The sequence below is a fragment of the Candidatus Woesearchaeota archaeon genome (assembly GCA_018303405.1).
In the GTDB taxonomy this organism is placed as follows: domain Archaea; phylum Nanobdellota; class Nanobdellia; order Woesearchaeales; family JABMPP01; genus JAGVYD01.
Genome location: JAGVYD010000002.1, coordinates 1 through 54,531 on the forward strand (window position 1 = coordinate 1; position 54,531 = coordinate 54,531).

Genomic DNA, 54,531 nt, shown 5'->3' on the forward strand with positions numbered 1-54,531 from the left:
GAAGCTATGTAAGGTCAAGGCACATAAGAACGCAGGCAGCTGAGCTGTTTTGTAGGCTGATAGCCTACAACATCGGCTGTCGCCGATGGGATTTTCTACAGAGCCCCTGGCAAGACAAAATTTATATACTGAAAAGGCAAATTCTTGAATATGAAAAAAGGGGAATTGGATTTGCATAGGGTTCAGGCCAGGCATAAGGGCCAGGTTAGCATGGAATACCTCCTTGTAGTTGGCTTTGCCATGCTTATGACAATCCCTGTCCTCATTGTATTCTTCCAGCAGACAAATGAGCTTGGCAATACCTTTGCAGTGTCACAGGCAAGGACCATTGTGGATGGCCTTGCCCAGAGCGCGGATGAAGTCTATTACCAGGGCTATCCCGCCCAAAAAACTATCAAGGCCTATTTCCCTGAAAGCATTAATTCAATCACAATTGACGGACATGAAATCAACATTGAGATGAAAATGGGCAATGGCCTTTCAGACCTCTTTGCTGTCACAGCCGCCAATGTCACGGGAAATGTATCGACAGTGAGCGGCCCAAAATGGATTTTAATAAAAGCGAGTACTGAGACAGTCAACATCACGCAGGTGGGATAGATTGCCTATGCCCATCGGAAAATTATCTTCCATTCCAATGGTGGCTTTACATCAAGTGCCAGCGCGCAAGCTTGGCTGAACTGCAAATGAAAAGGAAAGCGCAATCAACAGTTGAATTCCTGATAATCTTCATGCTTGCCAGTTTTTTTTCCATTTTCATATTGTCATACACCGGCGGGCGGATCCAGGACATATTTTCTGACAATGAGTATGCAGCATCGCGGGACCTGGCTTTGGCGCTTCAGCGGGAAATAACGCTGGCCGCATCTGTGGACCCCGGCTATTCCCGAAAACTCATGGTTCCGCCTGATGCCAATGGCATATCATACACGACCCAGATCAAGGGCACTGTGCTGATTTTGTCCACTGAGAACTATGACCAGGTGCTGAACATCCCAATGGCAACGGGAAACTTTGTTCCGGGGGAGCTCAACATGGTCAACAATTCAAACGGCACAATCTATGTCGGCTGACGAAGGGAAAATGGTGCGAAGACTGAAAGCAGCGGGGCAACCACAATGCAATTAGAAAAGGGCAAAAGGAAAGGCAAATGGACAAAATAAAAGCAAATGGACAAAATGAGACTTTAGCGGGAAGACCCCGCGCCTCCAGGAATGGCCAGGTCTGGTTCCCGGATTTCATGATAGCGTCATTTATTTTTGTTGTCATAGCGGTATTATTCACTGTCTTCCTTGCCAATCAGGAAAGCCACGGCACGAACATTGATGTTTCTGCCATTGATGATGCAAATGCAATCAGCAACATGCTTATCACGCAGGGGAATCCAACCAACTGGACAGCCGGCTCAGTCAATTTTGTGGGCTTAACAAATCCGGGCAAACGCCTCAATTCTACAAAATTTGCCAGCCTCGCCGCGCTGGATTATAACCGTGCCAGGACTATCATGGGCACGAAGCATGATTTCATCGTCTATTTCCAGGATGTTCAGGGGAACCAAATTACAGTCGGAGGGCTTGACGTGGCTGGCAAGGCCGGCGTGACGCCCGGGAACATAGAATCCCAAGATGCAGGCGACATTGCCAGGGTCGGCAGGTTTGTCCTGCTGTCGCAGGGAACTCAATCAGACATTGTTGAAATGGTGATTTATGTATGGAACTGAGGAATGGATTTGGGAGACGGAACAGGAAGGGATTTTATTTCAGCACTGACGCCATGTTTGCCGCAACCCTGCTCATTGTCACAGCCGTCCTCTTCAGCATTTACTTTTTTAAATCATCGCCTACAGCGCAAAGCGGTTATTATTCGCAGGATATCATTGACCTGCTCTCTGAAATGAAGGTCAGCGAGCTTAATGCGACATATCTTCAGCAGCTGATGGCAGCCAGCAACCAGACAAACCTATCCAATAGCATCATTGAGCAGATAGGCATTTACCAGGTCACAGGCGAAACCGAAAATGCGAGAAATCTGACTATGACGCTTCTGCAAAACATGATCCCTGCGCGTTATGGATTTTCTCTTGCGATTGACGATGTTGTCCTGTACCAGCGGGATTTGGACTCCAGCAAATCCGCATTTGATGTCCAATCAGGGAAAAGGTTTGTCTCGGGTATTTCCGCGGCCAAGCCTGTCAAGGGATTTACGTCAAGGGCTTTCCTCTCAGGCGCCAGCAATCGCTATGTTTTTTCCTACATCTATTTTGGCGGCTATGTCGGCGACGGGAATTTTGTGCATTACCTCACGCTTCCAACGGTTTATACCAACATCAATGAGGCTTATTTTGAGGGAGTGATCCCTGAGGATTTTGACCTTTATGTAAATGACGCATATTCAGGCACATTCCTGAAAACAAGCATTGATGATTTAATACCTGAGACGCAGTATGTTGATTCGGGGTACCTTTCCAATTTTGTGCCTGGCACCAACACCCTCAGGTTTAACTTCACGTCGGGGAATGGCTATTTTGGCGGCGGGTTTTTCAGGGTCAGCACAAACACAACTGACATCAGCGATGTTTCCCTGGAGACAAGCGAAATCAACAAGAAGATTGAGCTGCCCGGCATTTATGGCGTTATCAACTTATATTCATCATTCATTGTGCCAGGCAATTTAAGCTCGATGGAACTATTCCTCAATTACTCCTCAGATCTCCCGGTTTTTGTGAATCTGGGTGGCAGGACAGTCTATGATTCCAACACCACAGGCCAGGTTGAAGTCACAATCCCCAACAATGACCTTGCGGCCCTGCTATACTATCCAAATTTAAGCCTGACCACAGTGCCTCTGAGGATTGGGCATTACCAGACAGTCAGCAGCAATCAGACTGGAAATGTCACAGACGTGGTGATAACTACCAGCGTAGCCAAAACCATGGAAAATATGGACATACTGGGCACTAATTTAACCAGGCTCGGCGCGGCCAAGGAGCTGGACTACACTTTCATTGACATTGTCCTTAACAGTTCAGGCAACAGGATTGGGCTGGTTTCCTATTTTGCGGCAAATGCACAAAAGGACAGCTGGCTGGATATAGATGAAACGGATTTGAATAACACAATCAAGGCCTATGATGAGAAAAATTCACCGAACAGGGCTTTGTGCAAAGGGATCAGGGAATCCAAGGAGATATTGCTTGGGCAAAGTGATTCCTCCAGAAAGCGAATAATCATGCTCATGACTGACGGCGACACAGATGACCCGTGCTCTCCGGCTGCGCCTGGCACTCCTGAGCAGCAGGCTATTTGGGAAGCATGCAATGCAACTGCCTTGTATAAAATAAAGTTCTACGCCATTGGGTTTGGCGTGGGCGCGGACAACGATACAATGGAACAAATCGCTAACTGCTCAGGCACGAAATACTACCAAAGCAACAATTTTTCGGAACTCGACCAGATTTATCGGGACCTTGCGACAGACATTGCAAACCAAAGCCTGACATTTGTCCAGCAAAAGTCCGTGACAGTCGGCGTTGCATCCCAATTGTACGAATCCAGCTATCTTGCGGTACAATACAACCAAACAGTGTATGACACATTCCAAAGGGTCCCTTTGACAATTGAAGACCCGGTTTTCAACAATACCATCAGCCAAGGAACCCTTGGCATTCCATCTGAGACGTCAATAGTCGATGCTAAAGTTGTGTCATATTCTGCAGATAAATGGACAAGCATGGTTGACTTGAACAATACATTCTACTCCTGGAAGCCATTGTTCGACCTTACAGACTTTGGCTCAGATTTCCTCCAACTGGGGGACCCATATGCAGTTTATGTGGATCCGGCTTTCATTGCCGACACAAATACGGTCAGGGTGAGGACCGCTGTTAATGCAACAGCCCTGGCAGGCGGTTCGGAATACAACAGAATCATCTACACAATACTTGCCAGGACTTTTTCAAGCTCAACCGGGATCGGCTCGCAGGCATCAGGCTGTAACTGGAATATCCTTTTTGAAGACGGCTCCAACATGACCCTGACAATCCCTTCAAGCGCTGTCACAAACAACACCTGCAGTTTTTATGACGATGTTTACAACACAGACGATGCAACTCAAAGCGCCATCTACAACCTTTTGCTGGAGTTGGACCTTGATGATGACGGATACATTGACATCAATGTTGGCTATCAGGGTTTCCTATTGTCCACGGCCACTGTTACAAGCGTCCCATACCTGTGGGGGCCTGCCACTGTGGAGGTGAGATTGTGGCAGTAAAAATCATCAGCCCAGCTGCATCCAGGGCAAAAGCCCAATCACTGTCATCTATGCAGTCTTCTAAAAACAGGAATAAGAAGGGATTTGTTTTCACCATGATGGCCATCTTTTTTGTTATTGTTGCAATGACAGCCTCCATCCTTTTCAGCAAATACACAGAGCGGAGCCAGGCCATTTCAATTGAATCGCGAGTTTTTACAATTAACAATTTCATCCATGATTTAGAAAGGGATATGTCGCGTGCATTATACATCGCCAGCTTCCGTGCCTTGCTTGGCATGACAAGCTACATGTCTGAAAATGGAACCTACATCACCAACCTGAGCGCAAACTTTGCAGAGCTTGTGCTGAATGGGACAATTTACAACCAAACAACCGAGCCTACCAATGATTCATATGTCACTCTATGGCTTGCCAAGGTCCAGCAGGAAGCCCAGGATATCGGAGTTACAATCGACGCATATAATTACAGCCTTTCTCTTGTGCAGCGTGAAACATGGAATCTGGAAATTGAGATGAATTTAACCCTTGTTGTGCAGGATGCGGCTGGCCTGGCGACCTGGACCAAGGACGACACAATCCGGACAACAATCCCAATCACTGGCCTGGAAGACCCTCTCTATACTGTTGGAAGCGACGGGCTGATCAGCAATATTATCATCCAAACCCCGTTTGAATTTTTTGTTAACCAGACTACCAGCAATGTATCGAATCTGCAGCAGCATGCAATTAACAGCTACTACATCGAGGACACTGATGCTCCGAGCTATGTCATGAGGCTGCAGGGCTTATTTTCATCATCTTCATTTGGCATAGAAAGCACAGTTTATTCCCTGAGCCTCGTGCCGCTGGGCCAATACAAGAACAAGTCAGTGGTAGACCATATCTACTGGAGCACCAGCAATCCGGCACACAATGCAATACAGGGCATGCCTTCCTGGTACAGGCTGGATAATTTAACGGGCCACTTTGACTCCTACGAAGTAAGTGACCTTGTCATAAACTGAGGCTGATGAAAAATTAATGTGAGGGATATCAATTAAACTATAATAAGCTATAATAAACTAATAAGCTATAATAAACTATAATATACCCCATACCTCCCCATATTAACTTGGGGCGTTACTGCATGCTGGAATTTGGAGCAGCCTGGCTTTCGCAATAACAAAGCTATATAAATACCCCTTCAAGCATGGATTATTATAGATGATAACAATACCAATAGCAAAAAAGGAAATACAAGTTGATTATATATGGCAAAAGCATATTATGGAATAGAATTAAACGAGCCAGGTCAGGACGATAAAGCTGCTGATTCTGTTGTCAATTTCAACCTTCCTCCGGACCTTGCGCAGGCAGTCCAGGAGCTTGGATTCACAGAATGGACAGATATCCAGCGAAAAAGCATCCCATTGGTCCAGCAAGGCCAGGATGTAATCGGGCAATCCAAGACCGGCTCTGGAAAGACTGCAGCATTTGGGCTCCCTCTGCTGGAAAAAATCAAGCATGGCAGGGGCCTGCAGGCATTGATACTTGTGCCAACACGGGAGCTTGCAGAGCAGGTCACAACTGAGATGAAGAAATTCTCCAAATTTCGGCCCATGAACATAATTTCAGTGTACGGCGGTGTTTCAATAAACCCACAGATAGACTACCTTCCCTCTGCTGACATTGTAGTGGGCACGCCTGGCAGGATTCTCGACCACACAGACCGCAGGACCATTGACTATTCCAAGATAAGCATGCTTGTACTTGATGAGGCAGACAAGATGTTTGAAATGGGTTTTGTGGAGGATGTTGATGTAATAATCTCCCATATCCCTAAGAATAGGCAAACCTTGCTGTTTTCAGCTACCATGTCTTCGGATGTCCTGAGGATAGTTGACAAATACATGAAAAAGCCAGTGAGTGTTAAGGTCCAGTCCTATGTGGAGCAGGGTAAATTGGTCCAGCATTATTATGACGTTGATCAGCGCGACAAGTTTTCGCTTCTGGTCCATCTCCTTAAAAGCGAGACGCAGGACCTCACAATGATTTTCTGCGCCACAAGGCGCATGGTGGATGTGCTGCACAGGAATCTGGAGAGGCAGGGAATAAGCTCCGAGGCATTGCATGGCGGCCTGACACAGGCGCAAAGAAAGGTATCCATTGACAAATTCCATAAGAAAGAGGCCAACATTCTGGTTGCAAGCGATGTTGCAGCGCGAGGCCTTGACATCAAGAATGTATCGCACATCTATAATTATGACCTGCCCAAGACTTCAAAGGAATATATCCACAGGATAGGCAGGACTGCAAGGGCAGGCTCGCAAGGCAAGGTCATCAGCCTCCTATCTCATATGGACCATGATAATTTCAGCAGGGTTCTTGAGGACAGGAGCCTGATCGTGCAAAAATTGCCGTGCCCCAGTTTTGCCAGGGTCGCATTCTCCATGCCGCAAAGGGGGCCAAGGCCATCTGGCGGCAGGAGGTTTGGGGGAAGACCAGGCCACAGGATGCATTCCGGGCAGGGCCACCGCAGCCAGTCACACAGCAGTGGAGGGCATCACAGAACCGGGCAATCAGGCTATTCGCACTCTTATTCCGGCCAATCCAGGCAAGGCTCACACAACAGGCACTCAGGCGGCCGCACAGGAGGCTCCAGCCATTCCGCAGCCCATTCTCAGCATCGAAGCCACAGCCAGGGAAATAATCGCGGAAACCCTGGTCATCAGGGAAGGCCGCAGCATCACCAATAAACATCAGATAAAAATAACATCAGATAAAAATGCCAATTAAGAAAAAAAATACAGGAAAAGACAGTAAGCCAGGGCAGAAAAAAGGAAATAAAACAACATTTCTTTCAAAGAGCCAAAATGCAGTCAAGTATTTTATTGGCCTTGCAGTTTGCCTGCTTATCAGGCTAATTCCCAACCGAATCCCAAATGTTGAGCCTGTGATGACCACAATCATGCCATTTGGAAAAAAATTCAAGGCAATCTCAAGTTTTATTTTTGGCGCCCTCTCCATTGTCATCTACGATATAATCACAAGGAAAGTCGGGGCCTGGACATGGGTAACGGCATTTATGTACGGCCTTGTGGGCCTGTTTGCCGCAGCCTATCTTTCAAAGAAGGCAAACAAGGCCAGATATTATGTTGGCTATTCAATTATAGCTACCCTTGTCTATGACGCCGTCACCGGAATTGGCACAGGCGTCCTGCTTTTCGGGCAGGGCCTGGTGGAAACAATTTTGCTGCAGGTTCCATTCACATTGTGGCATCTCGGGAGCAACATAGTGCTTGCAGCCTTATTCAGCCCTCTAATCTACAAATGGGTCTTGGAGAATCCCAGCCTGGAAACCTCCAATGTCTACCAGAAGTTCAGGTCACTCGTAGCTTCTTAGGGCAGCTTCTTAGGCAGTTGGTCCGATTAATTGCATCCTCCCAGAATAACCTTTAAAAACATGTCAGCATATCACTCTTGCATGGCAGTTGCTAAATCTGGGATATACAATAGCATGGGCAATACCATGGGCGCGGCCATTTCGGGCATTTCATTATTTTGCATTGCCGCATTGGTTTCCCTGTCAGGCGCGTTTGGCCAATCTTCACCATCTTTATACTATGCAGATGTGGAGTTCACGATAAGCTCTGATGGCATTGTGGCAATCTCCGGCCTCGCAAACCATCCAGCGCTGGCAGCCCAGGCAACATCCATTTACACCTCAAAAAAAGCCCAGTACTGGACATTCAATATGACTTTGGAAGAATCTTTTTCTGATTTTGCCTATGCAGTCCACTTGCCCGAAAAGGCTGTGATTAATTACATCAAGACTTCGACTCAGTTCAGGCTCGGCACTGACGGTGAAAAGCAATTTGTAAAAGCATCAGGGCAGGATGCTCCAATGTCAATAGTCATTCAATACACGCAGGATTCGCCGGAAACCAGCACAGCTCACAACATTGTTGCGTATGCTTTGCCTTTGGCCATTGCAGTTATTGTTTCATTATTTGCCTATTTTATCAAGTCGCGAGCGCACAAGAATCCAGCTGCAAAGGAATCCGGGAAGCCGGAAGATGAGCCTGGTGAATCCGCTGATGGAAAAATTGGCGCATCAGGTGAAAAGCCTGCAAGGCAATGGTACAACAAGGACATGCTCCCGGAGAGGCAGAGGCAGATAGTGGAGATAATTGAAAGAAATAAAGGCCCGGTACCGCAGAAAAGGCTTGAAACCGAGATAGGCATCCCAAAATCATCATTGTCCAGGAATATTGATTCCCTGACGCGGAAAGGCATTATTAGAAAGGAAGGCAAAGGAATGAGCAACGTTATCTGCCTCAATGACGAGAAGCCCAGCCTATTGGACACTATTGGATAAGTGAGCTTAAGTTTGTTCTAACATGGAAACTCCGATTTTAACGGTGTTAATGGCATTTTTACCTTGTTCCGCCCTGTTCCTCCTTGTTCCGGCATATTCCGGCGAAAATTATTATGCTGTTCCACCTTTCTACTGCCTACGCTAATAGTAAATTTATTAAAATGCAAAATAATTTTTGCATAAACGGAGGTAAGCAAAATGAAACTGAAGGATATATTGCTGCTCAGTGCGGTTGTTGCGGTGATGTTAATGCTGCCGCTGGCATTCGCTCAGGACGGCACAAATGAAACAGATGACAATGACTCGGATGCAAATGACACTTCTGATGTCAATGTCTCGGTCAATGTGACAATTGACACAAATGTCTCGGTCAATGTGACTGATACAAATACCACTGGCAATGCGACCATGGGGAACCAAACCAACCAGACTGGCATCAACCAGACCATTAATAACCAGACCGGTACCAACCAGACTGGCAACAATCAAACGCAGAATGAGACTGACGACGATTATGATGACGACACCCAGAATGAGACTTCCATAATGGGCAACTTGCACGGCGCAAGGGTCAGATTGCTCCAGCTTGAAAAATCGCTGACAAGGAACATCCTTGCAGGCTATGTGATTGTGGACGGAATCGAGGCGAGGAACCTGAGCGTCAATACCACTGAGCTTAGGGCAATCCTGGCTGAGATGGAAATCCTCAGGGATGCTGTGCATGACACAGTCCCGCAGAACAATACTGCTGAGACTGCCCACCAGTTCGTGGAATTCAAGCACCAGGCAATTGATTTGTCCAAGGAATTCAGGGAAGCAGCCAGGGCAATTATAAATGGCCCGTTGAGGGAAGAATTCAAGGGCAGGATAAGGCTAAAGCTTGATGATGACAGCTATTCCAGCATTTCAGAGCAGCTTAAGCTTGAGATTCGGGAGTACAATGCAAACCGGGTCAAGGAACTGCGGGAATTGCTGAACGAGAACCTGGATGAGCTTGAAGACAGGATAAGGTCAGGAGAGCTTGATTCGGAAGAGATTAGGGAAATCGTCAAGAACAGGTTCAAGTCGCTGGAAAAGGACCTGAAAAAAGATGCCTTCTTTAACCTGAGGGAGGATTCTGCAAAATCAGCTGTCTTGAGCCTGGCCGCGCTTGAAAAGGCAAGGAAGGATGACAAGATCCTCAGCCGGGAGCTGATACAATCCAGGAAAGACAATGCCAAGGATGCCCAGGCCAGGAAGCTCTTGGAGCTAAGGGAGAAGAAGCTTGAAAAGGAACAGGAAAGGCTGAACAAGGCGCAGGAAAAGCTGGCCGAGAAGCTGCAAAAACAAAATGGCAAGAACGGCAACAGTGGAAGCGATGATGACAACGACGACGAAGATGATGACGACAATGGCAATGGCCGTTCAGGAAGGAGATGAGGTGAATCCAAATGAAACTGACTAGCAACTTGCTGGCACTGCTGGTGGTCGCAGCTGTATTTGCTGGATGCACAACCCAGACCGGTGAGGAAAGCCCAACCCTTCCTGGAGATGACACCGCAGGAACCCAGGAGCCGGCTGTGACTCCAACAGAGGAGACCCAGGCCTTGTCTGACATTGATTCCACAATTGTGGATGAGAACAGCGAGGTAGAAATAGGCGAGATGATTTAGCATCTCGGTTTTTATTTTTTTACTTTTTATCTTATGCCTTTATCTTATGCTTTTTTATCTTATTCTCATTCCTGTCTAAGCATGTAATCCTTAACAGCCTGCATATGCTTGCATTCCTTTTTGTGGTAGTAGAATGACGGGCATTCGCACCATTTTGTGTTCATGTCCACCATGTAATATTTCCCTTTCTCCTTCTTGGAGGCGACATTGAATTTGCCGTCGCCGAGTGCTACAATCTCTGATGAATGGATAGAATCGCCATCCACTTCAGGCTTTTCTTCCGGCACACTAAACACATTATGCACACCGGATATTTCTTCCTTTGTGAGCCTTGCCCCGACCTTCTCAACCACTTTTGCGCCCAGGAATGAGCCAAGGTTAGCAGCTTTTTCAAGGCCAAGCCCATTGGCAATGCCGTACAAAATGCCTGCAGCATACATGTCCCCTGCGCCTGTCGTGTCCACTGCATTTGCAAGCCTGCCCTCGACCATGCTCATCTTCCCATCCTGCACAATTATCGAGCCTTCAGGCCCAAGCTTGACTGCGCAAATCTTGGAGTGGGATGACATCTCCATGGCCGCATTTTCCCTTTTCTTTCCTGTAAAGGCTTCTGCCTCTGCCTCATTGGCCAAAAGCACATCAACATATTTGTCAGCAACATAGACTAGATCGTGGAGGTTGCCCTTAATCACATTCACATCCGCAAGGTCCAGCGCAATCAATGTGCCATGCTTTTTTGCCAGCTCCATTGCATGCAGGCACGTTTTCCTTAAAAGCTCGTCCACCAATTCATAGGCGGTAATGTACAAAATCCTGCTGTCCCTGATGTCATTTTCAAGAATGCTTTCATGGCCAATTTTCGAGGCACAGCCTATATGCACCGCAAAAGTCCTTTGGGTGTCAGGTGTTATGAGGGTTATTGCCTTGCCTGTCATGCCTTCCTTCCTTCCAATCCTGGATTCAACGCCTGTCTCAATCAGCTTTTTCTCGTAGATGTCGCCATGCCTGTCTTTTCCAACTGTGCCGACAAAAATGACTTTGCTGCCGAGCAGGGCCAGGCATGAAAGCGTGTTGGCGCTGGCGCCCCCGGGCTCAAGGCTTTGTTCATGGCCAAGCAATTTTTCCTCGATTTCCTTGACCCTTGCCTCATTGACCAGGCTCATTGTTCCTTTCTCAATCCTGAAAGTCAGGAACTTTTCCTCAGGAAGGCTGACAAGAATGTCCATGAGCGCATTGCCTATCCCCATGACATCATACTTCTTCTGGTCTCTGCCTTCGCTGTCTTTTGCTTCAGCCATGGCAATGCGAAGGCATTTTGCTTTTAAAAAGATAAGCTTTTTAACCCCTCCGCCACAACATGGCATCATGAAAAAGATGGGATTTCTCAGGGACATAGCGGATGAAATTGTGCCTGACATGGGCATATACAAGCATGTGGACGCAATGCTTGACAGGATTAATTCACGCATAAGGAAATTGAAGGTCAGGGCAAAGGCAGTTGCAGGCGGCTCAATAGCCAAGAACAATTTTATCAGGCATGACCATGACATTGACCTCTTTGTAAAGTTCGACAAAAAATACAAGAGCGAGGAGCTCAGCGACTATCTTGCCAAAATACTCTCCGGGATGAGGGCAGAGAGGATACACGGCTCGCGCGATTATTTTCGCATAAGGAATGGCCACAATTTTGAGATTGTTCCCGTGATGGACATCAGGAAAGGCCCAGAATCCCAAAATGTTACAGACATGTCGCCATTGCATGTCAATTGGGTGAATGCAATTACCAGGAAAAACCCAAAGCTGCTCAGCGAGATAAGGCTTACAAAGCAATTCTGCAAGGCACAGGGCGTTTACGGCGCTGAGAGCTACATCCGGGGATTTTCCGGGCATGTTATTGATATCATCACACTACACTATGGGGGATTTCTGCCCCTGGCCCGCAATGCCAGCAAATGGAAGCCCGGGCAGGTGGTGGACTACCACAATGTCTACAAGGGCAAGGCGCGCCAGGTTCTCAATGAGTCAAAGCTCGGCCCATTGATTGTGATTGACCCAATCATGCCTGAAAGGAATGCATCTGCGGCGCTCAGCGAGGAGAAATTCCAGGGTTTTATTTCGGCATGCGACAGGTTCCTGGGGAATCCTTCAAAGCAATTTTTTCAGATTGCCAAAGTCACGCCAGAAACACTCAGGATGAAGCATAAGGGCAAAAAAGTCTTCTGTTTCAGCATCTCTCTTGTCGACGGAAAAGAGGACGTGGTCGGGGCCAGGCTCGCGAGAGGAGTAGAGTTCATGTCGCGGCAGGCTGAAAAATACGGGTTTAAGCTTGCAGCTTCCGGCTTTGCCTATGACCGGAAAACAAGCGGCATGGCATATTTTGTAATGAACAATGATGCTCTTCCATCCAAGATGGTTCTGCAGGGCCCGCCATTGGCAAGCAGGGAGCACGTTGCCAGGTTTAAGAAGGTACACAGGAAAACATATGTGAAGGGCAAATCAATATATGCAATCGAGAACAGGAAGATGACTAAATTTTCAGATTATGCCCTCTTCATCGCAAGGGATAAATTCTTCAAAGATAAAATAAAGAAATTCCAGCTGGCCAAATGAAAAGGATAATTTTTGACGTCGGGACTCCGGTAATCAAGTGGGATTATGCGATAACTTATGGCATACTTGAGCAGATGGGTGTAAAGCCAAAGAATGCCAGGAAATTCTACCTGAACGACGATTACCTTGAATTTTCCAGGGGAAACATAACCGGCCAGCAATTTTATGAGGCCCTGGTCACAAAGCACCTTAAGCGCAAATTGACTTTTCAGCAAGTCAGGGATTCCCATGATGCCGAGCTTTACGAGGTGGATTTTGAAACCCTTGACATCCTCAAGAAAATCCCGAGAGACAGGCTCGCATTCTTGACAGACACCAATGAATGGCAGACCGCCAAGGAGCGGATGATGGTCGACCTTACGGATTATTCAGATGAAATCTTCCGCTCGCATGAGATTCGGATGCTGAAGATAGATGAAGGGTGCTTTCCATTCATTGCAGGCGCGCTCGGCGCACTGCCCCATGAATTATTGCTGGTCGATGACAACCCGGAGAAGCTTGCCATGGCTGCAAACCATGGTTTTCGCACCCTGGAATTCAAGAATGCAGGCCAGGCTAAGCAGGAATTGACGAGGCTAAACCTGATCTGATTGAAAATCAAAGAAAAAAAGAAGAAAATATTCCCCTTTAGTCTTTATGGTTTATAAACCAATACCTAATCTTATTTATAAATATTATTGTTCTAAAAACTATACATCCTTCTGCGTCAAAATTTTTCCCGTCGATAAAAATTTTAGTTATATGGACTTATATGTATTAATCTATCCTCACTCTTTTATTTTTTGTCACAATTGTGTCGTTACGTGCTAAATTATAAAGTATATCCCTTCTATAAAAAGCCAATCAAAGCGGCCTTGTCCGAAAAGTTAGTTTGGGCATCAATTTTGCGAAGCCCATTCCCGGAGGGATTATGCATTTTTCGGGGTCGCAGAGGAGAAAAATGCAATGCATGGGAAGCTGCAATGCTGAGCGGATGCCCAAACCGAGCTGAAAGGCGAGTTTTCGGACAAGGCCAATCAAAGCAAAAAATTTAAATGCAGAGTGAGTTGCTGATTTCTGATAACAATGGCCGGACTATATGATCCATCTTTGCTTCCTGTTTTGGGATTTGGCGTCATTCTGGTAGCGTTGGCTTTCTGGCTGGACAGGCGCATACTGCATTATTTCTCGCGAAAAGGCACAGGCTCGGTGAACAAATTCATGAAATTTGTCAGCAACAGCTATTTCATTGCTTTCATGGTGCTTTTGGCTGTCCTTGCAATGCTGCAGGCGGGCGCTGATTTTGCCCACACAGTCTACCATCTTGCCGTCGGCGCGGGAATCATGGCATTTAATGTCCTGATAAAATTCATTGTCAGGAGAGACAGGCCAGTCCATATGATTTATTTCCCTGTGATAAGATTGCCGGATTATTCTTTCCCTTCAGCGCACTCAACTGCTGTTTTTGCAGTTATGGGCATGATTGCAGGCTCCGGTGCGGCATTGAAGGTTTTCTGGCTCGGGTTTTCCCTGCTTGTCGCCTTCAGCAGGATTTACCTTAAGGAGCACTGGGCAAGCGATGTTGTTTCAGGCGCTGTGATAAGCTATCTCCTGATGACAATATTAAGCTATTGAATTAGGGCAAATTAGTTAAATTGGGGCTGCTTTATTCGCCAATACAATATGGTACACTCACTTGAGATTAAGCGAAAGGTTGTGCACCTGTTCACCGGAATATTCATAGCGTTGGGCTATTATTTCGGCTTTGTCAGCTGGCAGCTGTTGCTGGCTGTTATTGTGGCGGGCTTTATTGTGAGCCATTACGCCAAGACAAAATTCATCCCTGTTGTTGACTGGTTTCTCGAGCACTTTGACAGGAAAGAGGACAGGAGGAATTTTCCAGGCAAAGGCGCTTTGACATTGGTTATGGGGTGCTTTCTTGCCATTGTCCTGTTTGACAAAAATACTGCCTTGGCAGCGATGATGATTCTTGCTCTCGGCGACAGCATTGGGGCGCTGCTCGGCCCATTCGGGAGAATACAGAATCCTCTCAACAAGCTCAAGTTTGTGGAAGGCATGGTGGCTGGCGCAATAGCCGGGTTTGTTGGCGCGGCAATCTTTGTCACATGGGGCCAGGCATTCTGGGCCAGCGTCATAGCCATGACTGTGGAAGGCCTTGACCTTAAATTCCAGGAGATGGAAATGGACGACAATATCCTTGTGCCTGTTGTTGCCGGGATTGTAATCAAGGCAATGCAGGCAGTTTAGGCTTAATCATGCCCAGCGCATCCTTATTTGAAATTGCTTAAGAAAAATATGGCAAATATCAACACACTTGAGAGGTGCATTAAGGATGGTGTCAGATAATGTATTGCGGGCAAGGCAGATTATTGCAAAGTATTCCGAAGTATTTGAGAGCCTGATGGAATTTGAACGGACCAAGAAGCTGCCCAAGCTTTATAGGCGGAAGAGGCTGAACATTACAATAGATGAAAATGTGTTGCGCGATTTCAAAAAATACTGTGGCAAAAATGGCATTAACATGTCCCGTTGGCTGGAAAGAAAAATGGTGGATGCCGTGAAGACTGCATAATTTACACACAAAATTTATATATACTCTCTGCTATTTTTGCCTTATAAAAGAGGTCCAATCAAAATGAGACTGTTGGTACTGATTATTGTCATGAGTTTAATTGCCATACCTGGTTCCCTCGCAGTGCTGAGCTGCAATATTGTCCTGGACAATCCTGCAGGGACCGGCTGTGCCGCGCCATCCATTGTCGTTTTCAGGATGATGGGCATGACAAATTCTCATGCAGGGGATTATACAGCCTCTGCAGCCACGCATCCATATGCAGTCTGCTGCAGCGCCTCTGCAGCCTTGACGCACGCCGGCGCAAATGTGGTAGAACTGGCAGCTACAAGCAACTCAAATGTGTGGCAACCCGGGTCTTCTCAGCCAGTCCTGATTCAGCTCGGGCCCGCCCCGACAGTGCAATGCCAGGTAACTGCAGCTGCCTGCAGTGCAGGATACACAACCTTGGCATCAATGATTTCACCTGCAAATTCCCATGTTGGCCAGCCAGCTGATTATACCACAAAAATCTGCTGCACAGAAGGCGGGGCGGCATGTCCGCCAGACGGCACTGTCTGCTCTGTTGATGGTGATTGCTGCGCGACGAGTTATTGCTCGAGAATTAATCCTGATGAAGGGAGTGTGAGTCCGCATTGTTGCCGAAAGGGATGGTATTGGAGCGATATAACTGGTACATGTCGTGAATCAGAACTTTGTTATGAGCCATCGGACCTGTATCCTTGCGACTTTGCACCGCCCAACAACCCTCCGAACTGCCCGCCATGGAGCCCATGCCCAGCATACAATGCCAATTGGTGGCAGGATACAAATTGCATTTCCAATGCTTTGGGCGCGTGCTGCTATGTGCCAAAATACGGGCTTGACCCATTCTGGGAGACAACCGACGCCTCAGGCAACTCCAACATCAAAGTCTACAACCGAGTAGGCGGGAAAACTTAGAGAATGAATCCCTGATTTTATAATCTTAATTTTATCGTGTCCTGCAATCTCCCTATTATTTTCCTAATATCCTCCTTTCTTCTGTTCAAATAATCCGGCTTCAAGAATAACCCATCATACGCAATTTTATTGCGGATTATCCTTAACTCATCCATCAGCATAAGTTCTGCCTGGCTGAAAATCGCATATTCATCACGTAAATATTGTATTTGTATTTTATGTGCGCCCTCACCATATGCTTTCCAGCCATCGAGAAGCAGCAGGACGCTTGCGAGTTCCCGGATTATCTCATAATATTCTTTAGTGACATTTGATGGATATTTTTGACTATCAATATGCTCAATCATGTCAAGGGTTACCTTAATTATTTTGAGGATAGACTTGGCCCTTTCCCTGTTCGGAGTGACTTTTATTAAACCTTGGCTCATCTTAAAAGATTTTTAGGTAACCTTTCAAGACTATGCCATTAGCAATATTATTCTTAAGCTCTTTGCTCAATTTTCCGAAATTCCCACTAAAAAACACATGAATTTTCCGACCCAATTTATTTTCGTAATTTTTCAAATTCAGGTTCGTTTCTTCGGACATCACAAATAAATCAATGTCACTTTGCTTTGTATCCTCCCCGAGTGAGGTAGACCCGAATAAGACTACAGCATTAGGCATACATTCCTCTGATATATAATCCATCAGGCCCGATTCATGGATGGACAGCAAGGTATGTATTTTCTTTCGCAGTGTAAAATCATTATTTTCTATATTTGCTGCATAAAGGGGATACTTTGTAGCCCGCTCTTCCTTTACAACGACCAATCCTTCGGTTATTAATTCTTTAAGGTATATCTTAATAGAGGTTGGCGCAACTCCAACGATTCGGCTTAATTCCCTCAACCTATATCCTGTTCCATCAGCTATTGGGTCATGGAAAAATACGTTTAATAGTTTTTCTTTGTTAGTTGGTCTTAACATATGTAATAAGTATATAACAACTGTTATAAAAATATTACGGCTTTTGTCCTGAACTGCTCTTTCTCCTTATTTATTAATCAGTGATGGTCGAATCTGCATTAACCGGAAATCTTCCGGATTTTTTGGGCAAAGGCTTATTAAAAACTGAAACCATTATATAGTAGTTACTTTAGTGACGGGGGTGTAAGACATGTTTTGGAAAAAGAAAGAGAGCAAAGGAGAATATTATCCAAGCGAATACAATAACTTAACCTTAATCAATGATATCATTTATGGAATCATTCGTGAGAGACTCAGATCCATGCAGGCAGAGACAAAAAAGATGACCGATCTGGTATATTCCAGAAAACACATTACATATGATGATGTTTCGCATAAAATAAGAGAAATTCAAAATAGGACAGAAGAAAAATTAGACGACATTAGACAACGGACACATGCAGCAGCACATAGGATAATGTATGGCAAATAAAATGACTACGCAAGGTCCAAGCCTTATTCAGAAATTAATAAAAATATCCGATCCGTTTGTATTTTTTGCTAAATGCTTTCAATAGTCCTCCTGAGTCGTTTTAATCTATTGGGTTGGATTGCGCCAATCAATACTTCGCATTCAAGCATAAAATCTTCAGCTTCCAACATGAACTGCTCGGAAGTTTTAACAATGCTAAGCAGGCCTATTTTATCCATAACGGAATATTGTTTACGAATCCGCTCTTTTTTGGCAATTTCCAGTTTCCCTTTCAAATCTGGTCTATTGAAAACGAAGCCAATCATCATACTTGTGGCTGAATGGTTAAGACTCTTTATTCCGGCACGATAAAGCATTGCCAATGCAGCATTGTACATGGCATAGTATGCTTCCCCAACTGAATTCTCATAAAGACGAGCCTTATATAGAATTTTTGCTGATCTGAGGCAATTTTTTGATTTGATGACATAGGATTTGCATATCTCAACTGAAGGGCTAATCAGTATTACCTTCTCCTCCGATTTCATTTTCCTTAAATAATCCAAGCTTTTCATAATATTCTTCCATGCCCTGTACTATGACATGATTCCTGATTATTTCCTTTGCCAATAAGGATGATTTGTTGAACATGCCAGTTTGTATGCTTAACCTGCTGTTTATGTTCTCAATTTGCTTTTTCAGCTTTATGTCATTAGTTTCGATGAAAACATCTATATCGCTGTTGTTTCTTGCGGAGAATTTCGCATAGCTTCCGAAGAGCAATATTATGCAGCCCTTTGTTTTTTCAATGATATCAGAGATAATTGGACCTAAATAAGGATAATGCCGGATCAACTTAATCAATTTATAATTTTCAGCCATAAAAACGTATACTCGTGCTACCTTGTTTTTTTTCAAAAAATGCATTTTATTCCTGCCAATCTCCTCCCACGATGCGATATTGTCTTTATCCAATAAGCTTAAGCTCCGCTGTATGCTCGAAAGCGAAACTCCCAATTCCTTTGACAAGGCACGGCCGTGCATATCCTGGTTAAGCAAAGCGAGTATAATCTCATATTGGATATTGATTCTTTTTTGGTTCATATGATTCAATAATGAATCAGTATTAATAAATATTCCCTTTTTTTAAAGTATTCAAGAATCCCTCATGGATTAAACCCTTTAGGCAAGTCCGGGAAAACACGGCCAGGCCCGCGGAAAGTGATGAATTGCTGGCGGCGGAGGTCTTGCGGATATATCCCTGCAGCATGTGTATCATACAAAGAAGGATAAAATATGGCACTTTCAACGCCGCCAAGAATCATTGACAGAGCTTCCTCGCCCATAACATTGAGAATTGCATCTTTGCTTAATCCTTTGTTTATTGTTATATCGCCGCCTCTCACAGTCAGGCTGTCAGGCATAAAAAAAGTTCCATTGCTATTTGAGTTTGCAGGGCGAACAATAATATAATCTCTTCTTACCTCCAAGTCAAGCGGTGCTGTGCCCTGCGGCACAGCATGCATATTTGAATAAGCAAATTTAGCTACGCTGTCTGGATGCGCAAAATTCGAATCTGCAATCGCAATGATTCGTCTGTTCTCACCAAAATAGCCATCAGTATCATTTTTTGTTGTTGTCATCATTTTTAGCGTATCATTGAAAAATTGCGCAGTTGCATTCAGTTGATCGACATTAATATAACCCTGGCTGGCAAGAGCTGGAATGTTGCCCAAAATCCAGATTGTATCTTTGACTGATGAATCAGTAAGTGCAACATATTTCTTGCTAGGTATCGTATTTCTCCTATATCCTCCTTCGACTATATCTGGCGTCACCAGCCCTTCAAAATACGCCGTGTCCAGCCCTTGATCACTTGTATCTGCATTCGCAAGGTAGTGCAGCAATGTTGAATCCAATGTTCCTGGCGCCAAAATCAATCCTGAGCGCAAATGCCTTGGCCCGTTTGCAGCAATGTGCTCTTCATCAAATGAAGCTTTGAATGTCCTGCCAGCAGTTGCTTTCCCGGAATCCATGCTTGTTTTCACATACACACTGTCAACAGGAGTTCCTTTGAAATAATCCTCGAAATTCAATGTAACCAACCTGTAATTTGTCGGCGCAACAACCAAATTTCCAGTTGTGTCATCCAGCCCTGCAATGTAGATTGGCGTTCCCCATCCGCCGCCAGCTGCCAATCTCGCTCTGAGCGTGTCTCCATCGCTTGGATTCATCTGAAGGTGGAAAGCATTGTCAGCCTGCGGATTTGTTTTCCCTTTTCCGCTGCCAGAAGCGTTTACAACAGGATACTTGCTGTATGCCTGGCCTGTCCGTGCAATCACAGTATCCCCATTTGCATTTATTGCCATGACATAAGCATCAGCGGGATTGCCATGATTGTCCAAAACAGTTCCCTTAATATCACGCATAGGCCGGATTATAACTTTCTGGTCTGCATCAGCATAAGCCCCATTCGGCGCAGTGGCCCTGATAACATACCACACTGTTCCATTTGAATCAGCAGCCAAGTCCCGCAGTTCAGTGTACCTGTTATTGACAATATCCAGTATTGCCTTTGAAGAATCAGGATTTACAAATGAAAATGCCAGAGCCGAATCAGGCACAGGATTTCCGTCATCATCCACATAGCTCACATGATCCCACAAATCGCCATGCACGCCTGAAATAACATCCTCTTTCAGCACAATGTCATCCAATGGCGTGTCCCATCTTGGAGGCTTCAGAGCCAACGTGACATATTCCTTGATGGCAGTGTCTTTTGAAACATCAATCAGAAAAGTCTTGTCAAGTATCGGCGGCCGTGTCGCGTTCTGCCCGAGTATTAAGATTTGATAAGGCGTTAATGCATTTCCTTCTGCATTTTTCTTTGCCATTTCAGCGCTTGGCCCACCGATATAGCCAAACTCAGACTTTCCGCTTCCGCCGCCAAAGCTGACCATTTTTTTTGTCTGCTGTTCATCCCCGGATGTCAGCCTGTACAAATACACTCCCTGGCCAACAGGATTTCCTGCATCATTCTCGCCTGCCCACATTGCCCTGTATCTTCCTGGCTCCAAGTCTTGCGAGACAAGGGTCTTGATTTTCTGGCCAAGTGTATTGTAAACATCCAATGTAACCGGCCCGTGCTCGTTGACCATGAATTCGATGTTGGTTGTGGGGTTGAATGGGTTTGGATAATTCTGTTCCAGCTTGAAGTTGCCTGGCAAATTTGGATTATAGCCTTTAACGTCTGTTGTCGGCGCAAAAAGTTTCACAACAGTGCTGTCTCCTGATTGTGTTGAGTCAACTATAGCTCCATCCAGCTGCAATTTGGCGACATAATTCAGCACATCAACGGTGTCCCCTGTAAATGTGTTGATTCCTTTCAAGTCTAAAGTAATTGTTGCGCCGTCGGCATTTGCCTTTCCAACGACTTGCTCCTGTGTCTGATGGTTTTGAGAATAAAAAATATTATCAGCAGTCTGTTCTGCAGCAGGCAATTTCATCGGAATCATTCCAAGCGAATACAATGCCAAGGCCGTTGCCAGTTTCGGATGCTTCTGGTATAACCCTGCAAATTTCTCCATTCCCCTGTACTGCCTTGCCTGCTGGTTTTTCTCGGCAGCCGCAAGATTGCTTTGCCTCTTAACATAATTCAGCAGCTCGTTTTCAGCCATCTTGTGGAATGGCTTTGGTTTTCCGTCGCTGCCTACCTCACCTTCATCCACAAATTTCTGGTGCAGGAATTTTGCTTCCTCTGTTTCAAGCCATCCTGCATCCATCCAGAGTTTTAGGTTGTCATACTTGACTTTAGTATCAACTCCAGAAAATTCTGGGTCATTGTACAGAATGCCTGGCCTGAATCGCCAGGGTTGATCTTTTATGAATGCCAGCTTTTTGTCAAGGTCTTCATTCCTGCCAAGCGCAGATGAAAAATTTTCATAGCCCTGCCTGGCCTTGTCTTTTATTCTCCTCCAAGCATTTGCTACATTAGCCTTCACATTAGCATACTCCCTATTCATGCAACAGTCTTTCATTTTGGAGTATTTAAATCTTTCTATTTCTTTGTTACAATTTAGTAGTTACAAAATTAACATATGATTTACTAATTTTCTATAATGAAAATAATCTCGCTAAATTCCCATTAGCTTTATTAACGCCGACATAATACTTAAAAATATGTCAAGCCTGCTGCCAGTTGAAAAGGTGAAGCGTGAGATTCTGAACAGGATTGAAAATCCATCCATTTCTCCAAAATTCGGCGCTGACCCGGGCGCAAGGGCGATTCCTGCACTTTTAGATTATGGCATTGTCAACCTTGACAAGCCCGAGGGCCCGACAAGCCACCAGGTGAGCTACTATGTCCAGGAAGCATTGGGAATTTCCAAAAGCGGCCATTCCGGGACGCTGGACCCAAATGTCACAGGCGTATTGCCTGTTGCGCTGGGCAGGGCAACCAGGGTTGTCCAGGCTCTTTTGTCAGAAGGCAAGGAGTATGTTGGCATCATGCACCTGCATAAAGAGGTAACAAGGGAACAACTTGAAACCACAATAAAGTCCTTTGTCGGAAAAATCAAGCAGCTGCCCCCGATCCGCAGCAATGTCAAGCGGCAGACAAGGTTCAGGAAAATTTACTATTTTGACATTCTTGAATTCAATGGCCAGGATGTGCTTTTCAGGACAGGGACCCAGGCAGGCACTTACATAAGGAAGCTCTGCCATGACATCGGCCAAAAGCTAGGGACAGGCGCGCACATGTCTGAGCTGAGAAGGACAAAGGTCGGCCATTTCAATGAGGGCAATATTGTGACGCTTCAGGACCTAAAGGATGCTTACTGGTTCTGGAAAAATGAGGGCAATGAAAAATTCATAAGGAAATGCATTTTGCCCATGGAGCAGGCATGCCTGGGCCTTGGGAAAATTTACCTGCTGGATTCTGCTGTTGACACAATCTGCCACGGCGCCAACCTTGCCGTGCCCGGCATTGCAAGGCTCGAAACAGGCATTGAAAAAGACAGCCAGGTTGCATTAATGACGCTGAAAGGCGAGCTTATTGCGCTTGGCAAGTCGCTGATGTCAAGCAAGGACATTCATTCTGCAGGGAAAGGGCTCGCGGTGAAAACAGACAAGGTGTTCATGCCAGCAGGCACCTACCCAAAAATGCAGAAGGTCTGATGCGGCATTTTCTGCAATTCAATCTCCAGCCTGAAATGTGAATCCCCTTAGGTATTCCTGTCTCCGGTGCAATTTGTAGAGCATTTCATGCGCCTGTTCTGTCAGGGTATTGAACAAATCCCCTGTCACAACCATATGCTTGCTGTCAATATCCAATTTTTTGCCTGCAAGATTGTAAGCCTTCACAAACTCTGTGTAATTCATGCCTAGGATATGTGAGCAAACCTGCTCATAAGCATCGTCAGGCAGCGGCGGGCAAAAAACTGCACTTTCCGTGCCCATAAGCTTGCCTAATTCCTTTGCTTTTGCCATTCCATGCTGTTTTCCCATGAGATAGAGCTTGTCAATCCTCGGGTCATTCATCATCAGGTCCAGGCCAATTGTGTAGCACATAATGCTTCCAATGTAGGGTATGCCCGTTCTCATCCAGATATCCCTTTTCTTTTCGAGCTTCCGGTATTCCTTCTCAGCAAGGGCCTTGGTTTTTGTCCTTGCCAAAGTGTTCAATTCATCCTTAAAGTCATCAATTGCCTTTCTGTCGATTTTGATGGAGTAGCCATCATGGGTGGCAGCCTGCCTCTTTTTGAATTCAGCCAAGCCTTCCATCTGCATATTGGCAAAAGACATGAGCAGGAAAAGGTGCGAGAAATCGCTTATCTCCTCCAAGGGGGCATGCAGTTTTTTTGCCAAATCAAGCTCAAACTTGTTTTTGACAGTCAGGCTGTGCCAATGGTGCCACATCTGCGCAAAAAGAATCCTCTTGATGGCCGGCTCAATTGTCCTGTTGCCTTTTGTCCACGGAACGGCAACTTTCTCCACGAGCCAATGCCCGTTAAATTCCAGGTATATGACATGCGCATTTGATATGTCCTCATAATAATAGACAAAGCTCTCATCAAATCTTTTTGTATCTGTTATTTTAATCTGGAATTCATACTTGCTTGAAGTAATCAGCTTTGGATTTTCATGCAATAGCTCCCTTGCCGCCTGCGAAAATATCAATTTAATTGATTTTAAAAATTGCTCAAAGGTTAGCAATGATCTGTACTTCCTGCTGTATTTGCCCTCCTGAAAATTCGAATAAATGAATGTGATGCTGAACTTTGTCCCATAAACATCAAATTCCATCCGTTCAACACTGCCCATTCTAATCCACCGTGAATAATCTTGAGTCCTTTCCGACGTCAAACAGCCCAAGCCTGGCGCCCGCATCCAGCCATCCATGCGCATAATTCAGCGCTGCAAAGGCAGTGACTATCTCGCCCTTTTCCCGAAAATACCCGGCGTCAGCATAATACCTTTTAGCCATGTCAAGAAAGTCCTCAGCAACAGCATTCCAGTCCTTTTCTTCCTCAAAATCCCCTGCTATTGAAATCCTGACCTTGCCGAGCGCCTCGCCAGTAACCCTGAAGTATTTTTCCAGCTTTTCATCCGTCACTTCTTTTGATGCCATGGCATCAAATATACCCCTAATCATTATAAATAAGTTTCTATGCAAGTTTGTCCTCAAAAGGAATTTCCACTGCAACAGGCTTAGCAGGAAAGTTTACGTTTTGCCATCAATTCTGCGAGCATCTGGAAATAAGGCAGACAGCAGTTTTCGGGGTGCGGTCACTCGCTCTGCTCGTTCGGCACTTAAGCGATTCCAAAAATCGTTAAGTTCCAGGGAGAAAACTGCCCTCATGAATAAGATGCCCATGCGAGCCGATGGCAAAACCTGAGCCTTCAGGCGAAGTTTTCTGCTAAGCTCTGCAACACAGAAAAATATATATAACGCTGTGGCTAATTAAACAGCAAAAAGAGGCTGAAAATGAAAAATTCAGGTCTATTGCTAGCGTGTCTTCTAGCTTTCACACTATTGTTTGCCTCCCCGGCATATCCAACAGAAATTATAAGGGAAATGCCGGCAAATGCAGTTGTCGATGAAGTTGTCACAGTGGTGCTCCTGCTTGATATGGTCACAGTCGGGGAAAAACTTGTCTACACAGAGACAATCCCTTCAGGATTCTCCTTTGGAAGCTGGGAAATTGACGGCTCAGAGGAATCAGCATCGCAGATTATTGTTAATGTGCAGGGAGACCAGTATACCTGGGAATTTACTCCAAGTGAGGAATTTGTCATATTGAACTACATCGCATTCGCGCCACAGGAGCCTGGAAATTTTATTTTCAGGGGCTACATGGAAGACAATGGGATTGGCTACAACGACCAGGCAGCAATGCAAATTACAGCCGAGGCTGTTGACCCCTGCGGTGACGGCGTGTGCGATATTGATGAGGATGAGTCCATATGCCCTGTGGACTGTTCAAGCCTTGGTTCAATTGAAGGTGAGCTTGAAATCACATTAACCCCTGACATGATAGAAAGCATCGAATATGGGGATGGCACCACTCCTGAAGTGCAAGAAATGGGCCAAAGCATTGAAGGAGTTGGTGAGGAAACACCCTCGCAAGGCCAGGCGCAGGCAAGCAACCTTCTCGACACGTCAACAACTCCTCCTCCTGCCTCAACCGCAAGCGCTGAAGATATCTTTGCCAGGAAAAAAACAGGGCCTGACCCTAAGGTAATAGTCCTTTTGGGCGCGTCGCTGGCAGTGCTTGGCCTGACTGTATATGGCATTTACGCGCAGATTAACAAAAAGAAATCAGGCGCCTCAGCCAATCCACTGCAACAAGCGCGGGATACAGCCGAGGAAGTTAAAGAAACCCTGGAAAGGATGCGGTCAAGGACACTGCCTAAAAATGCGCCGCCTGCACCATCTCGCCAAAGGATTTCGTCGGAACTGCCTTCATTTACAGATGGGACATCCAGCTTTGAGCTGCCGGCAATTCCAAAGGAACTCAGGAAAGACCAGGCCCGGATATTGTCCATCCCTCCTATTCCTGCTCCAAATTCAGCAAGGCCTGGCCTGGCCAGGCCAGGCACTCCTCCTCTTCCGCGGCGGGAAGCTTCTGCACAGCCCCAGTCCGCTGACTCCCGTCAAAATCTGGCCCAGCCCAAGGATATGGAGCAGCCTGTATCCAATGAAGATGTTGACAAGCTGCTCGACAGCGTGCTGAAAAATCAAAAATAAAGCTGAAAAATAAATTAAATATAAACTCAAAGAAATAAAATAAATAAAATAAAAAAGAGCAATCAATGATTGCTTATTTCTTCTCTTCAGGCTTTGGCGCGCTGGTTCTATGGGCCACTTCCCTCCTGATTTCAATCGGGACCAGGCCTTGCTCATATTCCAGTTTTGCAATCTCCACCGGATTGTACCTAAGCTTAGCGAGCTCTTCCTGGCTGAGCTTTATCTTGAATGGAGCGCCCATTGAAATCTGGAGCGCCCTGCTTCCCAGTATCCTCGCTTTTTCATACCTTGAATACTTTACGATGGTTTCCTTCTTGCTCTTGTCTGTCATCTTTGCTCACCTACAGGAATTTCCTGAGCTCCCTGCTCTTCTCCATTGCCAGGGTTATCATTGCATCAACATCCTTGTCTGTAATCGGCATGTCGCCGCCCTTTTGCATGGCGCAAACGATATTTTTTTCAGTCAAGGCAACAGTCAGCCTTGCATCCACCGATCTCTCCTCTTCTGTGCTTGGGTCAACCAGCAGGTGGTTCCCAATCTTGGAAACTGTCACTGAGACCGGGGTTATCTTCATTGGAAGAGTCTTGGTTGTCAGCTTCTTGTAATTGACCTTGTCGCCGTCCAATTCCGGGAACTTGACTTCCTGGAGGGCTGCTATGGCTGCCAGCGCTGATGCGTCCAGCAAGTTGCCCTCATCATTGATTGAGACAATGTCTATATTTGCGCCCCAAACCTTCTCTCCCGGCGCAACAGCCAGCTTCTTGAGGTCGACTGATTTTGACTCCCTTATGCCCCTGTCCACGACCCTGGCCAGCTCAATTGCCTGTATGCCTGGCGGGCCGAGCTCAAATTCCGGGTTTGACATTGGCAGCAGTTCTGCGCCAACCATCAGCATTCCTTCGTCAGGAGTGTCCGGGAAAGGCTTCTCAAGGCTCATCTTGACCCCTGCAATAACCTCTGTGTTCCCAATCTTGACCCTTGCCGAGCCCTCTGCATTCTTGACAACATTCTTCTCCACAACAATTGCCCTGTAATCAGTCAATTTTCTGCCGTCATACCTTAAGTTAAGGTTTAGGCTTTCCAAAATATGCTTTTTTTCATCACTCATCTGAACCACCATTCTGATACTTCTCCTTAAGTGCCTGCCTTTGGACTGCATTTATGTCCTTGCAGACCTTTTTGGCATATTGTATCCCCTGCATCAACTCTTCCTTTGTGATTTCCCCGTCCATCTGGAGCAGGGTTATCTGCTCTGTCCTTGGCATCATTGCAACAGGGACATCCGCAACAGGGCCATCCTCATAGGCTTCCTCATCATAATTCAGGTCAACAACAATCTTGTCATCAACCCTTCCGACTGACACTGCAGCCACCATGTCCTTCATGGTTATGCCCGCGTCAGCAAGCGCAATTGAGGCTGCGCAAATTCCAGCGCATCTTGTGCCCGCGTCTGTCTCTGGCAGGTCGATAAAAATGTCAATCACTGAATTCGGGAACTCTTCCAGCTCCACAACAGGCAAAAGTGCTTTTTCTATGACCATAGACAGCTCCCTTGATCTCCTGTTTCCACCCGGCCTTACCCTTTCCCCGCTTCCGGAGAATGGCATCATGTTGTAATTCACCCTGAGGATTCCTTTTTCCGGATTCTGCATGAACCTCGGGTAAAGGTCCCTTGGGCCGTACACTGTGGCGTATGCCACTGTGTCGCCTATCTTGAAGTATGCTGAGCCGTCAGCCCTGCTGATCACTCCTGCTTTTGCTTCCATCTTCCTTGTTTCGTCGAATTTTCTTCCGTCGAATCTTTTAGTGTAACTCATATCATTCACCTTGTTATTGGCTATCCTGCTGCGGCGCAGATGGCCTTGCACCTGATGCCTCGAGATATTCCTTTATCCTCTCGGTCAGGCCAGGCACATGAGACTCTGTCTCAATTTTCCTGATTGTGTTGACTGCCAGAAGCTCCTTTTCAGGAGTTCCCTGGATCCACACAACACCGTTCTGGCCGACTACAACCCTGCAGTCTGTATACTGCTTTATCATGCTGACCATGGAGCCTTGCTTTCCGATTATTCTCGGCACTTTATGCGGATTGACTTTGATTATCCTTCCGCCAACAAGCTTCCTGAGGCCCTGCCCTTTCATTGAAACATCAATCAGCTTCTGTGATGTGACATTTACAATTATTGAGACAGTATAGTCTCCAATGTCATAATACCTGGTCAGGTCAGCACCCCTCTGTATGTATTCAGAGGTTGCGTCCTTGAGCGACAGCATCGCCGGATAAGCGCTGTTTGTGTCAATTCTCCAGCCGCTGAACGCCACATCAATCACCCTTCCGATGATCGTGTCCCCTTTCTTTGGCATGTACCTGCCTGTCAGGGGTATGACCTTCAATGCCCTTCCTTCAACAGCCAGCAATCCCAGCCGTGAGGCGATTATCTTGTCCTTGTCCCTATAAGTGCCCACTGCCGGCAGGTAATCTATCCCTGCGGCCAGCTCTTCTCCCGGCACTACTATGGTTTTGTCCTGTACTAACAGTTCACTCATTTTATATCACTCCGTATTTTTCTTTTTTTGATAGCAATTTTCATGGCACGGCTTATTGCCTATTTTGTGCCAATTACCTCTGTTTCCACATTGCCATGCGTCATGGCATTCAGCTTGTCATACAAATCCGGCTCAAGCCCTCCTGGAATCTCCACAACAGCAAGCCATGACCCGTCAGAAAGCCACTGGTCCTTCAGCATCTTCCCAAAGCCCTTGACAACTGAATAGCATTTTGCCCCGTATTGCGAGGGGATCCGGATCTGGATTTGCTTTGTCTCGAATTTTATTGGAAGGATAGGCCTGATTTGGTTAAGGACTTCCTCAACCTGCTCTTCCGCGCCCCGCCTTGTGTCTATCCGCACCTTGGCCTCTTCCATGGCTCTTTCAATCCTGTCAATTGGATGGGGGATGTGGTTTCTCGGGTCCACAGCATTCCTGTGGATAATTCCGATGATCTTCCTCTTTTTCTCGTCCACCAGCTTTGCCCTGTGCTCTGTAGTTTCCTGCACCTCGCCTTTCATGATTATGGTCCTTGCCACTTCCAATGGCTCGCTGGTTCCAAAAACTTCCTGCATTTTGTGCTCGGATGCCCGCAGCCCTTTCCTGGCTTCAGTGAAGACCATTTCATCTTTCAGGACATCATGCATGCTCACACTTTTTCCGCTTCGCAGCTCCAGGGCTAAATCCGGGTCGATAACAACTTCAAAGACATCCTTCCCCACTTTCATTCTTGCCACATTAAGGTGGATTTTTTCCCTGTCGAATGAATATCCGCTTCCGCTCATCTTATCTCCTCATTGCAGCATTCATTTCTTGCCCTTGCTCTTCTGGATAACCTTTGTAATCTCATCCTTTGATAGCCTTGTGAACTTTTTGTCCTTTATGCTGATGAATGCGCAGTCAATCCTTTCTGCGTTGAAATTCTTGTCGAGGAATTTTGCCAGTGAATTCACTGCCAGCTTCATTCCTTCATCTATTGTCAGGTCTGTCTTGTATTCCTTGTGCAGGATTTCCTCAATTACAGTCTCTCCTTCGCCGATGACAGTTGCCTTGTACTGGAAATATATTCCTGTTGGGTCTGTCTCGAACAGCTTTGGAGTGCCGTTGTCAATTCCCGCTATAAGCACGCTCACGCCAAACGGCCTGAGGCCGCCTGATTGGGTGGTTATCTGCTTCAGATTGCAGATATCCTTTACTATTGTCAAAGTGTCGATTGGCGAGTCATACACAACCCTGTGCTGCTGCGCCCTGACCTGTGCCCTTTCAATCAAGACCCTGGCGTCGGACAGTATGCCTGATGCTGTTGAGCCTATATGGTCATCAATCTGGAATATCTTTTCCACTGCTTCCGGCACAACTAATTCATCCACTATCCGTTTGTCAGTTACCAGTATTACTCCGTCACTGCAGGTCATGCCGATTGCAGTTGAGCCCTGCTTGACTGTTTTTTTGGCATATTCAACCTGGAGCAGTCTTCCGTCCGGGCTGAACATTGTGATGGCCCTGTCATAACCCATTATCTGATGTGGCATTGGCTGTTGCATTTTGTTTCCTCCGTTTTTTCGGTGTTATCTGTCCCCCTCAATTCAATGTGATAATGATCTTATTGAACATAATTCCTGTAGGCTTTTCCTAGCATGCCGCTGACGCCTATTGACCTGACAATCACATCCTGCGAATTTATTTTCTTGACCAGGGCAAGGCTCGCCTTCACATCATCCAGGCTTTTATTGCCTGTCCTGATGATGCCTTTTTGCTTCTCCTCGTTCCACTTGTCTGCCAAAAGCCACACTGCAGCTTTGGCTGCTCCTGCTTCGCCCATCAAGGCCAGGCAAGAATCCCAAATAGCGGACTGGACAGCAGAAAACCTGCCAATCGGTTTGTCAGATATAACTTCAAAAGCGATGTAGCGTTTCTTTGCCTTCAAACTTGGCAACATAGGCTTCATCTTTTTCATGTTTGCCTTTTTCACCCTTAACCTTATTGAGAAAAAAGTATGTTATTATCCGTTTCTTTTCTCTCGCACCCTCTAAGAAAAATCAGTGCTTTAAAAAGGTTATGGTTTGAATTGAAACACATCCTATTTCCAAGCATTCCGGCTGGGCATTTGTTTCAGATACAATGGTTTTTTCTCTCCCCTTCGCTAATCGAGGGGTGAGAAAAAATCTGCATCATCAGACAAAAGTTCAAAAAACCATATCAATGGCAAATGCCTTAAGAATTCCCAATTAAAACTCTTTTCTTCATCCCCAATAGCCTTTACAAAGGCTATAATCCAAAGACGTCCTTTCTCCGAAAGGCAAAGACGTCCTTTCTCCGAAAGGACAGCTTTGCTTCGCAAAGCCAGAATGGCAAATGCCTTAAGAATTCCCAATTAAAACTCTTTTCTTCATCCGCATGAAGGTCATGCCGTCCCGAAACTCAACCTGCTTCCTGACCATGACATTATTCTTGATGCTGATTATGTCCAGAACATTATTGTAAATAGAGATGGTCTGCATTTGCACTTGATACACCCCCGATATGCTAAAGGCATTATTAATCCTATTTAAAGATTGGCGACTATCTTGTTAAACTCGCTGGCCTGGCTTCAATGCCCTTCTCATGGAGCAATTCAACAAGCTTCTTCTGCTCAGGGCCATCTTGGTCAGCTATTCTCTGCTTTAGCATGTACTGGAATGCTGGCTTGCCCAATTGGCCAGCGACATCCAGGTAATGGATGGCTTTCTCGACTTCGCCTGGCCTGACGACCATTGTTGTCAGTGCATACATGGCAATTCCAGCAATAACCCCCTGGTCAACCGATGACAAGTGCAATGCAGGAAGCCCTGTGTTATCCAGGCCGCGCCATTTCACATCAATTTCATTGACAGCCTCGCTGGCCTCAGCAGACTTTTCAATCAATGCCGCGCCTATGTTAAATGCATCATCAATTGACAATTGATTGGCAATCAAATAATCCCTTGTCGCTGCATATGATTCTGAGAATAAATTTCCAGGCAATTCCTTGCCGTTTGCAGGAGCCAATGAAATTCCCGCGCCTGGCCTGGCAAAACCCTTTCGCCATTGGCGCTTATTATAGGCGCTGTTCACAATTGTGCTCAAATGGGTCCTGTACCTTGAAGCGTTTTCAGGTGAGCCAATCTCAATGCCATTGCTGGTTATTCTGGCCATGTCTGGCATGGGGCTGATAAAAACAGCGCCAGGATGATAATCACTTTTGCCGCCAACTGCAGCTGATATGTCTTTTTCAGCAATATTACTCATTTTTCACTCCCCCTTATTGTCAATTGTTAATCCGGGAAAATCCATTCCTTTTTAAAGTTTTTCATTTTAACCACAAGTAAGTGATTAAATATTAGTCCATTATTTTCATATACCTTTTATTTATTTTCATATATAATAGAAAATTAAAAACGTTAAGACATTTTTTTCATACAGCGAAGCGAAAGGTTTATAAATACTGGCATTTCAAGAAATGCAATAGGGGGATGAGTTAAAACATGGATGCCTGGCTTCGTGCTAAGGTTTTCTATGTAAAACGGGGATGGAACTATGTACCAAATGAAAGCACTCTACAAAACAGTATGCCCTGAATGCGGCAATAAAAAACTTTCCCATAACAGGGAAAAAGGCGAAATTACATGCCCAGACTGCGGCTTAGTGATTGAAGACAGGATGGTCGACTTCGGCAAGGACTGGAGAGAGTTCGGCGAAGGCGGCGAAGGCGAATCCAACAGGCGCGGAGGCTCTCCTCTGACATACACCAAGGAAGACATGGGCCTTGGGACACAGGTTGGAACCTCAGCAGACTTAAGCAAATTCGACAGAAGGACCAAGCAGAGATTCTACAGGTTCAGGAAATGGCAGAACAGGGTTGGCTCAGGTCTTGAGCATAACCTCAGGGAAGCCCTCTCTGAAATCAGGAGAATCGCAAGCAACCTAAACCTTCCAAAATCAGTGGAAGAGGAAGCCGCAAGGATTTACACCCTGGCTGCCCAAAGGGGCCTTGTCAAGGGAAGAAGCCTTGAGGATGTCGCAGCTGGCTCAGTTTACCTGGCCTGCAAGATCAACGAGCTTCCAAAGACGCTCGACGAGATTTCAGATGTCTCAGGCATTGAGAAGAATGAGGTCATCAAGAACTCAAAATTCGTCTCAAGGGAGCTGAACATCAGGGTCCTGCCAATAAATCCGAACAATTACATCAGCAAGTTTGCATCTGCATTGAAGCTTTCGCCAAAAGTGCAGACAATCGCAAACACCCTGATTGGAAAGGCGCAAAGAAGCGGCCTGACCTCGGGGAAAAGCCCGAAGGGAGTTGCTGCATCCGCGCTGTACACATCATGCCTGATGTGCGGCGAGAAAAGGACGCAGAGCCAGGTAGCAGACGTGACTGGTGTGACCGAAGTCACGATCAGGAACGGCTACAAGGAATTCCTGGACGAGCTCAAGCTGAAGAAGGAGATCGAGAAGGGCAAGAAAATCTTCAAGGTCGCAAAGGAAGGCAGGGAAATGGCTTCTGCTGAAGCGTAAGGTTATTTCTTATTTTTTTATTTTATCCTTTATTCTCTATTGTGATGCATTTGTTTGTTTTCATAAGCTTTATAAAATTGGCCTAAATATTTCTCTCCATGGGGATAGAAAGATTATTTGGCGAGAATGTTGAGATCGTCCATATGCCCGAGCCAACACGTGATTCAATAAAAAAGGTAATAGAAAAAAGAATACGATTTGCTGAAGAACAAACTAAGATCCCCAAAGATCATGCATTGGTTGTTGATGAATCTGCATATGATACAATTTTTGAGATATCCCGCAATTCAATAGGCTTGGCATTATTGCTTTTGCGATTGACATTGGAAAACAGGCCAATTTATCAAGGCAAACCCCCTTACAGGCTCACATCCGACCACGTCAGGAGCATGGGCTTCACTTATGAAAGTTTAGCTCAATACTGGGACAGTCCATTAAGGGATGCAACTATAATCCACATGTAAAATCATCAAGAAAAATGATGGTAAATCTATTTTGTATCTTCTAGCTGATTATTTATCTCTGAGCCTTATTTTATAAACTGGCGGCAGTATTCTTTCAGAATCACATTTTGGGCACTTGCTGGGTTTCTTGAAAATATTCTTGTCCTGCCTTTCCTTGAAAATAAAACTGCATTTCCTGCACTGCGCCGGCAGCATGACAAGCTCCCTCCCGGGCTTTATGCTTTTCGCAATGTGCACCAAATCCTCGACAATGTCCTTTGTCTCGCAGCGGAAATGCGCAGCCAGGTCTATCAGCGTCATTTCACCTTGCGATAGAATTTGTATAATCTCATCCCGCCTGGTCATTTTGCAAATACTTATTCATCTATGATAAGGCCGCATTTCTTGCAGAACAGCTCGCCGTTCCTGTAATCAAGGCTCTTGCTACCGCAATCCGGGCAGACAACAACCTTGTTCTCGTGCAGAATCGACTGCATTGGTACTTCGTTCATTTCAATCCCCAACTGTGTAAATTTGCTTATTTTGGTATTTATAAATATTGCTGTTTTTGAGGAACTATAACCTCCTTATTTTTCTGTTTATCGACGAAGAATTTCGAAATAGGTGACTTGATCCGGGATAGTGCGCTGCCAGCGTAGAGAATACCCGAAAATACCGGAAAAATGTTGGGCATTCATCAGAAATAAATAATAAATCAAAAAAAAAGAAACACCTCGCCAAAGCGAGGCAACGAGTCCATCAATATTATCTAATTGTCGCAAGTATAAAAATTTTGTGACTTTGTGCAAAGGCGGAGAAGTCTAGCCAGGTTTGACACCTCGCTCAAGACGAGGCGGCGAGTCCATCGCCTTGCGGGTTCGAAACTCAAAGAGCGAAAAATTCGCAGTGGATGGAAGCGCTGCAACGGAATTCCCGTCTCCGCCGCACAAAACCCATAAATTTATTAAGCAACTTTTTTGTTCTGACCATGCACAGCCCCGTAGTGTAGCGGCCAATCATCCGACCCTCTGGAGGTTGGGACCCAGGTTCGAATCCTGGCGGGGCTATAAAAACATAACTCGGAGAAACAAGCTATTAGTCGTGTTCTACAAACCAAAACATTTATATATAAATATGTCTATTAGATATATTATTATATCAATATTATATAAAAATGACACAAGCAACACAATCTTTGGTAACAGAACAAATCAAGCATTCTCCTACATTAAGCACTGTCTTAATGGTGGAAGATACATTAAAAAATGGCGGTTTGGTGAAACTGGCAGAATTAAAAAGAAAACTGCCAAGGAAGGTTATGCACCAAACATTGTTGCAAATACTTGATTATCTGCAATTAAGCGGAAAAATATTAATGGGGACAAAAGGGATTCTTTGGGTGTTTGCTGAAAGAAAAGAATTAGATGCATTTATAAATAGAGGAACTGAAGTATGAACAAGGTTACAAGGGTCATTCTTATAGATAAAGCTGATTTAGAATATAAACTACTAAACGAATTAATAGGAAAGCAGATAAAGGAAGGGAAGAAAAATACAGATGAAATGCAGCTGCTAAGATCAATCCGGCAGAAGATTGATTTCATTAAAAGCAACCCATTCTATGGAGACAATATCCCAAAAGAGCAGATACCGAAAGAGTATAAGGTGCAAAATCTCTGGAGGGTTGAGCTTTCGCAATTCTGGAGGATGCTATATACTATCAAAGGTGACCAGATTGAGATAATATGCTTTGTCCTTGATATTTTAGACCATAAAAATTACGATAAAAAATTTGGCTATAAGAAAAAGTAATTATCTGGAAGATTTTCGTGTTCCCAAAAAATATACAAATTTGCCCAGCATTTTGGCGGGGCTATTAAAGCATAGCTCTGAGAAAAAACCAAATACCCTCACTTGAGGAGTAATTTTGCTTTTTTATTATATCCTTCAATTTCAGTTTTTTTGATTTTGTCAATGAAATTCTTTATCAGGCTGTTAAACTCTTCCGCCTCTTTCACCCCTTCTTGTACATCTTTTTCAGTTGCCTTGAATTCTGTGTAGTATTGCTTGTCTATTCTTTCCTTCTTTGCATTTGTGATTGAAGTATTGTCAATTCTGAACAATTCTTTAAGCAGAATGATTGTTCCGGCATGATTTTCAGACTTGATCCCGCATCTGTAGAGAAGCGCAAGTGCCGAATAATACATTGAATAGTATGTCAATGCGACAGCATCATCAAAATTGTGTATGCCTGACACAATTTTTGCGGACAGTAATGACTTTTGGGATTTTTCCATATAGGAATTTGCAACCACCTCGCTTGGTTCAACAATCTTAATCCTGCCTTCTTTTTGTAAAGTTTTAATGAACGAGTTCAAAGTACCTGTCAACTCCTTTTATGATAATGTGACTTTTTATTATTTCTTTGATAAGGGGCATTTCTTTATCAAATTTGCCTATTTTTATGCTCAGCTTTGAGTCTGAAAATTCTATTAATTTTTTTATCTCTTTGTTTTCAGTTTCCAGGTATAAATCAATATCGCTGTCCTTGTCAATGCTCATTTTAGCATATGAGCCAAAAATCAATGCGAGATTGATTTCTTCATTTGCCTGGACTTTTTCTATTATTTGCCTTAGCCGCGGATATTTTTTAATGATCTCTAGAATTTTGTAAAGTTCAACGATTTTTCGGTATTCGTGGGATTCAAGCGATTTTCTTATAAAGTAAACCTTGTTTCTTCCTTCTTCCCTATAATCAAGAATATTTTGTTTTTCAAGTTCTGTGGCTTTTCGTGCAATTGTGGTTTGATTTGTACGCAATGCTTTTGCTAATCCCCTAATATGGTTATCCTGTTTTTCCAGCTCTTGAAATATATTGTAATTTATTTGTGACATATGTAACATAAATATTACATTGATATATAAATATTTCGGTTTTGTCACCGGAGGATTTTCGTGTTCCCAAAAAATAGACAAAACTGCCCAGCATTTGGGCGGGGCTATTAAACGAAGTTTAAAGTCCAGACATGGTCACGAATGTAGCGAAGCGAAATGACTCGACCTGGCGGGACTATCCAAGTAATGCATTAAGCCTCGTTCGTGCAATAGCGAGGATTTGTGGATTCATTCCATGAGCGTGGTATGGCTTTATGCCATACTATTTTTTACGAGATTTTTTGTTAAAAAATCTCTTTGAATCACGGCGGGGCTATTAAACATAAACCTGAGAAAATACTGATGCTAAAATAAGAGATACATTAAGATTCTATCAAGCTAATCTTCCTTGGAGCTCTTGATCACCAGCATGCTCTCTGTCCTGAATGCAGGATGGATCTTTACCAGGCCTGTTTGCTTGTTTTCAAGCATGTCTGTGAGGTCAGTGATTTTTTTCATCCTGACCTTTGCAATGATGTCCCAATCTACTTCAATCTTTCCATGTAAGACACCCCATTTTCACGCGAGTATTCTTCAAAGCCATACTTCTGCAGTACCCTCATTGCCATCTCATTCTCGCGTTTTATCTTGGTATGGTATCTATGCGAAGGCTGCGTTCGCAGCAAGGTTTCAAGCATGGCCGAGCCAAGCATCCTGCCTGGCCGGATAACAGCGCCGAGCCACATGTACACTCCATCTTCCTCGTACCACGCAGTAATCCCCTCAATTTTCTCTTCCTCCTTTGCAAGGATTATTCCATGCCTTTTGCCTTCCAGCCTTTCAACCACTTCAGCTTCACTTAGCCCTGCTTTTTCCGGTATTTTTTCCTTGATAAGTGGCAGGCATGCAAGAAGGTCATCGAGTGTGCCCTGGACTATTTGCATAGTCCCACCCTCTCAGCAAGCTGCGACATCTGGCTATAGCTCCCAACTGCCACCCTGCAGAATCCCTGCCCTTCCAGGCCCGGCTCATTGTTTAGGTCCCTGACCCTGACATTCATGCCCCTCATTGCAGTGTACAAATTGCCTCCGGGCATTCTTGCCATGACAAAATTCGTCACGCTTGGCTTCACTTCGCAACCTAATCCATTTGCCAAAATATCCGTCAGGGCTTCCCTCCGCACAGCAACATCATATCTCGCAGCATCCTCATTTTTGCCGCCAAGCTTTCTTGCAGCGCGGTCCATTGCTGCCTGGCCGGGCTGGGTGATATTCAACCCGTCCAGTTCGCCATTTTTTGAAACTGCATAGGCCACTTTTCCAGGCTCATCAATACCATAGAACTTTGAGAAAGTCCTCACCACCACAATTCCTGGGTTTTCTGCTGCATGCTTTATCAGGGAAGCCTTGTTCCCTGCAAATTCCATGTAAGCTTCATCAACTATAAGTAGCGCGCCATAGTTGTTTCCCTGTTCAATAATCTTCCCAGGATTCCTTAACCCGCCGCCCGGATTGCTTGGATTTGAGACGACAATTGCTGAAATGCTGTTTTCCCTGACAGAATTTTGGCTCCCATCGCCAAGCCTGACAGTATCCAGGCCAAGCTCGCTGCACATCTTCCTGAAAAATGAAAACTCAGGTGCGTACATCCCGATATTTCCGCTCCCTGCCTTGCCCAGCAATGCATTTACAAGATTCAGTGCGCTGTCTGCCAGCCTGACTGCTGATGGATCAATCCCATTCCTCTCCGCAATCCTCTCGATAAGCGCAGCCTTGCCTGGATCAGATTCTCCCAGCTCGAAATTTGTCCTTAAATCTTCCAGGTTAATCCCGCTTAGGGCAAAAGGGCCATTGCGGATGATAGCGCCGATGGGTAGCGGAGGCATCAGCTAATCTATCAATATTTTTGTCCTGTCCAGCTCTATTCCTATCTCTGTCCAAAATATCTCCATTATTCATTCTAACCACTCCTTGATGTGCCAATAATTTTGCACCTATGTATCACAAGTGTATATTGTTCCGCTCAAGAATTTTCCACTGGTTTCAAAATGGCATCGGACAAGAGTTTAGCTGCAGATCCTTGCCATGGATTATGCCAGTGGCACTTTTACTGCCAGTATGTGAAACACTTCAGAAAAATATGGCCAAAGCTAACAAAATCCAAATTCATGCTCGATAAAACCATATTTTCGCTTGCCATATTCAGTGGTAATAGTCATGACTATATAAATTTATCGACGGTGAATATGAAAAAAAGTATTTTGCTATATGCTTAATTGAACATTTATTTTCTAATTTTTCAATAGCTTTTTATTCTATTGGCCATGCATCCGAAAAATGCTAACTCCCGAGGCAAAGCAGGCATTGGAAAAACAATCCTACATTGTTGTAGGAGAACATTCTGCTGTCAAGACATGTGGCTGGACCAAGAACATGCTGAGGGGCGAAGGCGGGTGCTACAAATTCAAGTTCTACGGCATAAGGAGCCACCAATGCATGCAGATGACAACAAGCATTTCCTGCGCAAACCGGTGCTCATTTTGCTGGCGCGACTATAAGGCGCCTGTCTCAAAGGAATGGGCATGGGCTGTTGACGAACCTGACTTCATCATAGAGAATTCTATCGCAGCACACATGAAACTTTTGACTGGTTTCGGCGGCAACCCAAAGACAAGCAGGTACATGTGGGACCAAAGCAAGAAAGTGGGGCATGTTGCCCTTTCATTGACTGGCGAGCCAATTACCTATCCAAGGATGAATGAGCTTGTCCAGAAATTCCACAAGCGAAAAATTTCAACCTTCATTGTGACAAATGCGCAGTATCCCAACGCGATAAGGAATCTTGTCACATGCACCCAGCTTTATCTGAGCGTGGACGCGCCGGACAAGAAAACCCTGAAAAAAATCGATGTTCCCCTGTTCCATGATTATTGGGAAAGGCTGCTCCTGAGCCTTGATTACTGCAACGAGAAAAGATACAGGACAACAATAAGGCTCACGTGCGTCAAGGGCGAGAACATGCACAACCTGGAGGGGTACAAGAACCTGATCCTGCGCGGCGACCCTGATTTCATCGAAGTCAAAGGCTACATGTTTGTTGGCGCATCAAGGGAGCGATTGAAGCAGGAAAACATGCCAACCCATGCCGAAGTGAAGGATTTCGGCCTGCAGCTTCTTGAGCTTCTCCCGGAATATGAGTTTGCATCCGAGCACATCCCTTCGAGAGTAATCCTTCTTGCCAAGAAAAAATGGCATAAAAAAACATGGATAGACTATGACAGTTTCTTTGAAAAGATTAATGTCTCTCCATATCCGGAAAACCTGGACGCAGAAGAATACACAGTTGGCACTCAGCAGGTCAAGGCAGGCACCAAGGATGAGATGAACCTTGACTGATTTGCTTGCACGGCATCGCTAAGATTTATAAATCTCCATCTGACGCCAATCTCATGGCAGCAACAAATGATGCAGTCACTGCGAAACAGCCCGGCGTGGCAGTAATCCATGCTTCTGCCGAGCATTTGTATAATATTGATCCCTCTGAGAGAATCGCAGCCGGGCTTAAGGTGGACCTGTCGCCTGATCAGGTGGCAATGCTCCGTGCATTGAAATTGGAGCAAAATGAAACCTTGATGGTAGCGCAGGCAACCCGCCTTTTGGAGGAAAGGATAATGGATGAAACATTGAGGCTGGGCGGCTCTTTTGCCGTTGTTGAAACTGAAGGAGTGCGCGGCAGGAGCGATATGAAGGTCCTGATGCATTATGGGAAAATCTACGGCGGCTATGCCCATTTTGATGTGTACGCGTAAGCCAGCCAATTCTATTGGCTTAGTTTAGAAAACAAATTCCGGGCAGAAGTCCAAAGCTTAATTTTGCATTGGCTTCAAATTCTTCCTCATCATGCAAACTCTGAAATAATCTTCGCAGCCAGTTTTGCTGTAATGCCATTCACATCCTTGCCGGGCAATACCTCAGAAACATCGACAATCCTGATATTCCTTAAGTTCCTCAGCCGCTGCACAAGTGCAATGATCTCCCTGGCGCCCAGCCCGCCCGGCTCCGGCGCCTCCACCCCTGGCGCAAATGCAGGGTCAATTGCATCCATGTCAACCGAAACCTGGACAGCATCCCACTGCCTTGCATTTTCCATGATGGTGTCAGCTGTCTCATCAATCCCGTTTGAGAAGATTTGCCTCATGTCCAGCCGCCTTATCCTGTTGGATTTTAGGAAGTCTATTTCCTCCCCTGCAAATTTTCGCGCGCCGACAATCAAAATATTCTCCGGCCTGATAATCCCCTCGTCGACAATGCGCCGTATCCAGTCCTTTTTTCCATCGATGCTTTTGAGGCAGTCAGGATGCGCATCAATCAGGATTAGCCCTGGATTCCGGCTTTGCTTCGCTATCAATTCCGTCAGGAGAATGCTTGAGGCATGGTCCCCGACAAATGCATAGACTTTGCCTTGCCCTGCCAGAATCTCCCCTGCAATTTTCCCGAATCCGCTTTCTTCGCTTCCACTCCCGCTTTTATTTCCTGCAGGAGCCACCAGCTCAAGCCTTGTGAAAAATGAGTTTTCATTGACGGCCTCCTTTGGCAGGGCTTCAGCAGCTGCATAAGCTCCATTCCTCTTATCCTCATTTCCACTTGGCAGAACCAGGACTTTCATGGCACAGGGCATTTTTCCTGCTTTATAAAAATAATCATTTGTAGGGCCTGTCCTAAGGCTTGCTTTTGCCAAGATTTATAATATTCGGCATCCAGTTTTATGCAACAACAAATTTATTTCCACCCTTTCCATTGCAGGCTTAATATGGCATACGGCTATAACAGCGGATTGCTTCCGGCAAGGCCGGTCAGGATACACGGGCGAGTCTACATGCCTGACGTCCAGCCGGGCATGCTTGTCCATTACAGCATGTCGCACGAATCAATAGAACAGCTTAAGCAAATTGTGGGCAGCTATCATGATGGCAGCCTTGATGATGACATGGCAAAGCAAATATTGCGCCTGCCAGCAACTGCTGATGTTGCTGATATCACGAATTGCCTGGATAAGCTTGTAGCAGCAGCTGCAAATCCTCCCTCATCGAGCATTGTTGTGAAACTTGGTTATAACCTAGATGAGTGGGTTGCAAGCTTGCACAACCATCCTATATCAGTTGCAATCCAAAATCTTGAAATCATTAAGGCCCCCGGAAAGAACTTCGTCGTGAGGCAGGGCGAAAAGTACCGGATTCATGTAACAGAGAATGGCAATAGCGGCCCCGACACAGCCATGCCATTCTGGGAGAGAGGCGGGGCCGGGCCGGAAGACACCTTGGCTGCTGAGGTGATGTCCACAACCAACATTCACCCGGACGGCGGGCTTGTTTACCTCGCAAGCCCTGAAAGGGACAAATTATTCACTGCCAACATGGTTGATGTTATCCGCCTTAAGACTTTAACGCAGTAGCATATCTTAGTCTTTTATGGCTTCCTTTCCCTGTGCCAGGTACCCTGCATTTGCCTAATGCAACTGCCCAACTTTAGGTTGCTCAACTTTATATACCGCGGCATTTGTCAGCTATCACTATCCGAGGTGATTTACATGGCAGCAACTCCCAAAGGCCCGCAAAAGATGAAGCTTGACTTTAATGTCGATAGGGCAACATATGACCAGTTCATCAGAATGTGCGCACAGCGCGGCTATGCTCCTCAAATTGTCATTGAGAAGCTGATGACCAAATTCGTGCAGACCGGGCAAATGTAGTTTTGCCCTTTTTTATTGTCCAGATATTGCCCAACGCCAGCTCTAAGCTATCAGTTATTGTCTCTAATCTACCAGTTATTATTTCTAAGCTATCAGTTATTATACTGAATATCAGTCAATATAACCCTCATCCGGCTCTACATCTTTTCAGGCGCTTCAATCCCGAGCAAATTCAGGCACGTTTTCAGTGCATGCTTGACGCTTAGGGCAAGGGCAAGCCTTGCTTCCATGGTTTTCCCGTCAGCCTGCAGAATCGGGCAATTATGGTAGAACTCATTGAGCCTTTGCGCAAGCTCGCTGGCATATCCGGCTATTATGTGCGGCTTAAGGTCTTCACAGGCTTTGCTGATTGTTTCGTTGAATGCAGCCAGCTTTGTGACAATTGCAGCTTCTTCCTTCTGGGTCAGAAGCTTTGCATCAATGTCTGATTTTGGCTTCTTGCCGTGCTTTGCAAGTATGGACGCAATCCTGGCATGGCTGTATTGTATGTACGGGCCTGTGTCCCCTTCAAAGCTCAAGGCCGAATCCCAGTCAAAATTCACATTCTTCTCCGGGCTGACCTTCAGAATTGCATACTTGACTGCGCCATAACCGATTGCCCTCGACAATTCAGCTATATGCGCGACTTCGCCGTGCCTTTTCCTGATCTCCTGCTCGGCTTTTTTCCTTGCCTCCTCCATGAACTCTTCAAGAAGCACGATGTTGCCTTTCCGTGTGGACATTTTCCCTTCATTGAGCAGCACGAATGAATAATGCACGACCTTTGGCGCTTCAATGCCCAGCAGCTTCATTGATGCCTGGATTTGCTGGTAATACAGCTTGTGGTCTTCGCCAAGCACAACAAAATTGTTTTCGCTTTTTTCAGCCTTTTCCAGGTGGTAAGTCAGGTCCCTGAGCGGGTAAAGCGACGTCCCATCTGCCCGCGTCAGCACAAGCACCGGATTTTCCATCGGGATGTCAAATCCCTTCAGGTCCAGGACTTTCCTGTTTTCCTCGTCGGTAAAAAGCCTGCCTGTCTTTTCCAGCTTCCCAAGGGTTTCGGCGGTCTTTTTGCTCCGCAGGTATTTTGACTCGTGGTCAAAATGGCCGTATTCAATCCCGAATTCAGAAAAAATCTTTTTTTGCCCGTCAATGCAGATTTCAACGACCTTTTCAAACTCATCCTTTGTCTTTTTGTCGCCTTCCTCGATTTTCTTGAGCATCGCGAATATTTCCTTCTCAATTTCAGGGTTTTTTTCCATTTCGCCGCTCATCTGGACATAGATGTCCAGCAGGCTCTTGAAATCAACATTCTTCCTGTCCCTGCAGCCAATTGCAAGCATTGCAATCTGCTTCCCCACATCATTGACAAAGTAATGCACTTCAACCTTGTACTTCTCAAACCTGAGGATGCGGGCCAGGCTGTCACCAATCATTGCATTTCTTGCCCTGCCAACATGCGGCGATGCATTGGGGTTGACGCTTGTGTGCTCAATAAGCGCGTTCTTGCCTTTTCCAAGGCCATTGCTTCCAAACTGGTCTTTTTTCTTGAGAATTTCTGCAATGATGTCTGCAGCAAGGCCTGATTTGTTGACTTTGAAATTGAGGTACGGCCCGGCAGCTGCAATTTCTGTAATGTTGCCCGATGCATGCATCTTTGACGCAAGCCCAATCGCAATTTCATCAGGCCTTTTTTTTAAGCGCTTGGCCAGGATAAAGCATGGAAACGCATAATCCCCGTATTCGGGATTTTTTGGCACTTCCAGCGCAATCTCTTCAGTTCCCAGGCCGGTGGCCTTGTGCAGCGTTTCCTTTATCTCTCCGATATATTGGCTCATACACTAGGCTACTGGTTATTCCTATATAATTATTTCGACACTTGATAGGCCCCCTGCTGGCAAAGCGCCATCAGCTTCTAAATCACCTTAATCCCATCAGCAGGTTGAAACTGTATTAACCATCTAACCGCATTAACCCTATAACTGTCAAATTACGGCCAGTGTAAAACCAAATCAATAAGAACACATCCATTAAATGGGCAATTTGTAAGAATCCTCAGCCGCAGTCACTCTTCTGTCTCTTCTTCTCCAGCGTCCTTTTCCTTGTAGCCTTCCTCTTCTGCCTCGTCATAGCCCTCAAGGAAGCCTTCCTCTTCAGAGGATATCTCATCGTCGTCCCTCATCTCTTTCCTGCCTTTTTGGCTGTAGGGATCCTCGTCGTCAAATTCCTCTTCCACATCCTCAGTGAATTCTTCTTCTTTTGCCATAGGCGGGTATCTGAAGCAGCTTATTTAAAAATTTTTTGTTTCAGCAGGGATTAGATTTTTAAGCGGGCCGCCGTTATACACTCAGCATGTACGTACCTGATAAAATGTTTTTCACAAAGGGGGTTGGCAGGCACAAGGATTACCTGCAGTCTTTTGAGCTGGCGCTGCGCGATGCCCAGATTGAAAAATGCAATCTTGTGACAGTCTCGAGCATCTACCCTCCGAACTGTGAACGGATTTCCCTAGAAGAGGGCGTCAGGCGTATCCAGCCTGGTGAAATCACCTTTGCAGTCATGGCAAGGAACGCCACAAACGAGCCCAACAGGCTTGTTGCCGCATCAATTGGCTATGCCCTGCCTGCTGATCCGAGCCAGTACGGCTACCTTTCCGAGCACCATCCTTTTGGCGAGACAGACGAGAAGGCGGGCGATTATGCCGAGGACCTTGCCGCCACAATGCTGGCAACGACATTGGGTGTGGAATTTGACCCCAATACAGCGTGGGACGAGCGCGAGAAGCAGTTCAAAATGTCCGGGAAAATAGTCAAGACCTACAATGTCACGCAATCAGCTGAAGGCGATAAGAACGGCCTATGGACAACAGTGATTGCAGCTGCCATACTCCTCCCTCCTGAAGAGCGTGGCCTGGTGGAAAAGCTCCAGAAAGGGAAAGCATAGGTGGTCATGGCATGGATATTTTAGCCAAAGGCGCTGAGGCCACAATAATAAGGGACAATGAAACAGTTCGAAAAAACCGTGAGAAAAAAAGCTACAGGCTCAGCCAGATAGACGACCGGCTTCGCTCAGCCAGGACAAAAAAGGAAGCAAACATCTTGAGGAAGCTGCAGTCCAGCTCATTTCCATCCCCAAAAATAATCTCCTCGACCCCTGAATCAGGCATGCTTGTCATGGAGCATATCCCGGGCCCGAAAATCAGGGACATCCTGGAAAATTCAGATTACACTTCAATCGCCAGGGAGATCGGGGAAAGGGTTGCGCGCCTGCACAATATGGGCATCATCCACGGCGACCTGACAACCTCCAACATGATCCTGAAGCAGGGGCATGTTTATTTCCTGGATTTCGGCCTGAGCTATACATCGGAAAGGGTGGAGGACCGCGCAGTTGATTTGCACTTATTCCGCCAGGCGCTTGAATCAAAGCATCACACGATTTGGCAAAAGGCGTTTGCAGCATTTGGCGACAGCTATTCAAGGCATGCCGGGCGCGCAAGGGAAATCCTCGCAAGGTTCGAGATTGTTGAAATGCGAGGCAGGTACAAGCAGAAGGGAAGCTGAAGTTTCATCCAGGTTTTTAAATTAAGGGATAGGTATTTAAACACTGTATGCTCCTTTTTCCCTGAACAAAATGGCGAAGATTGTAATTCTGGGAGGTGGATTTGCAGGCATGCATGCAGCCAGAAAGCTCCTGGCAAACCTTGATCAAAAAACGCACAAGGTTGTCATGATCAGCAAGCATTCTGATTTTGTCTTCACTCCCCTTTTGCCCGAAGTTGAGATAGGCTTATTGGAGCCTTCTGAAGTAACACAGGATATACCCTCGGTCCTCAGGAAAAGAAATTTTGAATTCAGGAAGGCCGAAATAAAGTCAGTTGATTTTGAGAAAAAAATTGTGCATACGGACGCGGGCGATGAAAATTATGATTTCCTGTTTATCAGCATGGGCTCTGTGATAAACAAATCAGCCATTTCCCACCTTAAGATCCCTGATGAGAATGTCTATTGCCTGAAGAATATCAATGATTCCCTGAGAATTCTGAACAAGATAAATGACCTCGCTGCAAAGTATGAGGCATCCGCCAGCGCAAGGAAGCAAATCAACATTGTTTTTGTTGGCGCAGGGGCAACTGCCATTGAAGTCGCAGGCGAAATAAGGGACCATTTTAAGAGGCATTTTGCCAGGGCCGGGAATCATGAGGCAATCAAAGATGTGCATATCCACATGCTTGAAAAATCCGGCAAAATCCTGCCGCAGGTCCCTGACTCATTTCGGGATGAAGTGCTTTCCAGGCTGAAATCCGGGAGCATTGAGATTCTTTACAACTCAAAAATCCTCAGCTATGAGAAAGGCAGGATAGAAATTGAAACAGCTGAAGGGCCAATGAAGCTTGGCGTGAGCCTTTTCTTCCTGTCTGCTGGCGTAAATCCAGCCCCATGTGATACAGGTAAAAGCATTAAGGATGGAAGGGGATGCATAGTTGTTGATGAGCACCTGCAGGTCAAGGGAGTGGAGGATGCATGGGCAGCTGGCGACATTGCCTGCATCAACAACCCAAAGGACGGCACACCTGTGCCCATGCAGGCCCAATCAGCAGTTTCCGGCGGAAAAATAGCAGGATTCAACATAATTGCAAAAATAATGAACAGGCCCCAGCTCCAGTTTTCCTTTGAATCAAAGGGTTTCTTGCTCTCAGTCGGCCAGGGAAATGCAGTTGGCGAGATATTTGGCCGGATTTACACAGGTTACTGGGTCTGGTGGCTCAAAAGGACTGTTTACTGCAATGAGTTCTTTGGGATTTGGTGCAAGATGGGGAAATTTTTCAGCATCAGCCTTTTTTCCATTTTTAGGAAAAAATAATGTCATTCTGATCTCTTTTAAGTTTCAGTCAAGAAATAAACAAAAAAAGAAAAAATGGGATTACCATTCCTTCTTGAAAATTGTTGCTTCCAGCGAAAGCTTTCCCGGCCCGGAAAGCATCAATGCCACTGCAATGGCCAGTAAAGCCAGGTCCAGCTCATAGCCACCAACAAGCGGCATTCCCCACTTCGCACGGAATATTGCAACAAGCATAACAATTCCAATTAGCGTTGCTGCATATCTTGTGAACAGCCCAAGCAAAACCAGTATGCCGCCGAAGAATTCCACAATGGCAGCAACATATGCCATGAATGCAGGCATGCCCAGTCCGACCACCATTCCGGTGAAGGCTTCCATGCCAGGTGCCCCTCCCCACAATTTGCCATAACCATGCGCAATAAACACAATGCCGAGCACGACCCTGAGGACAGTGGGCGCCCAGTCACTGCATTTTGCAAACCATTTGCTCATTCCTGCCATTCTCAAATCACCCCCGAATGCACAGTTCAAACCTATAATTAAGCCTGATATACTACCTGGGAGTATTAAAACCTTTGCTTTGAATATGGAACAGAGAATTGTGGATTACTAATATCATGACTCCATAAGAAGGAAAACCTTTAATAGCGGTTTCTTTTTGCATAATCTGCGCAAATCACTCACTATAGCGTATAGCGAATATCGCGTTTGCATGGAGTTCAGGGGATTGAGCGAAGCGAAATCCCCTCAAGACTAATTCAAGTATCAAATGATCGTGTCATTTGCTCCGCTAGTGCAGTCAACGGATAGCCTTTTAACAAAGGCTATCATCCAAAAATGTCCTTTCTCCGAAAGGACGGATTTGCTTGCGCAAATCAACGTATAGCAATCATCTCGATTACCAGTAAATTGCGTCGAGGGACTTTATGTCCCTCTTGTTTTTACCAGATTTTTTTAAAAAATCTGCCGCGGAGCTGACCTCAGCTCGCACGGAAGGTAGGGAGACGTTCCTTCGGAAGTCTCCCGAACTGCGTCACAGAACGGAGTCATGGGATTAGAATGATAGCGAATTGCGTCGAGAGGCTTTATGCCTCTCTTGTTTTTACCAGATTTTTTTTAAAAATCTGCTCCGCTAGTGCAGTCAACGGATAGCCTTTTAACAAAGGCTATCATCCAAAAATGTCCTTTCTCCGAAAGGACGGATTTGCTCACGCAAATCAAGTTATAATATTCATAACGTTTGCATGGAGTTCAGGGGATTGAGCTTTGCGAAATCCCCTCAAGACTAATTCAAGTATCAAATGATCGTGTCATTTGCTCCGCTAGTGTAGTCCGGCCAATCATACAGCCCTCTCGAGGCTGTGACCCGGGTTCGAATCCCGGGCGGAGCATTTTATGGAGAAGAAATATATTTCAGCCGTGCTTGGCAGCATTCCTGTCACTGGATTTGTGCTTATCTGCTATTTTGCAGCTGTGTCCGGCACCCTTACCGAAGTCCGGGCCAACTACGCGCTTTTTTATCTTGACTGGGTTTTCCTTTTTTTCAATCTGCTCCTGCCCTATGCAATTGGCATAAAGTGGCGCAGGGTTTTCATATTCTATATTCCCTCCCTTGCAATTTTGTTTGCCATCCAGTATTCGTGGGACTGGCTTGGCCCTGTCGGGCTTGTCCACTTGGCAATAATGCCTTTGGAGGCAGCTTTGTTCATATCAATGATTTTGGCCGAGCCTGCCAACCTGAAGGCTTATGTCATCGCCATGCTTTTTCCCGCTGCATATTTTCTCTCTGCACTTTTTGTTGTCATCTTCATCTACAGCCGCGGCACAGACTGGATTGAAATATCCCTTGACGCATTGGGCCTTGCCATCATAATGCTAAGGTTATGGCATCTCTCTTCCTCCCGCAGGTAAACCATTAGCTTTTTATGCGGGCAGGCTTACATTTACTCCTTCTCAAAGGGGTGTGGCAGGATCGGCAGGAATTTTTTAGTGGCACAGCGGGCATGGCTATAATCATGCAGAAAATTTCCATTGGCATTTGGGCGCATATGGGTGAAATTGATGGAATCATACAAACTGATGAAACAGGGGCTTTTTGTGGCTGACACAGAGTTTAAGCTGGAAATACATTATGAGCTCCCGCATAAATTATTTTCAAGGCCCATTTTCTTTCTTTCCTACATGCTGAGGAGGCCTGATGGCACAACAGCTGATTCCGGCAAAATGAGGCTCCCATTTGGAACTGCCTATGGACCATGGCTCAGGAAAAAGGCAGCTGAGAAAAACATAAGGCTATACCATCGCAATGGAAAGTTTCACCCAGGGGATGATGTCAATAAATTAAGGCAAAAGGATAAATTCTTGCTCAGGGAAATAGGCCCGCTGCAGCACGCGCTTGTTGATGCCAAGATGCGCGCCTTCAACGCCATTGCGAAGGTAACCACCATTTATCCTTATGCTGTCACCCGCTTGTCTCAGCACAACCCATATTTTCCTGGCCAGGCTGTGCCCCCCCAGATTGATGAAGCCAACAATACAGAGCCTGGCCAAAGCAATCTGTTCGATTCGCCTGAACCAACCGCTGCAAATCCCCTGGAGCTTCAACAGGCCAGGCCTGACGATCATACAATGCGGCTCAACCTAGTTTATCTTGTGATGCAATACCGTTCCGCTGACAGGATGTCAGAAGAATGGGACACTCCCCTGGAAAAGACTGAGGCATACCTTGTCGGCCGCCTTGGCACAGGGCGAAGAAACACACCGCTCCTGCGGACGTATCTGCCCGTAGTATGGGACCCGGCATTGGCCCGGCAGGAATTTTTTGCATTGGACGCTGCAGTCAAGGACCAGATGATTCATGAAAACTTGCGCGGCGTTCCGGATGACTTTGGCAGGCAGGAGGCTTTTCCTGATTTGGAAAGGCGCCTGCATGTTATGCTTGCTGAGCATTATAATCTCATGAGAAATGACCTGCTTCTGCCTGGCGTTTTTTGAGATTGAAAACATCTATTCTGCTAAACTTATGTGGCACTTTTCGCGAATCTTTAAAAAGAAATCTGCCTGTCATGCTCCTATGTTCAAAACAGCGGATTCAGTTGCAATCTCGGGGCTTGTAAAAATCTTCAGCCGCGGCAGGAAGACAGTGAAAGCCCTGGACAATGTGTCTTTTAGCATCCGCAAAGGCGAAATATTTGGCCTGCTGGGGCCCAATGGCGCAGGGAAAACCACCCTCATAAGCGTGCTGTGCGGCCTTCTGGAAAAAAATGCAGGAAGGGTTGAAATATTGGGGAAAAATGTTGATAGGGACATGTCTGGAATCCAGAAGCGCATCAACCTTGTGCTGGGTTTCACCGGCATTGGCATGAGCCTGACTGTCTACGAGTTTCTAAAATACTATTGCATGCTTTATGGCCTGGGCAACAAGGATGCGCGAATTGCTTCTGCAATGAAGTCCGTTGATATTGAGGACAAGAGGGACACCATCACTCTTGAATTGTCATCCGGCTACAAGCAAAGGCTGCTTCTCGCAAAGGCATTGCTCAATGAGCCAGAGGTCCTCCTTCTGGATGAGCCTACAGTCGGCCTTGACGTGGAAATTGCCATCAAGATCCGTTCCCTGATAAAGGAATTGCAGAAAAAAGGCACTGCAATCCTGCTTACAACCCACAATATGTACGAGGTTGAGGAGCTCTGCGACCGGATTGCCCTGATTTCCAAAGGCAGAATAATCGCGCTGGGCACAGTTGATGAGATAAAGAAGATGATTAAGGTGGACAAGGTGATTGAGGTTGACGTCGACAGGCTTGCGGATTTTGCAGGGGAAATGAAAAGGCAGAAATACGTTGTCTCCAGCAGGATAGTTGATGATGTTGTGCATGTCAAGGTTGTCAGCTACGGGAATGTCAGGAAAGTCATGGATTTCCTGTCCAAGTCTGATTTTTTGATTTATTCTGTCAGGCTTGTCGAGCCGACCCTTGAGGAGGCCTTCCTGAAGATAATGCGCAAGGATGCCGGAGGGAAAAAATGATAGCCTTCCTCAACCGCGTCTATTCGCAGGTTTACAAGAACATCCTTGTGATGTGGAGGAATTATTTCAGGCTTTTTGATGTCACAGTCTGGCCTTTGATACTCCTGTTTTCAATAACCCTGTTCGTCAATTTTGTGCAGGGGGATGCAAGCATTGTGGCAATGGTCATCCTTGGCGTCACAGGATGGAGGGCGGTGTACCACATGCAGATAGACATGACAACAAGCTACATGGAGGAATACTGGAGCCATTCCCTCAACCATTTTTTGATATCCCCTCTCCGCATGGTTGAATTTATCCTGGGCAACATAATCACCGGCCTGCTGAAATTTTTCTTTGTGCTTGCCCTGTATCTCATAATCGGCAAGCTCATATTCGCATTTTCAATTGCAAACATGTGGCTATTTGTCCTTGGAATATTCTCCCTGTCTATTTTTGGCATTGCCATTGGAATGTTAAGCATGGGGATCATTATCATTTACCACGAAAATGCCTATACAGCATCCTACATCATCCCTGACCTGCTGGTCTTGCTGTCCGGAGTGTATTATCCAATCTCTATTTTTCCGGAAGCTGTCCAGTCAATTGTAAAGTTCATACCGGCTGTTTACGGGTTTGACATCCTGAAAAGCATCATCGGCCTTGCCGAGGTGAATTATGCAATGCTGATAGCCACAACTTTAATCTGGCTTGCCGCGTCTCTTCTTTTTTTCTCAGCCTGCTATCGCTATGCCAGGAAAAATGGAAAGCTCGGCAGGATGAGCTAAATGCCATTTGTCCGTTTCCCTGCCTTTCCTTTCACGCTCAACAATTGTTAATGGATACATTTTAATACTACCTCAAATTCAAGCTTTACAAGATTTGTAAATATTAAAAATAAGACGGCAGGCCCGGAAAAACCTGCCATGTTGGAGGGATGGAAATGGTGAAAGTGAACTTATGGAATGTCCTGATTGTCATTGTGCTTGTGCTGACGCTGGCAAACCTGGCGATGACATATAATGTCTATTCCAGGATAACCAAGGGAGAGGCAGGCTTTCCCACGGAGAAAAAAGGCTCAACTGAATCGCAAATATTGCTGATGGATGATGACCCTGTAATGGGCGATGATTCAGCCCCTGTGACAATAGTGATGTACTCTGACCCTTCATGCCCGTTCTGCGCAGCAGTTGCAGGCGCGCCAAGCATGGTGAGCTATATGAAAGGAAGGGATGCCAGCTGGGAGCCTTCCATGCCTAATATTGAAAAGGATTTTGTGGAAACCGGCAAGGTCAGGCTTGCCTATCGCTATACAGTCGGGCATGGAACAGGCGGCGAGGCAATGAAGATAATGCTGTGCGCAAATGAGCAGGGCAAGTTCTGGGAAGTGCACGACCAGGTGTATCTGCACCAGGACCAGGTTGAGGATATCGCAGCAGTTAAGAAGTTCGCAATTGATGCAGGCGCAGATAGCGCAGAGCTGGACAGCTGCCTTGCAAGCGGAAGGCCAGATGCAAAAATGGCAAAAGACCAGGCAGAGGCCAGAAAAGCAGGCGTGCAGGGCACTCCTGCAATGCTGATTGAAGATGAGCTTATTGGCGGGGCAGTTGGATATGCCCAAATCAAGCCAATTATTGAAGGAAAGCTGGCATAGGATTTTTTTATTATTTTTTTTCTTAAATTTTCTGTCTTTTATTCCATCAAAGAGTGCCGAGCGCTTTTTGCGCAGAATACTGGAATGAAGGGTAAAACCGCCTGCCTTCCAATATAATTCTTCCAGCTGTATTGTCAGGGGAAAATTTAAATCCACCATGCCCTTCAATTTCAACCCTGGCGCCATGGATCGGGCCTATGCTCACAAAATTGTGTGAATGGTTTTTGCCCAGAAGCTTGATCAGGCCTCCTGTGGCATCCTTAGCCACCTGATTTTCACCAAGCCACAGCGTACCCTCAACAATAATATAAGTTTCAGGGCCGGAGAGCCTCTCGCCCAGACGCAGGCCATAATGCGAAATCTTGTCGCCGTTCAATCGGAAAGTGCAGATATTGCCTTTTGTGGATCTTGCGTCCTTGGCAACTTCGCTTTGGTGTGTCCGGCCATAAAGCTCGAATTTGCTGTCTTCAGCGCCCCTGCCAATCTCTGAATATTCAATAGCCTGCCGCAATCTGAACTCAGAATTTCTTGCTCCATCCCCTATTTTGGAATGGCCAATATCCCCTACAATCCCAACCTTTAATTTGCTGGCGTATGCCCCTACTGCTGATTTTTTGATATTGCCAAAAATGCTGATGATGCCTCCAGTTGCCCGTTCGGCTGCTTCCAGTTCCGCCAGGCTGTCAATATTTTCACCGGTTTCCAGCGTGATATGGCCGCCGCTCATCAACTCTCCGATTCTCGACTTATAACCAACATCAGTTTTTTCAAGGGAGGGAGTGCCATCATATCTAACCGACACTTTTGCTTCGCCTCCTTCCATCTTGTGGCCGACATTCGGCATTGGCCAGTCCGTGCCTTCCAGGTCAGAGATAACCACATTAACAACCAGCTTTCCGCCCCTTTGATGCACTCCGATGCTGTCTTTGCCTGAGGTTGTAATTGCAATTTCGCCCCCGGACTGGTATGCCCCATACATGTTGCCGTCAGTTCGCAGTTGTTCACTTGTGCGGTTGCTTTTGCTTATGAATGTCAGGGAGCCTTTGGAAAGCCCTGTGCCCAAAAAGTTAAAGGCAGAATTGCTGAGCCGATGATAGTCATTGGCGTCTATCCTAATGTTCTCAAAAGGCCCTGTATATTTGTTTATTAGCATACTCAAATATAATCCGGCTCCTTCCTGGTTGCCTGTTCGGTCCGGCAAAAGATTCAGGAATTCTGGAATAAATGCCGATATTGGAAGCCCATGGGCCAGCTCGGGGACTTCTTCCGGTGATGGTGTGCTGATGCTGCTTATTGAACTTGGAATATCATCACCGCTCGGCCCATAATGGAAAGGTCGTGTTCTCAGCTCATATTCACTTTCCACAAAAAATCCACCCGCAAACTTGCCCGTGTATTGGCTCATGATGCTTTCCAGGTCTGCAGCATAATTCAGAACATCTGCATCATCAGGAGCCATGGCATCCCGGGCATGGCCTTGCCTTGTGCCTTTTGCCTTTCCAAACAGTCTCTCGAATGAGGAAAACAGGTCCTTAAAATCCCTGACAGGTTCCCGTATATATGCCCTCCACCTCTGAAGCTCAGGGATATCGGAAAATCCCCACTTCTCTGCTGTCAGGAATGATTCAGCAGCAGCTTTGTATTTTCCTTTATTGTAAAATCCCTTTCCCGCCTGGTGGTGATGCTGCATTTCCATTTGATGATGGCGCACGTACAGGCTGTCCAAAAGGCCTTTCATCTCATACAATTCAGTTTCCAATAAGCCATCGCCATGAAAATATGCCCTCAGGTATTTCACAGGGTCAATCCTTTTCTCGGAATCTGCCTG

General features: G+C 45.8%; 63 protein-coding genes and 3 tRNA genes (1 of these 66 only partly in view). 38 read left to right on the top strand and 28 right to left on the bottom strand.

What is annotated here, in order from left to right; translation table 11 throughout:
- The first annotated feature begins 150 nt into the window (after nucleotides 1-150).
- The 10 genes from J4227_00080 to J4227_00125 all read left to right on the top strand — a co-directional run bounded on the left by J4227_00080 (nucleotide 151) and on the right by J4227_00125 (nucleotide 10,284).
- Nucleotides 151-600 (top strand): hypothetical protein, encoded by a 450-nt coding sequence (locus tag J4227_00080; protein MBS3108912.1) that lies wholly within the window; start codon nucleotides 151-153, stop codon nucleotides 598-600.
- Nucleotides 601-686: 86 nt separating this feature from the next.
- Nucleotides 687-1,073, top strand: coding sequence for a hypothetical protein (locus tag J4227_00085; protein MBS3108913.1), 387 nt, complete (start codon nucleotides 687-689; stop codon nucleotides 1,071-1,073).
- Nucleotides 1,074-1,150: 77 nt separating this feature from the next.
- Entirely contained in the window at nucleotides 1,151-1,720 is a 570-nt protein-coding gene (locus J4227_00090; protein MBS3108914.1) for a hypothetical protein, read from the top strand.
- Entirely contained in the window at nucleotides 1,711-4,272 is a 2,562-nt protein-coding gene (locus tag J4227_00095) for a VWA domain-containing protein (protein ID MBS3108915.1), read from the top strand. The genes J4227_00090 and J4227_00095 overlap by 10 nt, the downstream gene beginning before the upstream one ends.
- On the top strand, nucleotides 4,263-5,279 hold the full coding sequence (locus J4227_00100) for a hypothetical protein (protein MBS3108916.1): 1,017 nt from the start codon (nucleotides 4,263-4,265) through the stop codon (nucleotides 5,277-5,279). Before J4227_00095 ends, J4227_00100 begins: the two co-directional genes overlap by 10 nt.
- A gap of 246 nt (nucleotides 5,280-5,525) precedes the next feature.
- Nucleotides 5,526-7,010 (top strand): DEAD/DEAH box helicase, encoded by a 1,485-nt coding sequence (locus tag J4227_00105; protein ID MBS3108917.1) that lies wholly within the window; start codon nucleotides 5,526-5,528, stop codon nucleotides 7,008-7,010.
- A 29-nt stretch (nucleotides 7,011-7,039) separates the two neighbouring features.
- The gene (locus J4227_00110) at nucleotides 7,040-7,657 is read left to right on the top strand and encodes a hypothetical protein (GenBank protein ID MBS3108918.1); all 618 of its coding nucleotides are present in this window, start codon (nucleotides 7,040-7,042) and stop codon (nucleotides 7,655-7,657) included.
- 81 nt (nucleotides 7,658-7,738) lie between these two features.
- On the top strand, nucleotides 7,739-8,632 hold the full coding sequence (locus J4227_00115) for a hypothetical protein (GenBank protein MBS3108919.1): 894 nt from the start codon (nucleotides 7,739-7,741) through the stop codon (nucleotides 8,630-8,632).
- 198 nt (nucleotides 8,633-8,830) lie between these two features.
- A complete protein-coding gene (locus tag J4227_00120) occupies nucleotides 8,831-10,051 on the top strand; it encodes a hypothetical protein (protein MBS3108920.1) in 1,221 nt (406 codons plus the stop codon).
- Nucleotides 10,052-10,062: 11 nt separating this feature from the next.
- Nucleotides 10,063-10,284: a hypothetical protein gene (locus tag J4227_00125; protein MBS3108921.1), complete on the top strand. Its 222-nt coding sequence runs from the start codon at nucleotides 10,063-10,065 to the stop codon at nucleotides 10,282-10,284.
- Between the two features lie 65 nt (nucleotides 10,285-10,349).
- Here J4227_00125 and J4227_00130 read toward each other — a convergent pair whose 3' ends face one another.
- Entirely contained in the window at nucleotides 10,350-11,582 is a 1,233-nt protein-coding gene (locus J4227_00130; GenBank protein MBS3108922.1) for an adenosine kinase, read from the bottom strand.
- 67 nt (nucleotides 11,583-11,649) lie between these two features.
- Between J4227_00130 and J4227_00135 the strand changes: the two genes are divergently transcribed.
- The 6 genes from J4227_00135 (at nucleotide 11,650) to J4227_00160 (ending at nucleotide 16,408) form a co-directional block, all read left to right on the top strand.
- Nucleotides 11,650-12,894, top strand: coding sequence for a nucleotidyltransferase domain-containing protein (locus J4227_00135; GenBank protein ID MBS3108923.1), 1,245 nt, complete (start codon nucleotides 11,650-11,652; stop codon nucleotides 12,892-12,894).
- Nucleotides 12,891-13,484 carry a hypothetical protein gene (locus J4227_00140; protein ID MBS3108924.1) on the top strand — a complete coding sequence of 198 codons (594 nt, stop codon included), beginning with the start codon at nucleotides 12,891-12,893 and terminating at the stop codon, nucleotides 13,482-13,484. The genes J4227_00135 and J4227_00140 overlap by 4 nt, the downstream gene beginning before the upstream one ends.
- Before the next feature lie 475 nt (nucleotides 13,485-13,959).
- Nucleotides 13,960-14,508 (top strand): phosphatase PAP2 family protein, encoded by a 549-nt coding sequence (locus J4227_00145; GenBank protein ID MBS3108925.1) that lies wholly within the window; start codon nucleotides 13,960-13,962, stop codon nucleotides 14,506-14,508.
- A 48-nt stretch (nucleotides 14,509-14,556) separates the two neighbouring features.
- Entirely contained in the window at nucleotides 14,557-15,141 is a 585-nt protein-coding gene (locus tag J4227_00150) for a hypothetical protein (GenBank protein MBS3108926.1), read from the top strand.
- 85 nt (nucleotides 15,142-15,226) lie between these two features.
- Nucleotides 15,227-15,466 carry a hypothetical protein gene (locus tag J4227_00155; GenBank protein MBS3108927.1) on the top strand — a complete coding sequence of 80 codons (240 nt, stop codon included), beginning with the start codon at nucleotides 15,227-15,229 and terminating at the stop codon, nucleotides 15,464-15,466.
- A 63-nt stretch (nucleotides 15,467-15,529) separates the two neighbouring features.
- A complete protein-coding gene (locus J4227_00160) occupies nucleotides 15,530-16,408 on the top strand; it encodes a hypothetical protein (GenBank protein MBS3108928.1) in 879 nt (292 codons plus the stop codon).
- Between the two features lie 17 nt (nucleotides 16,409-16,425).
- Here the strand turns inward: J4227_00160 and J4227_00165 are convergent, their stop codons facing one another.
- Together J4227_00165 and J4227_00170 are read right to left on the bottom strand one after the other, a co-directional pair.
- Nucleotides 16,426-16,836, bottom strand: coding sequence for a hypothetical protein (locus J4227_00165; GenBank protein ID MBS3108929.1), 411 nt, complete (start codon nucleotides 16,834-16,836; stop codon nucleotides 16,426-16,428).
- 1 nt (nucleotide 16,837) lies between these two features.
- Nucleotides 16,838-17,377 carry a nucleotidyltransferase domain-containing protein gene (locus tag J4227_00170; protein MBS3108930.1) on the bottom strand — a complete coding sequence of 180 codons (540 nt, stop codon included), beginning with the start codon at nucleotides 17,375-17,377 and terminating at the stop codon, nucleotides 16,838-16,840.
- Between the two features lie 190 nt (nucleotides 17,378-17,567).
- Here J4227_00170 and J4227_00175 point away from each other — a divergent pair, with 190 nt between their 5' ends.
- A complete protein-coding gene (locus tag J4227_00175) occupies nucleotides 17,568-17,849 on the top strand; it encodes a hypothetical protein (protein ID MBS3108931.1) in 282 nt (93 codons plus the stop codon).
- A gap of 68 nt (nucleotides 17,850-17,917) precedes the next feature.
- Here the strand turns inward: J4227_00175 and J4227_00180 are convergent, their stop codons facing one another.
- The 3 genes from J4227_00180 to J4227_00190 form a co-directional block, all read right to left on the bottom strand.
- Nucleotides 17,918-18,376 carry a HEPN domain-containing protein gene (locus tag J4227_00180; GenBank protein MBS3108932.1) on the bottom strand — a complete coding sequence of 153 codons (459 nt, stop codon included), beginning with the start codon at nucleotides 18,374-18,376 and terminating at the stop codon, nucleotides 17,918-17,920.
- Nucleotides 18,345-18,932: a nucleotidyltransferase domain-containing protein gene (locus J4227_00185; GenBank protein ID MBS3108933.1), complete on the bottom strand. Its 588-nt coding sequence runs from the start codon at nucleotides 18,930-18,932 to the stop codon at nucleotides 18,345-18,347. The genes J4227_00180 and J4227_00185 overlap by 32 nt, the downstream gene beginning before the upstream one ends.
- 62 nt (nucleotides 18,933-18,994) lie before the next feature.
- On the bottom strand, nucleotides 18,995-21,850 hold the full coding sequence (locus tag J4227_00190; protein ID MBS3108934.1) for a T9SS type A sorting domain-containing protein: 2,856 nt from the start codon (nucleotides 21,848-21,850) through the stop codon (nucleotides 18,995-18,997).
- A 157-nt stretch (nucleotides 21,851-22,007) separates the two neighbouring features.
- On the opposite strand from J4227_00190, the gene J4227_00195 reads away from it, so the two are divergent.
- Nucleotides 22,008-23,003, top strand: a complete 996-nt coding sequence (locus J4227_00195) for an RNA-guided pseudouridylation complex pseudouridine synthase subunit Cbf5 (protein ID MBS3108935.1) — start codon at nucleotides 22,008-22,010, stop codon at nucleotides 23,001-23,003.
- 18 nt (nucleotides 23,004-23,021) lie between these two features.
- On the opposite strand, the gene J4227_00200 is transcribed toward J4227_00195, so the two are convergent.
- Nucleotides 23,022-24,149, bottom strand: coding sequence for a hypothetical protein (locus J4227_00200; protein ID MBS3108936.1), 1,128 nt, complete (start codon nucleotides 24,147-24,149; stop codon nucleotides 23,022-23,024).
- A 1-nt stretch (nucleotide 24,150) separates the two neighbouring features.
- Nucleotides 24,151-24,456 (bottom strand): DUF357 domain-containing protein, encoded by a 306-nt coding sequence (locus J4227_00205; protein MBS3108937.1) that lies wholly within the window; start codon nucleotides 24,454-24,456, stop codon nucleotides 24,151-24,153.
- Between the two features lie 357 nt (nucleotides 24,457-24,813).
- Here J4227_00205 and J4227_00210 point away from each other — a divergent pair, with 357 nt between their 5' ends.
- Complete coding sequence (locus J4227_00210; protein ID MBS3108938.1) at nucleotides 24,814-26,076, top strand: hypothetical protein; 1,263 nt, start codon at nucleotides 24,814-24,816, stop codon at nucleotides 26,074-26,076.
- A gap of 73 nt (nucleotides 26,077-26,149) precedes the next feature.
- Here J4227_00210 and J4227_00215 read toward each other — a convergent pair whose 3' ends face one another.
- The 9 genes from J4227_00215 to J4227_00255 form a co-directional block, all read right to left on the bottom strand.
- A complete protein-coding gene (locus J4227_00215) occupies nucleotides 26,150-26,407 on the bottom strand; it encodes a DNA-directed RNA polymerase subunit K (GenBank protein MBS3108939.1) in 258 nt (85 codons plus the stop codon).
- A 10-nt stretch (nucleotides 26,408-26,417) separates the two neighbouring features.
- Nucleotides 26,418-27,185 carry an exosome complex protein Rrp42 gene (locus J4227_00220; protein MBS3108940.1) on the bottom strand — a complete coding sequence of 256 codons (768 nt, stop codon included), beginning with the start codon at nucleotides 27,183-27,185 and terminating at the stop codon, nucleotides 26,418-26,420.
- Complete coding sequence (locus tag J4227_00225) at nucleotides 27,178-27,894, bottom strand: exosome complex exonuclease Rrp41 (GenBank protein MBS3108941.1); 717 nt, start codon at nucleotides 27,892-27,894, stop codon at nucleotides 27,178-27,180. Before J4227_00225 ends, J4227_00220 begins: the two co-directional genes overlap by 8 nt.
- Before the next feature lie 13 nt (nucleotides 27,895-27,907).
- On the bottom strand, nucleotides 27,908-28,624 hold the full coding sequence (locus J4227_00230) for an RNA-binding protein (protein MBS3108942.1): 717 nt from the start codon (nucleotides 28,622-28,624) through the stop codon (nucleotides 27,908-27,910).
- 59 nt (nucleotides 28,625-28,683) lie between these two features.
- Nucleotides 28,684-29,409 (bottom strand): ribosome assembly factor SBDS, encoded by a 726-nt coding sequence (locus J4227_00235; GenBank protein ID MBS3108943.1) that lies wholly within the window; start codon nucleotides 29,407-29,409, stop codon nucleotides 28,684-28,686.
- Nucleotides 29,410-29,430: 21 nt separating this feature from the next.
- The gene (psmA, locus tag J4227_00240) at nucleotides 29,431-30,168 is read right to left on the bottom strand and encodes an archaeal proteasome endopeptidase complex subunit alpha (protein ID MBS3108944.1); all 738 of its coding nucleotides are present in this window, start codon (nucleotides 30,166-30,168) and stop codon (nucleotides 29,431-29,433) included.
- A gap of 59 nt (nucleotides 30,169-30,227) precedes the next feature.
- A complete protein-coding gene (locus J4227_00245; GenBank protein ID MBS3108945.1) occupies nucleotides 30,228-30,551 on the bottom strand; it encodes a ribonuclease P protein component 2 in 324 nt (107 codons plus the stop codon).
- Nucleotides 30,552-30,984: 433 nt separating this feature from the next.
- Nucleotides 30,985-31,125 carry a hypothetical protein gene (locus tag J4227_00250; GenBank protein ID MBS3108946.1) on the bottom strand — a complete coding sequence of 47 codons (141 nt, stop codon included), beginning with the start codon at nucleotides 31,123-31,125 and terminating at the stop codon, nucleotides 30,985-30,987.
- Between the two features lie 61 nt (nucleotides 31,126-31,186).
- On the bottom strand, nucleotides 31,187-31,891 hold the full coding sequence (locus J4227_00255) for a hypothetical protein (GenBank protein MBS3108947.1): 705 nt from the start codon (nucleotides 31,889-31,891) through the stop codon (nucleotides 31,187-31,189).
- 297 nt (nucleotides 31,892-32,188) lie between these two features.
- On the opposite strand from J4227_00255, the gene J4227_00260 reads away from it, so the two are divergent.
- Complete coding sequence (locus tag J4227_00260) at nucleotides 32,189-33,157, top strand: hypothetical protein (protein MBS3108948.1); 969 nt, start codon at nucleotides 32,189-32,191, stop codon at nucleotides 33,155-33,157.
- A 98-nt stretch (nucleotides 33,158-33,255) separates the two neighbouring features.
- Entirely contained in the window at nucleotides 33,256-33,621 is a 366-nt protein-coding gene (locus J4227_00265) for a hypothetical protein (GenBank protein MBS3108949.1), read from the top strand.
- Between the two features lie 48 nt (nucleotides 33,622-33,669).
- Here the strand turns inward: J4227_00265 and J4227_00270 are convergent, their stop codons facing one another.
- The gene (locus J4227_00270) at nucleotides 33,670-33,966 is read right to left on the bottom strand and encodes a transcriptional regulator (protein ID MBS3108950.1); all 297 of its coding nucleotides are present in this window, start codon (nucleotides 33,964-33,966) and stop codon (nucleotides 33,670-33,672) included.
- 11 nt (nucleotides 33,967-33,977) lie between these two features.
- A complete protein-coding gene (locus J4227_00275; protein MBS3108951.1) occupies nucleotides 33,978-34,112 on the bottom strand; it encodes a hypothetical protein in 135 nt (44 codons plus the stop codon).
- 298 nt (nucleotides 34,113-34,410) lie between these two features.
- Here J4227_00275 and J4227_00280 point away from each other — a divergent pair.
- The 4 genes from J4227_00280 (at nucleotide 34,411) to J4227_00295 (ending at nucleotide 35,412) form a co-directional block, all read left to right on the top strand.
- Nucleotides 34,411-34,545, top strand: a tRNA-Leu gene (locus J4227_00280).
- 49 nt (nucleotides 34,546-34,594) lie between these two features.
- Nucleotides 34,595-34,667, top strand: a tRNA-Gln gene (locus tag J4227_00285).
- Between the two features lie 107 nt (nucleotides 34,668-34,774).
- A complete protein-coding gene (locus tag J4227_00290; GenBank protein ID MBS3108952.1) occupies nucleotides 34,775-35,056 on the top strand; it encodes a hypothetical protein in 282 nt (93 codons plus the stop codon).
- Entirely contained in the window at nucleotides 35,053-35,412 is a 360-nt protein-coding gene (locus J4227_00295) for a hypothetical protein (GenBank protein MBS3108953.1), read from the top strand. Before J4227_00290 ends, J4227_00295 begins: the two co-directional genes overlap by 4 nt.
- 98 nt (nucleotides 35,413-35,510) lie before the next feature.
- Here the strand turns inward: J4227_00295 and J4227_00300 are convergent, their stop codons facing one another.
- The 4 genes from J4227_00300 to J4227_00315 all read right to left on the bottom strand — a co-directional run bounded on the left by J4227_00300 (nucleotide 35,511) and on the right by J4227_00315 (nucleotide 38,359).
- On the bottom strand, nucleotides 35,511-35,897 hold the full coding sequence (locus J4227_00300; protein ID MBS3108954.1) for a HEPN domain-containing protein: 387 nt from the start codon (nucleotides 35,895-35,897) through the stop codon (nucleotides 35,511-35,513).
- A 64-nt stretch (nucleotides 35,898-35,961) separates the two neighbouring features.
- On the bottom strand, nucleotides 35,962-36,495 hold the full coding sequence (locus tag J4227_00305) for a nucleotidyltransferase domain-containing protein (protein ID MBS3108955.1): 534 nt from the start codon (nucleotides 36,493-36,495) through the stop codon (nucleotides 35,962-35,964).
- Between the two features lie 524 nt (nucleotides 36,496-37,019).
- Nucleotides 37,020-37,418, bottom strand: a complete 399-nt coding sequence (locus tag J4227_00310; protein MBS3108956.1) for a hypothetical protein — start codon at nucleotides 37,416-37,418, stop codon at nucleotides 37,020-37,022.
- Nucleotides 37,409-38,359: an aminotransferase class I/II-fold pyridoxal phosphate-dependent enzyme gene (locus tag J4227_00315; protein MBS3108957.1), complete on the bottom strand. Its 951-nt coding sequence runs from the start codon at nucleotides 38,357-38,359 to the stop codon at nucleotides 37,409-37,411. Before J4227_00315 ends, J4227_00310 begins: the two co-directional genes overlap by 10 nt.
- Before the next feature lie 451 nt (nucleotides 38,360-38,810).
- Here J4227_00315 and twy1 point away from each other — a divergent pair, with 451 nt between their 5' ends.
- The gene (gene twy1 / locus J4227_00320; GenBank protein ID MBS3108958.1) at nucleotides 38,811-39,869 is read left to right on the top strand and encodes a 4-demethylwyosine synthase TYW1; all 1,059 of its coding nucleotides are present in this window, start codon (nucleotides 38,811-38,813) and stop codon (nucleotides 39,867-39,869) included.
- 53 nt (nucleotides 39,870-39,922) lie between these two features.
- A complete protein-coding gene (locus J4227_00325; protein MBS3108959.1) occupies nucleotides 39,923-40,282 on the top strand; it encodes a hypothetical protein in 360 nt (119 codons plus the stop codon).
- Between the two features lie 89 nt (nucleotides 40,283-40,371).
- On the opposite strand, the gene J4227_00330 is transcribed toward J4227_00325, so the two are convergent.
- Nucleotides 40,372-41,139: an arginase family protein gene (locus J4227_00330; protein MBS3108960.1), complete on the bottom strand. Its 768-nt coding sequence runs from the start codon at nucleotides 41,137-41,139 to the stop codon at nucleotides 40,372-40,374.
- A 144-nt stretch (nucleotides 41,140-41,283) separates the two neighbouring features.
- On the opposite strand from J4227_00330, the gene J4227_00335 reads away from it, so the two are divergent.
- Nucleotides 41,284-41,925 (top strand): hypothetical protein, encoded by a 642-nt coding sequence (locus J4227_00335; GenBank protein MBS3108961.1) that lies wholly within the window; start codon nucleotides 41,284-41,286, stop codon nucleotides 41,923-41,925.
- Between the two features lie 135 nt (nucleotides 41,926-42,060).
- Nucleotides 42,061-42,222 (top strand): hypothetical protein, encoded by a 162-nt coding sequence (locus J4227_00340; protein ID MBS3108962.1) that lies wholly within the window; start codon nucleotides 42,061-42,063, stop codon nucleotides 42,220-42,222.
- Nucleotides 42,223-42,359: 137 nt separating this feature from the next.
- On the opposite strand, the gene J4227_00345 is transcribed toward J4227_00340, so the two are convergent.
- Both J4227_00345 and J4227_00350 read right to left on the bottom strand, forming a co-directional pair.
- On the bottom strand, nucleotides 42,360-44,039 hold the full coding sequence (locus J4227_00345; GenBank protein MBS3108963.1) for an arginine--tRNA ligase: 1,680 nt from the start codon (nucleotides 44,037-44,039) through the stop codon (nucleotides 42,360-42,362).
- 227 nt (nucleotides 44,040-44,266) lie between these two features.
- A complete protein-coding gene (locus J4227_00350; protein ID MBS3108964.1) occupies nucleotides 44,267-44,467 on the bottom strand; it encodes a hypothetical protein in 201 nt (66 codons plus the stop codon).
- Between the two features lie 86 nt (nucleotides 44,468-44,553).
- On the opposite strand from J4227_00350, the gene J4227_00355 reads away from it, so the two are divergent.
- The 3 genes from J4227_00355 to J4227_00365 all read left to right on the top strand — a co-directional run bounded on the left by J4227_00355 (nucleotide 44,554) and on the right by J4227_00365 (nucleotide 47,064).
- Nucleotides 44,554-45,144 carry an arginine decarboxylase, pyruvoyl-dependent gene (locus tag J4227_00355; GenBank protein MBS3108965.1) on the top strand — a complete coding sequence of 197 codons (591 nt, stop codon included), beginning with the start codon at nucleotides 44,554-44,556 and terminating at the stop codon, nucleotides 45,142-45,144.
- 11 nt (nucleotides 45,145-45,155) lie between these two features.
- Nucleotides 45,156-45,764: a Kae1-associated serine/threonine protein kinase gene (locus J4227_00360; protein ID MBS3108966.1), complete on the top strand. Its 609-nt coding sequence runs from the start codon at nucleotides 45,156-45,158 to the stop codon at nucleotides 45,762-45,764.
- A gap of 70 nt (nucleotides 45,765-45,834) precedes the next feature.
- A complete protein-coding gene (locus tag J4227_00365; GenBank protein ID MBS3108967.1) occupies nucleotides 45,835-47,064 on the top strand; it encodes an FAD-dependent oxidoreductase in 1,230 nt (409 codons plus the stop codon).
- A 60-nt stretch (nucleotides 47,065-47,124) separates the two neighbouring features.
- Here J4227_00365 and J4227_00370 read toward each other — a convergent pair whose 3' ends face one another.
- Nucleotides 47,125-47,535, bottom strand: a complete 411-nt coding sequence (locus J4227_00370) for a DoxX family protein (GenBank protein ID MBS3108968.1) — start codon at nucleotides 47,533-47,535, stop codon at nucleotides 47,125-47,127.
- Between the two features lie 824 nt (nucleotides 47,536-48,359).
- Between J4227_00370 and J4227_00375 the strand changes: the two genes are divergently transcribed.
- The 6 genes from J4227_00375 to J4227_00400 all read left to right on the top strand — a co-directional run bounded on the left by J4227_00375 (nucleotide 48,360) and on the right by J4227_00400 (nucleotide 52,703).
- Nucleotides 48,360-48,434 (top strand) — tRNA-Glu (locus J4227_00375).
- A 4-nt stretch (nucleotides 48,435-48,438) separates the two neighbouring features.
- Entirely contained in the window at nucleotides 48,439-48,954 is a 516-nt protein-coding gene (locus J4227_00380; protein MBS3108969.1) for a hypothetical protein, read from the top strand.
- Between the two features lie 150 nt (nucleotides 48,955-49,104).
- Nucleotides 49,105-50,037, top strand: coding sequence for a hypothetical protein (locus J4227_00385; protein ID MBS3108970.1), 933 nt, complete (start codon nucleotides 49,105-49,107; stop codon nucleotides 50,035-50,037).
- Nucleotides 50,038-50,116: 79 nt separating this feature from the next.
- The gene (locus J4227_00390; protein ID MBS3108971.1) at nucleotides 50,117-51,070 is read left to right on the top strand and encodes an ABC transporter ATP-binding protein; all 954 of its coding nucleotides are present in this window, start codon (nucleotides 50,117-50,119) and stop codon (nucleotides 51,068-51,070) included.
- On the top strand, nucleotides 51,067-51,837 hold the full coding sequence (locus J4227_00395; protein MBS3108972.1) for an ABC transporter permease: 771 nt from the start codon (nucleotides 51,067-51,069) through the stop codon (nucleotides 51,835-51,837). The genes J4227_00390 and J4227_00395 overlap by 4 nt, the downstream gene beginning before the upstream one ends.
- A gap of 155 nt (nucleotides 51,838-51,992) precedes the next feature.
- Nucleotides 51,993-52,703, top strand: coding sequence for a thioredoxin domain-containing protein (locus tag J4227_00400; protein MBS3108973.1), 711 nt, complete (start codon nucleotides 51,993-51,995; stop codon nucleotides 52,701-52,703).
- Between the two features lie 46 nt (nucleotides 52,704-52,749).
- Here J4227_00400 and J4227_00405 read toward each other — a convergent pair whose 3' ends face one another.
- Nucleotides 52,750-54,531: the 3' portion of a hypothetical protein gene (locus tag J4227_00405; GenBank protein ID MBS3108974.1), read on the bottom strand. The gene runs 564 nt beyond the window's last position; the window shows 1,782 of its 2,346 coding nt (coding positions 565-2,346); its start codon lies beyond the right edge, outside the window — the gene reads right to left on this strand; the stop codon is at nucleotides 52,750-52,752.

What these genes read in the sequence shown, in the direction of transcription:
- J4227_00180 (MBS3108932.1), bottom strand. Translation starts at nt 18,376, where the DNA reads ATGAAATCGGAGGAGAAGGTAATACTGATTAGCCCTTCAGTTGAGATA.
- J4227_00175 (MBS3108931.1), top strand. Translation starts at nt 17,568, where the DNA reads ATGTTTTGGAAAAAGAAAGAGAGCAAAGGAGAATATTATCCAAGCGAA.
- psmA (MBS3108944.1), bottom strand. Translation starts at nt 30,168, where the DNA reads ATGCAACAGCCAATGCCACATCAGATAATGGGTTATGACAGGGCCATC.
- J4227_00220 (MBS3108940.1), bottom strand. Translation starts at nt 27,185, where the DNA reads ATGAGTGATGAAAAAAAGCATATTTTGGAAAGCCTAAACCTTAACTTA.
- J4227_00235 (MBS3108943.1), bottom strand. Translation starts at nt 29,409, where the DNA reads ATGAGCGGAAGCGGATATTCATTCGACAGGGAAAAAATCCACCTTAAT.
- J4227_00185 (MBS3108933.1), bottom strand. Translation starts at nt 18,932, where the DNA reads ATGAACCAAAAAAGAATCAATATCCAATATGAGATTATACTCGCTTTG.
- J4227_00300 (MBS3108954.1), bottom strand. Translation starts at nt 35,897, where the DNA reads ATGGAAAAATCCCAAAAGTCATTACTGTCCGCAAAAATTGTGTCAGGC.
- J4227_00365 (MBS3108967.1), top strand. Translation starts at nt 45,835, where the DNA reads ATGGCGAAGATTGTAATTCTGGGAGGTGGATTTGCAGGCATGCATGCA.
- J4227_00395 (MBS3108972.1), top strand. Translation starts at nt 51,067, where the DNA reads ATGATAGCCTTCCTCAACCGCGTCTATTCGCAGGTTTACAAGAACATC.
- J4227_00145 (MBS3108925.1), top strand. Translation starts at nt 13,960, where the DNA reads ATGGCCGGACTATATGATCCATCTTTGCTTCCTGTTTTGGGATTTGGC.
- J4227_00080 (MBS3108912.1), top strand. Translation starts at nt 151, where the DNA reads ATGAAAAAAGGGGAATTGGATTTGCATAGGGTTCAGGCCAGGCATAAG.
- J4227_00400 (MBS3108973.1), top strand. Translation starts at nt 51,993, where the DNA reads ATGGTGAAAGTGAACTTATGGAATGTCCTGATTGTCATTGTGCTTGTG.
- J4227_00260 (MBS3108948.1), top strand. Translation starts at nt 32,189, where the DNA reads ATGAAAGCACTCTACAAAACAGTATGCCCTGAATGCGGCAATAAAAAA.
- J4227_00290 (MBS3108952.1), top strand. Translation starts at nt 34,775, where the DNA reads ATGACACAAGCAACACAATCTTTGGTAACAGAACAAATCAAGCATTCT.
- J4227_00380 (MBS3108969.1), top strand. Translation starts at nt 48,439, where the DNA reads ATGGAGAAGAAATATATTTCAGCCGTGCTTGGCAGCATTCCTGTCACT.
- J4227_00150 (MBS3108926.1), top strand. Translation starts at nt 14,557, where the DNA reads ATGGTACACTCACTTGAGATTAAGCGAAAGGTTGTGCACCTGTTCACC.
- J4227_00140 (MBS3108924.1), top strand. Translation starts at nt 12,891, where the DNA reads ATGAAAAGGATAATTTTTGACGTCGGGACTCCGGTAATCAAGTGGGAT.
- twy1 (MBS3108958.1), top strand. Translation starts at nt 38,811, where the DNA reads ATGCTAACTCCCGAGGCAAAGCAGGCATTGGAAAAACAATCCTACATT.
- J4227_00390 (MBS3108971.1), top strand. Translation starts at nt 50,117, where the DNA reads ATGTTCAAAACAGCGGATTCAGTTGCAATCTCGGGGCTTGTAAAAATC.
- J4227_00345 (MBS3108963.1), bottom strand. Translation starts at nt 44,039, where the DNA reads ATGAGCCAATATATCGGAGAGATAAAGGAAACGCTGCACAAGGCCACC.
- J4227_00350 (MBS3108964.1), bottom strand. Translation starts at nt 44,467, where the DNA reads ATGGCAAAAGAAGAAGAATTCACTGAGGATGTGGAAGAGGAATTTGAC.
- J4227_00105 (MBS3108917.1), top strand. Translation starts at nt 5,526, where the DNA reads ATGGCAAAAGCATATTATGGAATAGAATTAAACGAGCCAGGTCAGGAC.
- J4227_00275 (MBS3108951.1), bottom strand. Translation starts at nt 34,112, where the DNA reads ATGAACGAAGTACCAATGCAGTCGATTCTGCACGAGAACAAGGTTGTT.
- J4227_00160 (MBS3108928.1), top strand. Translation starts at nt 15,530, where the DNA reads ATGAGACTGTTGGTACTGATTATTGTCATGAGTTTAATTGCCATACCT.
- J4227_00190 (MBS3108934.1), bottom strand. Translation starts at nt 21,850, where the DNA reads ATGAATAGGGAGTATGCTAATGTGAAGGCTAATGTAGCAAATGCTTGG.
- J4227_00110 (MBS3108918.1), top strand. Translation starts at nt 7,040, where the DNA reads ATGCCAATTAAGAAAAAAAATACAGGAAAAGACAGTAAGCCAGGGCAG.
- J4227_00295 (MBS3108953.1), top strand. Translation starts at nt 35,053, where the DNA reads ATGAACAAGGTTACAAGGGTCATTCTTATAGATAAAGCTGATTTAGAA.
- J4227_00225 (MBS3108941.1), bottom strand. Translation starts at nt 27,894, where the DNA reads ATGAGTTACACTAAAAGATTCGACGGAAGAAAATTCGACGAAACAAGG.
- J4227_00115 (MBS3108919.1), top strand. Translation starts at nt 7,739, where the DNA reads ATGGCAGTTGCTAAATCTGGGATATACAATAGCATGGGCAATACCATG.
- J4227_00155 (MBS3108927.1), top strand. Translation starts at nt 15,227, where the DNA reads ATGGTGTCAGATAATGTATTGCGGGCAAGGCAGATTATTGCAAAGTAT.
- J4227_00210 (MBS3108938.1), top strand. Translation starts at nt 24,814, where the DNA reads ATGAAAAATTCAGGTCTATTGCTAGCGTGTCTTCTAGCTTTCACACTA.
- J4227_00270 (MBS3108950.1), bottom strand. Translation starts at nt 33,966, where the DNA reads ATGACCAGGCGGGATGAGATTATACAAATTCTATCGCAAGGTGAAATG.
- J4227_00370 (MBS3108968.1), bottom strand. Translation starts at nt 47,535, where the DNA reads ATGAGCAAATGGTTTGCAAAATGCAGTGACTGGGCGCCCACTGTCCTC.
- J4227_00315 (MBS3108957.1), bottom strand. Translation starts at nt 38,359, where the DNA reads ATGCCTCCGCTACCCATCGGCGCTATCATCCGCAATGGCCCTTTTGCC.
- J4227_00330 (MBS3108960.1), bottom strand. Translation starts at nt 41,139, where the DNA reads ATGAAAGTCCTGGTTCTGCCAAGTGGAAATGAGGATAAGAGGAATGGA.
- J4227_00200 (MBS3108936.1), bottom strand. Translation starts at nt 24,149, where the DNA reads ATGGGCAGTGTTGAACGGATGGAATTTGATGTTTATGGGACAAAGTTC.
- J4227_00120 (MBS3108920.1), top strand. Translation starts at nt 8,831, where the DNA reads ATGAAACTGAAGGATATATTGCTGCTCAGTGCGGTTGTTGCGGTGATG.
- J4227_00335 (MBS3108961.1), top strand. Translation starts at nt 41,284, where the DNA reads ATGGCATACGGCTATAACAGCGGATTGCTTCCGGCAAGGCCGGTCAGG.
- J4227_00090 (MBS3108914.1), top strand. Translation starts at nt 1,151, where the DNA reads ATGGACAAAATAAAAGCAAATGGACAAAATGAGACTTTAGCGGGAAGA.
- J4227_00085 (MBS3108913.1), top strand. Translation starts at nt 687, where the DNA reads ATGAAAAGGAAAGCGCAATCAACAGTTGAATTCCTGATAATCTTCATG.
- J4227_00385 (MBS3108970.1), top strand. Translation starts at nt 49,105, where the DNA reads ATGGAATCATACAAACTGATGAAACAGGGGCTTTTTGTGGCTGACACA.
- J4227_00170 (MBS3108930.1), bottom strand. Translation starts at nt 17,377, where the DNA reads ATGTTAAGACCAACTAACAAAGAAAAACTATTAAACGTATTTTTCCAT.
- J4227_00125 (MBS3108921.1), top strand. Translation starts at nt 10,063, where the DNA reads ATGAAACTGACTAGCAACTTGCTGGCACTGCTGGTGGTCGCAGCTGTA.
- J4227_00205 (MBS3108937.1), bottom strand. Translation starts at nt 24,456, where the DNA reads ATGGCATCAAAAGAAGTGACGGATGAAAAGCTGGAAAAATACTTCAGG.
- J4227_00305 (MBS3108955.1), bottom strand. Translation starts at nt 36,495, where the DNA reads ATGTCACAAATAAATTACAATATATTTCAAGAGCTGGAAAAACAGGAT.
- J4227_00130 (MBS3108922.1), bottom strand. Translation starts at nt 11,582, where the DNA reads ATGGCTGAAGCAAAAGACAGCGAAGGCAGAGACCAGAAGAAGTATGAT.
- J4227_00250 (MBS3108946.1), bottom strand. Translation starts at nt 31,125, where the DNA reads ATGCAGACCATCTCTATTTACAATAATGTTCTGGACATAATCAGCATC.
- J4227_00355 (MBS3108965.1), top strand. Translation starts at nt 44,554, where the DNA reads ATGTACGTACCTGATAAAATGTTTTTCACAAAGGGGGTTGGCAGGCAC.
- J4227_00360 (MBS3108966.1), top strand. Translation starts at nt 45,156, where the DNA reads ATGGATATTTTAGCCAAAGGCGCTGAGGCCACAATAATAAGGGACAAT.
- J4227_00310 (MBS3108956.1), bottom strand. Translation starts at nt 37,418, where the DNA reads ATGCAAATAGTCCAGGGCACACTCGATGACCTTCTTGCATGCCTGCCA.
- J4227_00265 (MBS3108949.1), top strand. Translation starts at nt 33,256, where the DNA reads ATGGGGATAGAAAGATTATTTGGCGAGAATGTTGAGATCGTCCATATG.
- J4227_00340 (MBS3108962.1), top strand. Translation starts at nt 42,061, where the DNA reads ATGGCAGCAACTCCCAAAGGCCCGCAAAAGATGAAGCTTGACTTTAAT.
- J4227_00135 (MBS3108923.1), top strand. Translation starts at nt 11,650, where the DNA reads ATGAAAAAGATGGGATTTCTCAGGGACATAGCGGATGAAATTGTGCCT.
- J4227_00230 (MBS3108942.1), bottom strand. Translation starts at nt 28,624, where the DNA reads ATGAGTGAACTGTTAGTACAGGACAAAACCATAGTAGTGCCGGGAGAA.
- J4227_00195 (MBS3108935.1), top strand. Translation starts at nt 22,008, where the DNA reads ATGTCAAGCCTGCTGCCAGTTGAAAAGGTGAAGCGTGAGATTCTGAAC.
- J4227_00165 (MBS3108929.1), bottom strand. Translation starts at nt 16,836, where the DNA reads ATGAGCCAAGGTTTAATAAAAGTCACTCCGAACAGGGAAAGGGCCAAG.
- J4227_00255 (MBS3108947.1), bottom strand. Translation starts at nt 31,891, where the DNA reads ATGAGTAATATTGCTGAAAAAGACATATCAGCTGCAGTTGGCGGCAAA.
- J4227_00325 (MBS3108959.1), top strand. Translation starts at nt 39,923, where the DNA reads ATGGCAGCAACAAATGATGCAGTCACTGCGAAACAGCCCGGCGTGGCA.
- J4227_00095 (MBS3108915.1), top strand. Translation starts at nt 1,711, where the DNA reads ATGGAACTGAGGAATGGATTTGGGAGACGGAACAGGAAGGGATTTTAT.
- J4227_00215 (MBS3108939.1), bottom strand. Translation starts at nt 26,407, where the DNA reads ATGACAGACAAGAGCAAGAAGGAAACCATCGTAAAGTATTCAAGGTAT.